Origin of the sequence: Cryobacterium sp. Hz7 (assembly GCF_004402815.1) — a bacterium.
In the GTDB taxonomy this organism is placed as follows: domain Bacteria; phylum Actinomycetota; class Actinomycetes; order Actinomycetales; family Microbacteriaceae; genus Cryobacterium; species Cryobacterium sandaracinum.
Window position 1 is genome coordinate 1 of sequence record NZ_SOFB01000027.1, and the last position, 54,553, is coordinate 54,553.

At 66.8% G+C, this 54,553-nt stretch carries 58 protein-coding genes, 3 tRNA genes and 1 pseudogene (1 of these 62 cut by a window edge); 42 read left to right on the plus strand and 20 right to left on the minus strand.

Annotation, left to right across the window (positions count from 1 at the left end):
- Positions 1 to 213: 213 nt before the first annotated feature.
- Together E3N86_RS06685 and upp are read right to left on the minus strand one after the other, a co-directional pair.
- The gene (locus E3N86_RS06685) at positions 214 to 918 is read right to left on the minus strand and encodes a winged helix-turn-helix domain-containing protein (RefSeq protein WP_104100676.1); all 705 of its coding nucleotides are present in this window, start codon (positions 916 to 918) and stop codon (positions 214 to 216) included.
- 518 nt (positions 919 to 1,436) lie between these two features.
- Positions 1,437 to 2,069, minus strand: coding sequence for a uracil phosphoribosyltransferase (gene upp / locus E3N86_RS06690; RefSeq protein ID WP_134511614.1), 633 nt, complete (start codon positions 2,067 to 2,069; stop codon positions 1,437 to 1,439).
- A gap of 34 nt (positions 2,070 to 2,103) precedes the next feature.
- Between upp and tadA the strand changes: the two genes are divergently transcribed.
- Positions 2,104 to 2,583: a tRNA adenosine(34) deaminase TadA gene (gene tadA / locus E3N86_RS06695; protein ID WP_104100678.1), complete on the plus strand. Its 480-nt coding sequence runs from the start codon at positions 2,104 to 2,106 to the stop codon at positions 2,581 to 2,583.
- On the opposite strand, the gene E3N86_RS06700 is transcribed toward tadA, so the two are convergent.
- Together E3N86_RS06700 and E3N86_RS06705 are read right to left on the minus strand one after the other, a co-directional pair.
- Positions 2,540 to 3,253, minus strand: coding sequence for a glutamine amidotransferase (locus E3N86_RS06700; RefSeq protein WP_104100679.1), 714 nt, complete (start codon positions 3,251 to 3,253; stop codon positions 2,540 to 2,542). The two genes, tadA and E3N86_RS06700, sit on opposite strands and share 44 nt — an antisense overlap.
- Complete coding sequence (locus E3N86_RS06705; RefSeq protein WP_134375425.1) at positions 3,250 to 4,212, minus strand: cation diffusion facilitator family transporter; 963 nt, start codon at positions 4,210 to 4,212, stop codon at positions 3,250 to 3,252. The genes E3N86_RS06700 and E3N86_RS06705 overlap by 4 nt, the downstream gene beginning before the upstream one ends.
- A gap of 62 nt (positions 4,213 to 4,274) precedes the next feature.
- Here E3N86_RS06705 and proC point away from each other — a divergent pair, with 62 nt between their 5' ends.
- Complete coding sequence (gene proC / locus E3N86_RS06710; protein WP_104100681.1) at positions 4,275 to 5,123, plus strand: pyrroline-5-carboxylate reductase; 849 nt, start codon at positions 4,275 to 4,277, stop codon at positions 5,121 to 5,123.
- A 28-nt stretch (positions 5,124 to 5,151) separates the two neighbouring features.
- On the opposite strand, the gene E3N86_RS06715 is transcribed toward proC, so the two are convergent.
- Positions 5,152 to 5,823: a TrkA family potassium uptake protein gene (locus E3N86_RS06715; RefSeq protein ID WP_134375427.1), complete on the minus strand. Its 672-nt coding sequence runs from the start codon at positions 5,821 to 5,823 to the stop codon at positions 5,152 to 5,154.
- Entirely contained in the window at positions 5,816 to 7,246 is a 1,431-nt protein-coding gene (locus E3N86_RS06720; protein WP_134511642.1) for a TrkH family potassium uptake protein, read from the minus strand. Before E3N86_RS06720 ends, E3N86_RS06715 begins: the two co-directional genes overlap by 8 nt.
- 86 nt (positions 7,247 to 7,332) lie before the next feature.
- Between E3N86_RS06720 and E3N86_RS06725 the strand changes: the two genes are divergently transcribed.
- Together E3N86_RS06725 and E3N86_RS06730 are read left to right on the plus strand one after the other, a co-directional pair.
- A complete protein-coding gene (locus E3N86_RS06725) occupies positions 7,333 to 7,779 on the plus strand; it encodes a helix-turn-helix transcriptional regulator (protein WP_104100684.1) in 447 nt (148 codons plus the stop codon).
- A gap of 123 nt (positions 7,780 to 7,902) precedes the next feature.
- The gene (locus tag E3N86_RS06730) at positions 7,903 to 8,001 is read left to right on the plus strand and encodes a 30S ribosomal protein bS22 (RefSeq protein WP_003792170.1); all 99 of its coding nucleotides are present in this window, start codon (positions 7,903 to 7,905) and stop codon (positions 7,999 to 8,001) included.
- Between the two features lie 54 nt (positions 8,002 to 8,055).
- On the opposite strand, the gene E3N86_RS06735 is transcribed toward E3N86_RS06730, so the two are convergent.
- The gene (locus tag E3N86_RS06735) at positions 8,056 to 8,778 is read right to left on the minus strand and encodes an HAD family phosphatase (RefSeq protein WP_166785039.1); all 723 of its coding nucleotides are present in this window, start codon (positions 8,776 to 8,778) and stop codon (positions 8,056 to 8,058) included.
- Between the two features lie 56 nt (positions 8,779 to 8,834).
- Here E3N86_RS06735 and E3N86_RS06740 point away from each other — a divergent pair, with 56 nt between their 5' ends.
- A complete protein-coding gene (locus E3N86_RS06740) occupies positions 8,835 to 9,104 on the plus strand; it encodes a glutaredoxin family protein (protein WP_104100686.1) in 270 nt (89 codons plus the stop codon).
- Complete coding sequence (locus tag E3N86_RS06745; protein ID WP_134511616.1) at positions 9,101 to 9,403, plus strand: Dabb family protein; 303 nt, start codon at positions 9,101 to 9,103, stop codon at positions 9,401 to 9,403. Before E3N86_RS06740 ends, E3N86_RS06745 begins: the two co-directional genes overlap by 4 nt.
- A 23-nt stretch (positions 9,404 to 9,426) precedes the next feature.
- Here E3N86_RS06745 and aspS read toward each other — a convergent pair whose 3' ends face one another.
- Positions 9,427 to 10,740: an aspartate--tRNA(Asn) ligase gene (gene aspS / locus E3N86_RS06750; protein WP_134415045.1), complete on the minus strand. Its 1,314-nt coding sequence runs from the start codon at positions 10,738 to 10,740 to the stop codon at positions 9,427 to 9,429.
- Positions 10,741 to 10,818: 78 nt separating this feature from the next.
- On the opposite strand from aspS, the gene E3N86_RS06755 reads away from it, so the two are divergent.
- Genes E3N86_RS06755 through ccsB form a run of 5 tightly spaced genes read left to right on the plus strand, consistent with a single transcriptional unit; the run spans position 10,819 to position 15,482 of the window.
- Complete coding sequence (locus tag E3N86_RS06755; protein ID WP_104100689.1) at positions 10,819 to 11,463, plus strand: histidine phosphatase family protein; 645 nt, start codon at positions 10,819 to 10,821, stop codon at positions 11,461 to 11,463.
- Positions 11,460 to 12,056 (plus strand): TlpA disulfide reductase family protein, encoded by a 597-nt coding sequence (locus E3N86_RS06760; protein WP_104100690.1) that lies wholly within the window; start codon positions 11,460 to 11,462, stop codon positions 12,054 to 12,056. The genes E3N86_RS06755 and E3N86_RS06760 overlap by 4 nt, the downstream gene beginning before the upstream one ends.
- Positions 12,057 to 12,058: 2 nt before the next feature.
- Positions 12,059 to 12,820, plus strand: coding sequence for a cytochrome c biogenesis CcdA family protein (locus E3N86_RS06765; RefSeq protein WP_134342559.1), 762 nt, complete (start codon positions 12,059 to 12,061; stop codon positions 12,818 to 12,820).
- Positions 12,804 to 14,468, plus strand: a complete 1,665-nt coding sequence (locus E3N86_RS06770; RefSeq protein ID WP_104170474.1) for a cytochrome c biogenesis protein ResB — start codon at positions 12,804 to 12,806, stop codon at positions 14,466 to 14,468. Before E3N86_RS06765 ends, E3N86_RS06770 begins: the two co-directional genes overlap by 17 nt.
- A gap of 51 nt (positions 14,469 to 14,519) precedes the next feature.
- Positions 14,520 to 15,482 (plus strand): c-type cytochrome biogenesis protein CcsB, encoded by a 963-nt coding sequence (gene ccsB / locus E3N86_RS06775; RefSeq protein ID WP_134420788.1) that lies wholly within the window; start codon positions 14,520 to 14,522, stop codon positions 15,480 to 15,482.
- Between the two features lie 103 nt (positions 15,483 to 15,585).
- On the opposite strand, the gene E3N86_RS06780 is transcribed toward ccsB, so the two are convergent.
- The 4 genes from E3N86_RS06780 to E3N86_RS06795 form a co-directional block, all read right to left on the minus strand.
- Entirely contained in the window at positions 15,586 to 16,566 is a 981-nt protein-coding gene (locus E3N86_RS06780; protein ID WP_134375437.1) for an o-succinylbenzoate synthase, read from the minus strand.
- A 65-nt stretch (positions 16,567 to 16,631) separates the two neighbouring features.
- Positions 16,632 to 16,895 (minus strand): hypothetical protein, encoded by a 264-nt coding sequence (locus E3N86_RS06785; protein ID WP_104170472.1) that lies wholly within the window; start codon positions 16,893 to 16,895, stop codon positions 16,632 to 16,634.
- 29 nt (positions 16,896 to 16,924) lie between these two features.
- A complete protein-coding gene (locus E3N86_RS06790; protein WP_104100695.1) occupies positions 16,925 to 17,221 on the minus strand; it encodes an ATP-dependent DNA ligase in 297 nt (98 codons plus the stop codon).
- 85 nt (positions 17,222 to 17,306) lie between these two features.
- Positions 17,307 to 17,723, minus strand: coding sequence for a sigma factor (locus tag E3N86_RS06795; protein WP_134511617.1), 417 nt, complete (start codon positions 17,721 to 17,723; stop codon positions 17,307 to 17,309).
- Positions 17,724 to 17,791: 68 nt separating this feature from the next.
- Here E3N86_RS06795 and E3N86_RS16785 point away from each other — a divergent pair, with 68 nt between their 5' ends.
- Positions 17,792 to 17,944: a hypothetical protein gene (locus E3N86_RS16785; RefSeq protein WP_166785040.1), complete on the plus strand. Its 153-nt coding sequence runs from the start codon at positions 17,792 to 17,794 to the stop codon at positions 17,942 to 17,944.
- Between the two features lie 230 nt (positions 17,945 to 18,174).
- Here the strand turns inward: E3N86_RS16785 and E3N86_RS06800 are convergent, their stop codons facing one another.
- Entirely contained in the window at positions 18,175 to 18,390 is a 216-nt protein-coding gene (locus tag E3N86_RS06800; RefSeq protein WP_134511618.1) for a hypothetical protein, read from the minus strand.
- 157 nt (positions 18,391 to 18,547) lie between these two features.
- Between E3N86_RS06800 and E3N86_RS06805 the strand changes: the two genes are divergently transcribed.
- The 3 genes from E3N86_RS06805 to E3N86_RS06815 all read left to right on the plus strand — a co-directional run bounded on the left by E3N86_RS06805 (position 18,548) and on the right by E3N86_RS06815 (position 21,703).
- A complete protein-coding gene (locus E3N86_RS06805) occupies positions 18,548 to 19,459 on the plus strand; it encodes a 1,4-dihydroxy-2-naphthoyl-CoA synthase (RefSeq protein WP_134375443.1) in 912 nt (303 codons plus the stop codon).
- 27 nt (positions 19,460 to 19,486) lie between these two features.
- Entirely contained in the window at positions 19,487 to 20,632 is a 1,146-nt protein-coding gene (locus tag E3N86_RS06810; RefSeq protein ID WP_241980925.1) for an AMP-binding protein, read from the plus strand.
- A 90-nt stretch (positions 20,633 to 20,722) separates the two neighbouring features.
- Positions 20,723 to 21,703: a 1,4-dihydroxy-2-naphthoate polyprenyltransferase gene (locus tag E3N86_RS06815; RefSeq protein WP_134375445.1), complete on the plus strand. Its 981-nt coding sequence runs from the start codon at positions 20,723 to 20,725 to the stop codon at positions 21,701 to 21,703.
- On the opposite strand, the gene E3N86_RS06820 is transcribed toward E3N86_RS06815, so the two are convergent.
- A complete protein-coding gene (locus tag E3N86_RS06820) occupies positions 21,677 to 21,988 on the minus strand; it encodes a DUF4229 domain-containing protein (protein ID WP_134375447.1) in 312 nt (103 codons plus the stop codon). The two genes, E3N86_RS06815 and E3N86_RS06820, sit on opposite strands and share 27 nt — an antisense overlap.
- A gap of 71 nt (positions 21,989 to 22,059) precedes the next feature.
- Between E3N86_RS06820 and E3N86_RS06825 the strand changes: the two genes are divergently transcribed.
- The 3 genes from E3N86_RS06825 to E3N86_RS06835 are packed head-to-tail and all read left to right on the plus strand — an operon-like array spanning position 22,060 to position 25,190.
- Positions 22,060 to 22,545, plus strand: a complete 486-nt coding sequence (locus E3N86_RS06825; protein WP_134375449.1) for a PLD nuclease N-terminal domain-containing protein — start codon at positions 22,060 to 22,062, stop codon at positions 22,543 to 22,545.
- Complete coding sequence (gene menD, locus E3N86_RS06830) at positions 22,538 to 24,274, plus strand: 2-succinyl-5-enolpyruvyl-6-hydroxy-3-cyclohexene-1-carboxylic-acid synthase (protein ID WP_134375451.1); 1,737 nt, start codon at positions 22,538 to 22,540, stop codon at positions 24,272 to 24,274. Before E3N86_RS06825 ends, menD begins: the two co-directional genes overlap by 8 nt.
- A gap of 49 nt (positions 24,275 to 24,323) precedes the next feature.
- Positions 24,324 to 25,190 (plus strand): PPK2 family polyphosphate kinase, encoded by an 867-nt coding sequence (locus E3N86_RS06835; protein WP_134375453.1) that lies wholly within the window; start codon positions 24,324 to 24,326, stop codon positions 25,188 to 25,190.
- Positions 25,191 to 25,278: 88 nt separating this feature from the next.
- Here E3N86_RS06835 and E3N86_RS06840 read toward each other — a convergent pair whose 3' ends face one another.
- The gene (locus E3N86_RS06840; protein ID WP_233191371.1) at positions 25,279 to 26,511 is read right to left on the minus strand and encodes an isochorismate synthase MenF; all 1,233 of its coding nucleotides are present in this window, start codon (positions 26,509 to 26,511) and stop codon (positions 25,279 to 25,281) included.
- A 65-nt stretch (positions 26,512 to 26,576) separates the two neighbouring features.
- Here E3N86_RS06840 and ubiE point away from each other — a divergent pair, with 65 nt between their 5' ends.
- The 12 genes from ubiE (at position 26,577) to E3N86_RS06900 (ending at position 37,656) form a co-directional block, all read left to right on the plus strand.
- A complete protein-coding gene (gene ubiE / locus E3N86_RS06845; RefSeq protein WP_104100704.1) occupies positions 26,577 to 27,302 on the plus strand; it encodes a bifunctional demethylmenaquinone methyltransferase/2-methoxy-6-polyprenyl-1,4-benzoquinol methylase UbiE in 726 nt (241 codons plus the stop codon).
- Between the two features lie 32 nt (positions 27,303 to 27,334).
- Positions 27,335 to 28,405, plus strand: a complete 1,071-nt coding sequence (locus E3N86_RS06850; protein WP_369827960.1) for a polyprenyl synthetase family protein — start codon at positions 27,335 to 27,337, stop codon at positions 28,403 to 28,405.
- A gap of 23 nt (positions 28,406 to 28,428) precedes the next feature.
- Positions 28,429 to 29,814, plus strand: coding sequence for an FAD-dependent oxidoreductase (locus E3N86_RS06855; protein WP_104100706.1), 1,386 nt, complete (start codon positions 28,429 to 28,431; stop codon positions 29,812 to 29,814).
- Positions 29,815 to 29,820: 6 nt separating this feature from the next.
- Positions 29,821 to 30,453, plus strand: coding sequence for an A24 family peptidase (locus E3N86_RS06860; protein WP_241980926.1), 633 nt, complete (start codon positions 29,821 to 29,823; stop codon positions 30,451 to 30,453).
- 384 nt (positions 30,454 to 30,837) lie between these two features.
- Positions 30,838 to 31,032: a Flp family type IVb pilin gene (locus E3N86_RS06865; protein ID WP_104100708.1), complete on the plus strand. Its 195-nt coding sequence runs from the start codon at positions 30,838 to 30,840 to the stop codon at positions 31,030 to 31,032.
- A gap of 134 nt (positions 31,033 to 31,166) precedes the next feature.
- The gene (locus E3N86_RS06870; RefSeq protein WP_241985969.1) at positions 31,167 to 31,556 is read left to right on the plus strand and encodes a TadE/TadG family type IV pilus assembly protein; all 390 of its coding nucleotides are present in this window, start codon (positions 31,167 to 31,169) and stop codon (positions 31,554 to 31,556) included.
- On the plus strand, positions 31,544 to 32,593 hold the full coding sequence (locus E3N86_RS06875; protein ID WP_134375457.1) for a TadE/TadG family type IV pilus assembly protein: 1,050 nt from the start codon (positions 31,544 to 31,546) through the stop codon (positions 32,591 to 32,593). Before E3N86_RS06870 ends, E3N86_RS06875 begins: the two co-directional genes overlap by 13 nt.
- An 8-nt stretch (positions 32,594 to 32,601) precedes the next feature.
- On the plus strand, positions 32,602 to 33,339 hold the full coding sequence (gene cpaB, locus E3N86_RS06880) for a Flp pilus assembly protein CpaB (protein ID WP_166784696.1): 738 nt from the start codon (positions 32,602 to 32,604) through the stop codon (positions 33,337 to 33,339).
- A complete protein-coding gene (locus E3N86_RS06885) occupies positions 33,336 to 34,343 on the plus strand; it encodes an AAA family ATPase (protein WP_134511619.1) in 1,008 nt (335 codons plus the stop codon). Before cpaB ends, E3N86_RS06885 begins: the two co-directional genes overlap by 4 nt.
- Positions 34,340 to 35,824, plus strand: a complete 1,485-nt coding sequence (locus E3N86_RS06890; protein ID WP_134375461.1) for a CpaF family protein — start codon at positions 34,340 to 34,342, stop codon at positions 35,822 to 35,824. The genes E3N86_RS06885 and E3N86_RS06890 overlap by 4 nt, the downstream gene beginning before the upstream one ends.
- Positions 35,821 to 36,777 (plus strand): type II secretion system F family protein, encoded by a 957-nt coding sequence (locus E3N86_RS06895; RefSeq protein ID WP_241972955.1) that lies wholly within the window; start codon positions 35,821 to 35,823, stop codon positions 36,775 to 36,777. Before E3N86_RS06890 ends, E3N86_RS06895 begins: the two co-directional genes overlap by 4 nt.
- Positions 36,778 to 36,786: 9 nt before the next feature.
- Positions 36,787 to 37,656 (plus strand): type II secretion system F family protein, encoded by an 870-nt coding sequence (locus tag E3N86_RS06900; protein ID WP_241972956.1) that lies wholly within the window; start codon positions 36,787 to 36,789, stop codon positions 37,654 to 37,656.
- Between the two features lie 126 nt (positions 37,657 to 37,782).
- Here the strand turns inward: E3N86_RS06900 and E3N86_RS06905 are convergent, their stop codons facing one another.
- Positions 37,783 to 38,271 carry a YajQ family cyclic di-GMP-binding protein gene (locus E3N86_RS06905; protein WP_104100714.1) on the minus strand — a complete coding sequence of 163 codons (489 nt, stop codon included), beginning with the start codon at positions 38,269 to 38,271 and terminating at the stop codon, positions 37,783 to 37,785.
- A 25-nt stretch (positions 38,272 to 38,296) separates the two neighbouring features.
- On the minus strand, positions 38,297 to 39,313 hold the full coding sequence (locus E3N86_RS06910; protein ID WP_104100715.1) for a LacI family DNA-binding transcriptional regulator: 1,017 nt from the start codon (positions 39,311 to 39,313) through the stop codon (positions 38,297 to 38,299).
- A gap of 152 nt (positions 39,314 to 39,465) precedes the next feature.
- Between E3N86_RS06910 and E3N86_RS06915 the strand changes: the two genes are divergently transcribed.
- From E3N86_RS06915 to E3N86_RS06925, 3 genes are all read left to right on the plus strand, one after another.
- Positions 39,466 to 39,547 (plus strand) — tRNA-Tyr (locus tag E3N86_RS06915).
- Between the two features lie 31 nt (positions 39,548 to 39,578).
- Positions 39,579 to 40,412 (plus strand): inositol monophosphatase family protein, encoded by an 834-nt coding sequence (locus E3N86_RS06920; RefSeq protein ID WP_134511620.1) that lies wholly within the window; start codon positions 39,579 to 39,581, stop codon positions 40,410 to 40,412.
- 276 nt (positions 40,413 to 40,688) lie between these two features.
- Entirely contained in the window at positions 40,689 to 41,873 is a 1,185-nt protein-coding gene (locus tag E3N86_RS06925; RefSeq protein WP_134511621.1) for a M23 family metallopeptidase, read from the plus strand.
- A 27-nt stretch (positions 41,874 to 41,900) separates the two neighbouring features.
- Here E3N86_RS06925 and E3N86_RS06930 read toward each other — a convergent pair whose 3' ends face one another.
- Together E3N86_RS06930 and E3N86_RS06935 are read right to left on the minus strand one after the other, a co-directional pair.
- Positions 41,901 to 42,800, minus strand: coding sequence for a GTP pyrophosphokinase family protein (locus E3N86_RS06930; protein WP_370295356.1), 900 nt, complete (start codon positions 42,798 to 42,800; stop codon positions 41,901 to 41,903).
- A 246-nt stretch (positions 42,801 to 43,046) separates the two neighbouring features.
- Positions 43,047 to 44,714 carry a glycoside hydrolase family 13 protein gene (locus tag E3N86_RS06935; protein WP_134342512.1) on the minus strand — a complete coding sequence of 556 codons (1,668 nt, stop codon included), beginning with the start codon at positions 44,712 to 44,714 and terminating at the stop codon, positions 43,047 to 43,049.
- Between the two features lie 173 nt (positions 44,715 to 44,887).
- On the opposite strand from E3N86_RS06935, the gene E3N86_RS06940 reads away from it, so the two are divergent.
- The 6 genes from E3N86_RS06940 to E3N86_RS06965 all read left to right on the plus strand — a co-directional run bounded on the left by E3N86_RS06940 (position 44,888) and on the right by E3N86_RS06965 (position 50,876).
- Positions 44,888 to 46,126 (plus strand): maltose ABC transporter substrate-binding protein, encoded by a 1,239-nt coding sequence (locus tag E3N86_RS06940; RefSeq protein ID WP_134372044.1) that lies wholly within the window; start codon positions 44,888 to 44,890, stop codon positions 46,124 to 46,126.
- A gap of 96 nt (positions 46,127 to 46,222) precedes the next feature.
- The gene (locus E3N86_RS06945; protein WP_134372042.1) at positions 46,223 to 47,860 is read left to right on the plus strand and encodes an ABC transporter permease subunit; all 1,638 of its coding nucleotides are present in this window, start codon (positions 46,223 to 46,225) and stop codon (positions 47,858 to 47,860) included.
- 1 nt (position 47,861) lies between these two features.
- Positions 47,862 to 48,770, plus strand: a complete 909-nt coding sequence (locus E3N86_RS06950) for a sugar ABC transporter permease (RefSeq protein WP_104100721.1) — start codon at positions 47,862 to 47,864, stop codon at positions 48,768 to 48,770.
- A 7-nt stretch (positions 48,771 to 48,777) separates the two neighbouring features.
- Positions 48,778 to 50,643 carry a glycoside hydrolase family 13 protein gene (locus E3N86_RS06955; RefSeq protein ID WP_134511622.1) on the plus strand — a complete coding sequence of 622 codons (1,866 nt, stop codon included), beginning with the start codon at positions 48,778 to 48,780 and terminating at the stop codon, positions 50,641 to 50,643.
- Between the two features lie 54 nt (positions 50,644 to 50,697).
- Positions 50,698 to 50,769: transfer RNA gene (locus E3N86_RS06960), tRNA-Thr, on the plus strand.
- Positions 50,770 to 50,802: 33 nt separating this feature from the next.
- Positions 50,803 to 50,876 (plus strand) — tRNA-Met (locus E3N86_RS06965).
- Between the two features lie 783 nt (positions 50,877 to 51,659).
- On the opposite strand, the gene E3N86_RS06970 is transcribed toward E3N86_RS06965, so the two are convergent.
- Positions 51,660 to 51,896, minus strand: coding sequence for a hypothetical protein (locus E3N86_RS06970; protein ID WP_134511623.1), 237 nt, complete (start codon positions 51,894 to 51,896; stop codon positions 51,660 to 51,662).
- Between the two features lie 547 nt (positions 51,897 to 52,443).
- On the opposite strand from E3N86_RS06970, the gene E3N86_RS06975 reads away from it, so the two are divergent.
- The 3 genes and pseudogenes from E3N86_RS06975 to E3N86_RS17815 all read left to right on the plus strand — a co-directional run.
- Entirely contained in the window at positions 52,444 to 53,397 is a 954-nt protein-coding gene (locus E3N86_RS06975; RefSeq protein ID WP_134342506.1) for a MurR/RpiR family transcriptional regulator, read from the plus strand.
- Positions 53,398 to 53,432: 35 nt separating this feature from the next.
- Positions 53,433 to 54,329, plus strand: a complete 897-nt coding sequence (gene murQ / locus E3N86_RS06980) for an N-acetylmuramic acid 6-phosphate etherase (protein WP_134342517.1) — start codon at positions 53,433 to 53,435, stop codon at positions 54,327 to 54,329.
- Between the two features lie 120 nt (positions 54,330 to 54,449).
- A pseudogene (locus E3N86_RS17815) lies at positions 54,450 to 54,553 on the plus strand (PTS glucose transporter subunit IIA); it runs 303 nt beyond the window's last position.

Genomic DNA, 54,553 nt, shown 5'->3' on the forward strand with positions numbered 1-54,553 from the left:
AATCACCCGACGCCCTCATCGCCCTCATCGCCCTCGCCATGCTCAGCCTCGGCGGCCACAAACCCGCACTCCCCGGCCGGGTTTAACCCACAGAAGCAGCAGGAGAGCCAGAATCTCCGTCGATTTCGTTCAAGGAGAGTCGCTGCAAGGCCCCAAAAACCCCAATCGGCGAACCCTCATCGCCCACGGCGGCGGGACTCACACAGCGGGAAGCTAGAAGACGTCCGGGCTCGGCGTGCTCGATTGGCGGATCGACACGTCGGCGTGCCGGTCGAAGCGGTAGCCGACCCCGCGCACGGTGCGCACGATGTCTTCGTAGCGACCGAGCTTGGCGCGCAGGCGACGCACGTGCACGTCGATGGTGCGCTCATTCGGCGCGTCTTCCTCGTCGGAGGCGTTCCACAGCTTGGCGATCAGTTCGGCGCGCTCGATGGTGCGGCCTTCGCGGAGCACCAGGTACTGCAGCAGCTCGAATTCCTTGTAGGTGAGCGCCGCGGTCTCGCCGTCGAGGATGACTCGCTTACGGGAGATGTCCACCACGACGCCGCCGAGTGCGCGGTCGGGGTCGTCTGTCACAGTGCGGTGCCGGGCCAGCGCAGTCGGGTCCTGCAGGGCGAGGCGCACGACGTCGACGTCGCGTCCACCGGCTCCGGCGGGCGCCAGTGCGACGGCGGCATGAGTCTCCGCGGTCGGCGCGATGGTTCCGGTGAGGGCTTTGAGCGCCTCGACGATGCGGCTGAGGCTGGTCCCGGCCGCGGCGGCCGTGGCCTCGTCGATGCCGACGTAGAAAACGAAGCCGCGGGCCTGAGTGCCCTCGGGCACGGCGCGGATGCGGGGTGCGGCGGGCGTCGGAACGGCCTGGCGTTCGAGGCGTGCGGCCTGGGCCGAGCGGGCGGTGTCAATGTGGGCAAGCGACATGAGAGTAATCCTTGGCTGGGGTACTGCAGGTGAACCCGACGCTGAGGAGCTGTTCCGGGTTCGAAAAAGTGCGGCCGGTGAGGCCTGGAGGGAGCGAGAGAGGCTCCGGAGTTCAACCAGCCGGCCGCGTGAAGTCAGCGGGGCGGGAACTCGGCGAGGTGTTCGCTGCTTAGCGGGACATTCGGCAACACGCACAGCAGCTGCCGGGCATCACCATGCCGGCAGTCCCGGGGGCCTCGAAGGAGGTCTGGGGGCGTGCGCTCGTTGTCATAGTTGCGAGTAAAGCCCACTGTTACGGCGTGTGTCAATTCTGCAACCAAGGATGACGCCGTGTGACACGCATCACGTTCGGTGGCTCCGCGGCGGATCGGAGAATCCACCGCGGATCGCGAAAGCATGAAAGTTTCCATGATGAAATTTGATTTCATCAAAGATTCTTGAATATGCCGGGTACTGGCGCCCGGCATGTCGCAGGACCTGCGGTGTCCGCCGCCCGACGGAATTGGTGCTCGCTAGAGCTAGACCAAACCGTAGAGGCGGTCGCCGGCGTCACCGAGGCCGGGAACGATGTATCCGTGCTCGTCAAGCTTGTCGTCGACGGCACCGAGAACGATGGTCACTTCGCGGCCCTCGAGGGCCTTCTCGACCGCGGCGAGCCCCTCAGGCGCGGCGAGGATGCAGATGGCCGTGACATCGACGGCGCCGCGGTCGAAGAGGAACTGGATGGCTGCGATCAGCGAACCGCCCGTGGCCAGCATCGGGTCGAGCAAGAAGCACTGGCGGTCGGAGAGGTCGTCGGGCAGGCGCTCCGCGTAGGTGGCGGGCTGAAGGGTCTCCTCGTTGCGGGCCATGCCGAGGAAGCCGACCTCTGCCGTCGGTAGCAGTTTGACCATGCCCTCGAGCATGCCCAGACCGGCGCGGAGGATCGGCACGACGAGCGGCTTGGGGTCGCTGATCTGCACGCCGCGGGCCTCGGAGACCGGGGTCTGCACGGTCACGTCTTCGACTCGCACGCCGCGGGTCCCCTCATAGGCGAGGAGGGTCATCAGCTCTTCGACAAGTGACCGGAAGATCGGCGACGGCGTGTTCTTGTCTCGGAGTACCGTGAGTTTGTGGGTGATCAGGGGGTGGTCGGCTACGTGGACTCGCATAGGCTCAATCTACTAGTCGGGGAGGGGAACGTAGATGGGCGAGGTCGATCGCCGGCACAGCGAATGGATGCGGCTCGCGCTCTGCGAGGCCCGCGCTGCCCTCGAAACGGGGGATGTGCCCGTCGGTGCGGTGGTGCTGGACCCGTCCGGCCGTGTGATCGGCCGCGGACGCAACGAGCGCGAAGCGCTGCAGGATCCCACCGGCCACGCCGAGATCGTCGCCATCCGTCACGCTGCCGCGTCCCTGGGGGACTGGCACCTGACCGGCTGCACCCTGGTGGTGACGTTGGAGCCCTGCGTGATGTGCGCGGGCGCGATCCTGGCCGCACGGGTGCCGGTCGTGGTTTTCGGCGCGTGGGACGAGAAGGCCGGCGCCTCCGGATCGGTCTACGACGTGCTGCGTGACCGCCGGCTCAATCACCGCGCTGAGGTCTACGCCGAGGTCGACGCTGACGAATGCGGGGAACTGCTCAGGGCGTTCTTCGCGGACCCAGACCGTCGAGCCATTCGCTGAACATGGACCGGGAAGCGTTCTGCATACCGCTGGAGTAACGTTCGCGTTCGCGGCGCAGGTCGCCCACGTCGAAGCCCTCGGCGGCCACCTCCGCCTCCGAGGCCGCCAGCCACACCTCGTGCATCTCCTCGGTGACCTCCGGGTGGAACTGCACGGCCAGCGCCCAGTCTCCGATCCCGAAGGCCTCATTGCCGTACTGGGGGGACCCGGCGAGCCGTGTCACCCCGTCGGGCAGGTCGAACGTGTCGCTGTGCCACTGGAAGACGGGTACGCCGCTGACGTGCCGCAGCGGGGAGGTCGCCCCGGCCTTCGTGGGCTCCACGGAACGGTAGCCGATCTCGTTCGTCGGCCCGCGGTAGACGCGGGAGCCCAGGGCGTTCGCCATCAGCTGCGCACCCAGGCACACGCCGAAGACGGGCAGAGAGGCGCCGAGCCGCTGCGTGAGCAGGTCGATCTCGGCGTGCAGCGCGGGGAACTCGTCGGCCTCGTAGACCCCCATCTCGCCGCCGAGAACGACCAGCAGGTCGGCTTCCCGCGGGTCGAGGGCGCGCACATCCTCCTTGAGCGTGTCGACGTAGCGAATGGAGTAACCGTGCTCCCGCAGCACCGGTTCGAGGTTGCCGAGGTGGATCGTGTCATCGTGGCGCAGGACGACCGCGGTGCGGGTCACTCGCTGCCTTTGATGACGATGGTGTCGGTGGGCGGCGTGCGGCGGTTGGGGTCGAAGAACAGGTCCGGCTCGAGGTAGATGACGCGGGCCGCCGGCACGGCCTCGCGGATGCGGGTTTCGACGGTGTTGATGCCCGCCGCCACATCAGAGAAATGGCTGTCGGCCTCGAAGGCGATCTTGGCGGCGACGAGCAGTTCGTCCGGGCCGAGGTAAAGGGTCTTGAGGTGGATGATCTTGCGCGTCTCCGGACCGGCCAGGATGGCACGCTCGATGGCCGCGGCATCCGTTTTACCGGCGCCTTCGCCGACGAGGAGGCTCTTGGTCTCTACGCCGAGGACCACGGCGACCAGGACGAGCAGTACGCCGATGAACAGGGTGCCGATGGCATCCCAGACGGGCTCGCCGGTGATGATGGTGAGGCCGACGGCGAGGAAGGCGAAGACCAGGCCGGCGAGAGCGGCGATGTCTTCGAGCAGCACGACGGGCAACTCGGGCGCCTTCGCGTGCCGCACGAACTGCACCCAGCTTTGGTTGCCGCGCACGAGGTTCGATTCCTGGATGGCGGTGCGAAGTGAGAAGGACTTGAGGCCCATGGCGACCAGCAGCACCACGATGGGCAGCCACGGCACGTCGAGCGGGTGCGGGTCCTGCAGCTTCCGCACACCCTCGTAAAGGGAGAAGACGCCGCCGACGGAGAACAGGATGATCGACACCACGAACGCGTAGACGTAGCGTTCCCGGCCGTAGCCGAATGGATGCTCCTTGTCGGCTTCCTGCTTGGCCTTGCGACCGCCGACGAGCAGAAGCACCTGATTTCCGGAGTCGGCCAGGGAGTGCACGCCCTCGGCGAGCATCGAGGAGGAACCGGAGAATGCCCAGGCCACGAATTTCGTGATCGCGATCCCCAGATTGGCGAGGAGTGCCGCCACGATTGCTTTGTTCCCGCCAGAAGTGCTCATGGGGCAATCCTAGAATGCACACCAGACGGACCCGGCACAGGGGGCGAAAGTAGACTCGTCGGATGACTTCGACTGCAACCACCACACTGCCCGCCATCGCGTTCCTCGGCGCCGGATCGATGGCGAGGGCCGTTCTGACCGGGCTGCTGAACCCGAATGTGACCGTTCTGGGCGGCATCCGGGCAACCAACCGCTCCACGGCGAAGGCCGACGAACTCGCAGGAATCCCCGGCGTCACCGCCTGGGCCACCGCCGACGAGCCCACGGCCAACCGCAAGGCCGTCGCCGGCGCGCGCATCGTGATCGTCGCTGTGAAGCCCGTCATGGTCCTCGACCTGCTGGCCGAGATCGCCGACAGTCTCGAACCGGGCACGCTCGTCATAAGTGTCGCCGCCGGCGTCACCATTGCCACGTTCGAGGCGTCGCTGCCCGAATCCGTGTCGGTCATCCGCTCGATGCCGAACACGCCGGCCCTCGTCGGCAAGGCCGTCACCGGGCTGAGCGCCGGCACGCGGTCCAGCGACACCGATCTCGAGCTCGCGAGGTCCCTCTTCGGCACCGTCGGCGACGTCCTGGTCGTGCCGGAGGAGAAGCTCGATGCCCTCAGCACCATCTCCGGGTCAGGTCCGGCCTACGTTTTCTACCTGATCGAGCAGCTCACCGCCACGGCGATCGCCAAGGGTTTCACCCCGGAGGAGGCCGCGGTCATGGTGAACGGCACCTTCCTCGGTGCGACGAGCCTGCTGGTGGCATCCGACCTGTCCCCGACGGAACTGCGCCGCCAGGTCACAAGCCCGAGCGGCACCACCGAGCGTGCCGTGTGGGAGCTGGAAAAGGGCGGGATCAAGGACCTGTTCGACCGGGCGACGGATGCCGCACTCGCCCGGGCCCGCGAACTCGCCGGCCACTAGAACTCCAGGCCATGAGAACTCCAGGCCCCTAGAACTCCAGCGACGCGAACCGCTCGATGTCGGACTCGGTGCCGGAGACGATGATCAGGTCCTGGTCGGTGATGACCGTCTTCTCGGTGGCGTAGGTGAAGGGGCGGTCGGGGCTCTTCACGCCGACCACGGTGACGTTGTACTTGCGGCGCAGCCCGGATTCGGTCAGGTTCAGGCCCCGGATCGGCTTGGGCGGGATCATCTTGACCAGGGCGAAGTCGTCGTCGAATTCGATGAAGTCGAGCAGGCGTCCGGAGACGAGGTGCGCCAGGCGTTCGCCTGCCTGTGCCTCCGGGAAGACGACGTGGTTCACCCCGATGCGCTCGAGGATCGTGCCGTGCGACTTGGAGATCGCTTTCGCCCAGATCTGCGGGATCCCGAGGTCGACCAGATTCGCCGCGATCAGCACACTGGCCTCGACGGACGAGCCGACGGCGCAGACGGCGATCGAGAATTGCTGCGCGCCGATCTGGCGAAGCGCTTCCAGGGAGGTGGCGTCGGCCTGCACCGCGTGCGTGACGCGTTCGGACCACTTCTGCACGAGGACCGCGCTGTCGTCGACGGCGAGCACATCCCGTCCGAGCCGGTCGAGTTGCCCCGCGGTGGCCGCGCCGAACCGGCCGAGGCCGATCACGAGCACCGGTGCGTCGTGTTTGAAGCGGTCAGCCAACGATGGGTCTCTCTTCCGGACGGGAGAACAACTGCCTGCTCTGGCTCGCGGCGAGGGCAGCCGCGAGGGTCACTGTACCAATCCTGCCCATGAACATGGTTGCCGCCAGCACATACACTCCGGCCGGAGGCAGTTCGCCGGTCAGGCCCGTCGACAGGCCGCAGGTGGCGAACGCGGAGATCACATCGAAGAGCACCTGGTCGAACGGCGCCTTGGAGATCTGCAGCATCAGGATGCTGGACACGGCAACCGTCGTGGCGCCCCACAGCACCACGCTGACCGCGAGCCTCAGGATGTCGCTGGGGATCCGGCGGCCGAACGCTTCCATCTGGCTTCGTCCGCTGGCCTCGGCGAAGGCGGCGAGGAAGAGGATGGCCAGGGTCGTCACCTTGATGCCGCCGGCGGTCGACGCGGAGCCGCCGCCGATGAACATCAGCATGTCTGTGGCGAGCAGGCTCGCCCCCTGCAGGTCGCTGATGTCGATGGTCGCGAAGCCCCCGGACCGGGTCATCATCGACAGGAAGAGCGACTGGAAGATCGTGTCGCCCACGTTCAGCGACCCGAACGTCTTCGGGTTGTCGAACTCGAGCGCGATGTACACGGCAACGCCGGCCACGAGCAGCACCACGGTCGTGAAGAGGGTCAGTTTCACGTGCAGCGACCAGCGTCTGGGGCTATGCCAGCCCCGGGCGAGGGCGTAGATCACCGGGAAACCCAGGCTGCCGAGGAAGGCGCCCACCATCAAGGCGCTGAGGAACCAGTAGTCGCTGGCGAACGGGGCCAAAGCTCCGACGTTGGGGGAGAAGCCGCTGTTGGTGAACGCCATGGCCGCGTAGTACACGCTCTGCCAGAGCGCCTCGCCGACAGGTGTCCCGACCGCGAGGATACGCGGAAAGAGCAGGATAGCCACGACCAGCTCGATTACGAAGGCGCTGATCGCGACCGTCACGAGCAGGTTGCCGACCTCGCCCAGGCGAACGGCCTGTCCTTCATTGACCGGTCCGGCATGGATGCGGGAGGGGTTTGTGTCACTGGCGGCCATCAGCCGGGCGCGCAGGCCCAGGCGCCGGGAAATGACCATTCCCATCAGGGAGGCGAGGGTCAGCACGCCGACCCCGCCGATATTGACGCCGACCACCACCAGGACATTGCCGAAGGCCGACCAGTGCGTGGCCATGTCCACCGTCGCTAGGCCGGTCACGCAGATCACCGACACCGCGGTGAAGAGGGCGTCGTGCAGCGGGGTGACGATGCGGTCTGCCGTGGCGATGGGCAGGGAGAACAGGAGGGTGAACACCAGGACCAGCGCGGTGAAAACGAGGATGGCGAATCGGGACGGCGAGCTGCGGACCAGACCGTCCACTGAGTCTCGCAACCAGGCGTACCAACTGGTGGGACGCGGTGCGAAGGCGGAATCCGCCATCCGTGTCTGCACTGAAACCTCCGACTTGCTCGCGACGAACGGCCGTCGACATGGTATCCCCCACCGGGAATGAGTAGCCTTGAGGCATGGCAGACATCTTCGGCGTGGTGGCGGATTCGACCCGACGCGAAATTCTACGCATTCTCCTCGAGCGATACAACCAATCGAACACGGCCGGCGGAGAGCTGAGCGTGTCTGACATCGTCGACAAGCTCGGCCTGAGCCAGCCAACCATCTCGAAGCACCTGAAGGTGCTGCGCGAAGCGGGCCTGGTGGGCGTGAGAGAAGCCGGTCAGCACCGGTATTACCATCTTGACTACGCGCCGCTCGAGGAAATCGAAGACTGGCTGATTCCCTTCCTCAGCGTCGACTTCGATGCCACCGCCGAGGAGCCGACCGAGGAGACCGAGGGCTTGAAGGTGGAACAGCGGGCATTCGCCGCGGCCATCGGAAAGGCCTTTGCGGAGACATCATACCAAATGGCGCATGCGGTCAAAGATGCGAAGCCCCGAAAATGGCGGAGAATCGACTAGTCGGCGGCGCTTGAGCGCCCGAATGCGCACACCGCGTCGGAGAGTGTTGTTTTTCCGGTAGACTGATATCTACCGTGTCTGTCGCGAATCCCGCGGCGAAACCAATTCTTTTGTGAGGTCCGTGTGGGTTCTGTAATCAAGAAGCGACGCAAGCGTATGGCGAAGAAGAAGCACCGCAAGCTGCTTCGTAAGACTCGCCACCAGCGTCGCAATAAGAAGTAGACGGTTCTGGACCGTTTGAAATAGCTACCGGCGTAAGCGCTAGGCCCCTGGGGTCTAGCGCTTTTTGCTTGCCCGGGTGGCGGCCGTGATGCTGCCGCGTTTGAGGATCATCACCGGCCAGTGGCGGGCTGCGGCATAGCGGCGGAGCGTGGCATCCGGATTCACGACCACCGGATTGCCGACCAGGTCCAGCAACGGAATGTCGTTGTGGGAGTCGGAGTAGGCCCAGCAGACGGCCAGGTCGACACCGCTGCGCTCTGCCTGGGCGTTGGCGGCGATGGCCTTGCTGACACCGTGGCAGACACCCTCGGTGAGGCGGCCGGTGAAAATTCCGTCGACGGCCTCGAGCCTGGTACCGAGCGCGCCAGTGAGGCCCAGCCGTTCGGCGATGACGTCGGCCACCTCCTGGGCGGTCGCGGAGACGAGCCAGACCTCGCGCCCGGCCTGAAGGTGCGCACGGGCGACGGCGACCGTTTCCGGCCAGAGCCGCTGCAAGAGGCGGGCGTCGAAGATCTCCGTGCTGAGCGCGACGAGTTCGTCCCGGCTGTAGCCCACGACCACTTCCAGCGCGCGCTCCCGGATGCTCGCGAGGTGCATCCTGTTTTCGCCGACGTAGAGGAATCGGGCCTGTTTCCAGGCGAAGGAGAGCAGGTCCCGGCCGGTGACCAGTCGTCGCCGCCAGGCACCCACACCGAGGTGGTACAGGCTGGCGCCGCGCAGGAGGGTGTTGTCCACGTCGAAGAACGCGATTGCGGGGGCGATGGTGTCTTCGGACATGTGTGCGGTCAAGTCTAGTTGCGTGTTGCGTCGGCGAGCCAGCATAGGCTGGAGCAATGGCTACTGCACTCCTCACCCTGGTCGGCAAGCCCGGCTGTCACCTCTGCGATGACGCCCGGGATCTGGTCGGCAGCGTCGTGACCAAACTCGCCGACGACCCGTCCGCCCCCGACATCGTGCTCGAAGAGCGCTCGATTCTCGACGACGCCGAGCTGCACGCCCTGTACGTCGAGGACATCCCGGTGCTCCTGCTCAACGGCAAGGTGCACAATTACTGGCGCATCGATCCACTGCGGCTGCGCACGGCGCTTCTGGCCGTGCAATGATCCGGCACATCGTCTCCTGGCAACTAGCCCCGGCCGACCCGGTCCAGAAGGCCGCCGCCGCGGCCGGGATCGCGGTCCGCCTGGAAGGGCTCGTGGGCGTCGTCGACGAGATCCGCTCGCTGCAGGTGGGTTTCGACGTCGCCGGCGGCTCCAACTGGGACGTCGTGCTGATCGCCGACTTTGACGACCTGGACGCCGTCAACCGCTACCAGGTGCACCCCGCCCACCAGGCGGCGGGAACCTTCATCCGTTCCGTCGTATCGTCGAGGATGGCCGTCGACGTCGACGTCGCCGTCTGACCGTTCGGCTACGGCCCGTTCGGCTACGGCTCGAGGCGCGTCGGGCCGCGGAACAGGTAGGTGACCTCGCGGATGCTGGCCTGGTGCAGCATCAGCATGAGTACCCGGGCGAGGCCCATGCCGAACCCGCCGTGCGACGGAACGCCGTAGCGGAAGAAGTCGAGGTAGCCCTCGATCTCCTCGGGGTCGACGCCCTTCTCCTTGGCCTGCTCGACCAAAATGTCGATGCGGTGCTCGCGCTGCGCTCCAGTGGAGATCTCGGTGCCGTTGAAGATCAGGTCATAGCTCTTGGTGATGCTCGCGTCGCCCTCGTGGCGCATGTGGTAGAACGGCCGGATGCTTGAGGCGTAGTCGGTGAGGAAGACGAACTCGTGGCCGAAGGTCTCGAGCACGTAGGCGGCGATCCGGCGTTCGCCTTCGGGGTCCATGTCGTCGTCATCGCGCGGGACCTCGTAGCCGCGGGTCTTGACGATCTCCTTGGCCTCGGCCAGCGGGATGCGCGGGAACGGTGTACTGGGCACGGTGACCTCGACCCCGAAGAGGGCCAGGACCTCGTCGCCGTGCTTCTCCTTGACGGCCGTGAATCCGGCGACAAGCAGCTCTTCGTGCAGCTGCATGACGTCTTCGTGGCTGTCGATCCAGCTGATCTCGGAGTCGACGCTGGTGAACTCGGTGGAGTGACGGCTGGTGAACGACGGGTCGGCGCGGAACGCCGGTCCGACCTCGAAGATTTTGCCGAAGCCGGCGGCCTGGGCCATCTGCTTGAAGAACTGCGGGCTCTGCGCGAGGTAGGCCTTGGTGTCGAAGTACTCCACCTCGAACAGCTCGGCGCGGGACTCGCTCGCACTGGCCATCAGCTTCGGGGTGTGCAGCTCAATGAAGTCATTATCGATCCAGTACGTGCGCAGTGCGTGCTCGAAGGTGGTCTGGAGGCGGAAGATCAGGTTCTGCTTGGGCTGGCGCAGATCGAGGAAGCGCCAGTCGAGGCGCTTGTCCAGATTGGAGTCGGCCGCGATCGGGGTCTCGGGGATGGCGACCGTGACGACCTCGAGGGTCGCGAGCTTGATTTCGATGCCGCCGAGCTTGACGCGCTCGTCGTGCTTGAGCTCACCGGTGACGGTGACGAAGCTGCCCTGCGACAGGGTGGAGATGGTGGTGGCCGGTTCGTCGGCGACGACAATGCCGTCGGCATCCGTGGTGCGCGGGTTCACGAGCTGCACCGCGCCGGATTCGTCGCGCAGCACGACGAACTGCACCTTCTTCTGGTCTCGGACGGTGTCGACCCACCCGGACACCGTCACGGGTCCGTTGTCGAGGGCGGCCAGGTTCTTGATCACTATGCGCTCAGTCACCGGTCAAGTTTAGCCGCACGGCTCTCGGCGTATTCGCGGGTGCCCCCTCCGTAGACTGGGAACGTGGTAGCCAGACAGGTACATCTCGTGCGGCACGGTGAGGTTTTCAATCCCGAGCGCGTTCTGTACGGACGCCTGCCCGGATTCCGCCTCTCCGATCTGGGGGCTCAGATGGCCGAGGCGGCTGCCGCCGATCTGGTGGAGCGCGGGCGCCCCGTCGCCCGCATCATCTCCTCACCGCTGCAGCGTGCGCAGGAGTCGGCCGCTCCGATCGCGGCTGCCTTCACCCTTCCGGTCGACATCGACCCGCGCATCATCGAGCCGACCAATTTCTTCGAGGGCAAACGGATGCGGGGCACGGGCGGGGCCTTGCGCGATCCCCGCAGCTGGCACGCGCTGATCAACCCGCTGCGTCCCAGCTGGGGCGAACCGTTCGACTCGATCGCGAAGCGCATGCTCGCCGCGATCGAGGATGCCCGCAACTCGGTCGACGAGGGCGACGTCGTGCTCGTCAGCCACCAGCTTCCGATCTGGATGGTGCACCGCGCCCTGGCCCGGCAGCGTTTGCCGCACGACCCGCGCAAACGCCGCTGCGACCTGTCGAGCATCACAACCCTGTCCTGGCCCGGCGGCTTCCCCGACGAGACCGGCTACTCCAACCCTGCCCTGTCGCTGCAGGTCGGCGCCTCGGACGTAGGAGCCGTATGAATCTCCGTCCCCGCGCCGCCGTCACCGCTCTGGTTGCCGTGGCGCTACTGCTGACCGGCTGCTCCGCCGACCCGCTCGCCGAACAGTACCGCGAGGGCAGCAGTAAGGGCTTCATCGCCGGTGACGGCAGCTGGACCGAGATCCCGGCCGCCGAGCGCGGCGATCCCATCTCCTGGAGCGGCGCCGACGAAAACGGCGACCCGCTCTCCAGCGAGGACTACGCCGGCGAGGTCGTCGTGGTCAACTTCTGGTACGCCAGCTGCGCGCCCTGCCGGGCGGAAGCCCCGGCCCTGCAAAAACTCAACGAGGAATTCGCCGGCACGGACGCCCACTGGGTCGGCGTCAACGTGCGGGACCAGGCCGCGAACGCGACCGCGTTCAACGAGAGCTTCGGCATCACCTACCCGTCGGTGATGGACGTCGACAACGGGAGCATGCAGCTCGCGTTCAGCGGCAGCATCCCGCCCAACGCCGTTCCCACCACGCTGGTGCTCGACCGGTCAGGCCGGGTCGCGGCCCGCATCCTCGGTGCGATCTCGGAGCCCTCCATCCTCGAAACTCTCGTGCGCGACGCGATCGCCGAGGATTCGTAGGCGTGGACAACCCCTTCGGCGAGATCGTCTTCAGCGGCCAGCTCTACCTGGCCATTCCCATCGCCGTGCTGGCCGGGCTCGTCTCGTTCGCCTCTCCCTGCATCCTCCCGCTCGTGCCCGGCTACCTGGCCTACATCGGCGGCTTCACCGACGGCAGCTCGACCCCCGCGCGCGGCGACCGCCGGGGCCGCAACCGTCTGCTGCTCGGGGTCCTGTTGTTCATCCTCGGCTTCACCCTCGTCTTCGTGCTCACCGGTGTCATTTTCGGGGTTGCCGGATTCTGGCTGAACCAGTATCGAGATGCGATCACCCGCATCGCCGGCGTCGTGGTAATCCTGCTCGGCCTGGTGTTCGTCGGCCAGTTCGGTTTCGCGCAGCGCAGCGTGAAGGCAACCTGGAGACCGGGGATGGGCCTGGCCGGCGCTCCTCTGCTCGGCGCGGTCTTCGCCGTGGGCTGGACCCCCTGCACCGGCCCCACGCTCACGGCCATCAACTCTCTCAGCCTGACCACGGGCTCTCCCTGGCAGGGGGGACTGCTGGCCCTGTTCTACGCGCTCGGGCTGGGCATCCCGTTCCTTCTCATCGCGCTCGGCCTCAGCTGGGCGACCGGAGCCGTTTCCTTCCTGAAACGGCACGTCAGGGCTATCAACCTGTCTGGCGGTCTCCTCCTCGTTCTCATCGGCGTGCTCATGGTCAGTGGCGTGTGGAACGCCTGGCTCCTCGACCTGCAAGGAACGATCGGAAGTTATGTCCCGGCCATCTGACCATTACGACGCCCCGGCCTCCGCGGGAATCGTGCAACCGCACCTCGGCTTCGCAGGCTGGCTGCGCTGGTTCTGGCGCCAGCTGACGAACATGCGCACCGCGCTGTTCCTTCTGCTGCTTCTCGCGATCGCCGCCGTGCCGGGATCCCTGGTACCCCAGCGCAGCTCCGACCCGAACGGGGTTACCCAGTACTTCGCCGACAACCCCGACCTCGCACCGCTGCTCGACACGGTTCAGGCGTTCGACGTCTACTCGTCGGCGTGGTTCTCGGCCATCTACCTGCTGCTGTTCATCTCGCTGATCGGGTGCGTCATCCCGCGCACCAAGCACCACTACCTCGCGCTGCGGGCCAAGCCGCCGCGCACCCCCGCCCGCCTGTCCCGGCTGGCCGGCTTCACGGCGCGCATCGCTCCGGCCGGCACGGATGCCCAGGCCGCCGTCGAGTCCGCCCGCAGGCTTCTGAAGACCAGCGGCTACCGGGCGGCCGTCTTCGAGAATCGCGGGGAGACCTCGGTCTCGGCCGAACGCGGCTACCTGCGTGAAACCGGCAACCTGGTCTTCCACTTCGCCCTGGTCGGCATCCTGATCACCGTCGGTTTCGGTGGCGGCTTCGGGTTCAGCGGCCAACGTGTGCTGGTCGAAGGGCAGACCTTCGTGAACACCCTGCTGGCCTACGACTCGTTCAACCCCGGCCGGTTCTTCAACGACACCAGCCTCACGCCCTATAAACTCACCCTCGACAACTTCGACGTCACCTACGAGGAGGAGAACCTCAAGGCCTACGGCCAGCCGATCGACTTCACAGCAGAGGTCACCATCACCCCGCGGGGTGAGGCCGCAGAGGCCAGCCAGGTGAAGGTGAACGGGCCGGCCCGCACCGGCGGCACCGACGTCTACCTGCTCGGCAACGGCTACGCCCCCACCCTCACCGTAAAGGACCCGAACGGGGTGGTCGTCTTCACCGACTCTGTGCCGTTCCTGCCGCAGGATGCCAACCTCACCTCCCTCGGCGTGATCAAGGTTCCCGACGGGCTCGCCGAGCAACTCGGCATGATCGGCTTCTTCTACCCGACCCAGGCCACCGCGGATTCGGGGGCCTTCTTCTCCTCCTTCCCTGACCTCGAATACCCGCTGCTGACCCTCAACGTCTACTCGGGAGACCTGGGGCTCGACGCGGGCGTGCCGACGTCGGTCTACTCGCTCGACATCGACAAGATGACCCAGCTCACCGGGGGCAAGACCGGCGTGGAGTCGATCGAGTTGAAGCCGGGGGAAACCCGGGAACTGCCGAACGGCCTCGGGTCCGTCACTTTCGACGACGCCAACCCGGGGGCGCAGAACGGGGACTTCTCTGGTTCGGTGCTGCGGTTTGCCTCGTTCGACATCCACCACGACCCCACCCAGCTCTGGGTGCTGTCCTTCGCCGTTCTGGCCCTGCTCGGCCTGCTGACGTCACTGTTCGTGCCACGTCGGCGGGTCTGGGTGAAGGCCGTGCCGGAGCAGGACGGCTCGCTGCGCCTCGAATACGCGGGTCTAGCCCGGGGCGAGGACCCGACCCTGGAATCCGCCGTCAGCGACCTCGCCGATCGGCACACGGACCTGCTGTTATCCTCCCAATCGGCCACCCCGGCATCCGAACAGAAATAGGCTGTCATCGTGAATCTCAACGAGCTCTCCATTCTGAGCCTCTACTCGGCCATGGCGGTCTACGCCCTCGCGTTCATCGCCTTTTCCTTCGACCTGGCCAAGCGCTCCGCGGCGGTCACCTCCGCCACGGCGGCAGACGCACAGGTGCGCCGGGCCGAATCTGCGCGCGCGGAAGCGGCCGGCGCGGCGGGCGGAACCACCACCCTCACCCGCATCAGCGCTCGCATCGCGAACGACGCGGTCACCCCCTACGGCCGCTCGGCCAGCCTGCGGGTGGGCGTCTCGCTCACCGTGCTGGCGTGGCTGATCCACCTGGTGTCGGCGGTGCTCCGCGGCGTGGCCGCCGAGCGCGTCCCGTGGGCGAACATGTACGAGTTCGCGATGACGGGCACCCTGCTGATCGTCTCGGTGTTCCTGATTGTGCTGACCCGCGCCGACCTGCGCTTCCTCGGCACCTTCGTCACCGGCATGGTGCTGGTGCTTCTCGGCATCGCGGCGCTGCGCTTCTACGTCGAGGTCGCGCCCCTGCCGCCGGCCCTGCAGTCGGCTTGGTTGGTCATTCACGTCTTCGTCGCCTCGCTGGGCACGGGCTTCTTCGCACTCGGTTTCGCCCTCTCGACCGTGCAACTCCTCCAGTTCCGGCGTGAGTCGCTCCTCGCGTCCGCGAAGAGCGGTCGGCTGCGGTTCCTGGCCACCCTGCCGTCGGCGGCCACGCTGGAGAACCTGGCCTATCGGGTCACCATCATCGGCTTCATCCTGTGGACCTTCACCCTCATGGCCGGCTCGATCTGGGCCGAACAGGCCTGGGGCCGCTACTGGGGCTGGGATACCAAGGAGGTCTGGACATTCATCATCTGGACCCTCTACGCGGGCTACATCCACGCCCGCGCGACCCGTGGCTGGCGCGGATCACGGTCCGCCTGGTTGTCGATCATCGGCTTCGCCGCCGTCATGTTCAACTTCGGCATCGTCAACGTCTTCTTCAAGGGCCTGCACTCCTACTCCGGCCTCTAGACCAGGGGTCCTCGCTCCTAACGAATTCGACGGAGATTTCGGCCGGATCGCCGCCAAACAGGCCGAAAACCCTCTTCTTGCGCAGAATCTCCGTCGAATTGGTTCAGTCGGTGAGTAGCGCGTAGCAGCGGGTCAGGCGGGCCAGCCACCAGTCACGCCGGTCGTCCGCGGCTGCGTAACGCTCCAGCAGCTGCGGGTCGGGGGTCACCCGACGCACCGGGATGCCGCCGTCGACCGGCAGCAGCGGGTCGGTGGTGACATCCGCGGCAAGGAGCGACGCCGTGCCGAGTCCGCAGTCGAAGTTGAGTTCCGGAATCGCGGCGGCCAGGTGGGCGCCCATCGAGATGCCGACCGAGGTGTCGAGGGCGCTTGAGACCACGGCGGGCAGCCCGGTCTGGTTGATCAGCGCCAGGGCGGCGCGGATTCCGCCGAGCGGCGCGGCCTTGATCACGAGGATGTCGGCCGAACCCGTGCGGGCCACCAGCAGCGGGTCCTTGGCGCGGCGTACGCTTTCGTCGGCGGCGACGCCGACGTCGAGGTAGCCGGTGCGGCGGCGGATCTCGGCGAGTTCCTTGATGGTGGCGCAGGGCTGCTCCACGTATTCGAGGTCGAACTCGTTGAGGGCGTGGATGGCGTGCTCCGCCTCATCGACGTTCCACAGACCGTTCGCGTCGACACGAATGCGCCCCTCCGGCCCGAGCACACGGCGAACCATGCGCACGCGTGCCACGTCGTCGACGAGGGTCTGACCGGGGTCGGCGACCTTCACCTTGGCGGTGCGGCAGCCGGGGAACCGGGCGAGCACGCCGGCGACCTCGTCGGCGGTGACCGCCGGCACCGTCGCGTTCACGGGGATGCGTTCCCGAAGCAGGGGCGGCGTGGCCTGCCAACCGAAATCGAGGGCGGCCCGCAGCCAGGTGGCAGCCTCCGCGTCGTCGTATTCGGCGAACGGGGAGAATTCCGCCCAGCCTTCCGGTCCCTCCACGAGCAGGGCCTCGCGGGTGTCGAGTCCGCGAAACCGCGTCGCCAGAGGCAGGGCGACGACGCGGGCAGTTCTGAGCAACTCAGCAAGTGGTGGCAGCATGTTCCCAGTGTGCCAGCCGGGGGCTCTCCCGGGGAACGCCGGTCAGGCGGGGAACGCCAGTCAGGTCAGAGCACGTCCTGGTTGAACGCCCCGTCCACCTCGAGATCGATGTCCGGGCCGTTGTGCGGTTTGACGTTGAGAATTGCGAAGGGGATGCCCGGCGCGATCAGCAGGTAGGCGTCTTCGAAGCGCCCGCCGCCACTGTTCACCCGCAGCCAGTAGGGCTTCCCAGCCAGGAACGCGGTCTCAACCTCGGTCTGGATGGACTCCAACGACCGGCCGCCCAACGAGTACTCCGCGCCGCCGTAGACAATATCGACTCGGATCACGATTCGTCCTTCACCAATACTGTCGCGGGTCAATGTGGTTCCGGCACGAGCTGGAGGCCCCCGGAGGAATTGGCCGAAAGCATGAGGGCTTCGATCCATTCGCGGTTGAGGCTGGGGGAGCGCCCGCCGAAATACTTGTAGGCCAGGGGTATCGCGGGATGCAGCCAGATCGTGCTGCGGCCGTCGCCGCCCTGGGGGTCGTCTCGCCACGTGAAATAGAAACACTCGCCGCGTCGCAACTTCGCCCCGATGACGACCTGGATATGGGCGAGGACCCGGTCGTCGAAATCTGCTGTCAGAGACGAGTTGTACGTGAGCTTGCCCATATATCCCCCGATATCAAAGTTTTAGCCGAGGATAGCGTGAAGTCGCCAGCACCGCTACGCTCCGTTCAGGGGGAACGGCCGAGGTTCAGTCCCGCAGGTACCGCTCGAGTCGGGGGACCTTCAGCAGGGCCAGTGCGCGCTTCTCGATCTGGCGCACCCGTTCCCGGGTCACGCCCTGAACGACGGCGATCTGGTCCCGCGTTTGGGGCGCGCTCCCGTCGAGACCGAACCGGGACATCAGGATCGACCGCTCCCGCGGCGGCAGGGCGCGCATGTAGAAAACGATGTCCGAAGCCCGAATGGTGAGCATGGCGTGCTTCTCGGGCTGGGCCATGCCGCGGTGGACGGCTTGGCGGATCCACCAGGTGGCGTAGGTGGAGAATTTGTAGCCGGTCATGAAGTCGTATTTTTCGACGGCGCGGACGAGGCCGATGTTGCCGTCCTGCACGAGGTCCATGATGGGCATTCCGCGTCCGGAGTAGTGCTTGGCGATGCTGTCCACCAGGCGCAGATTCGNTCCACCAGGCGCAGATTCGCTTCGATGAAGTGGTTCTTCGCGCGGCGGCCGTCATGGGCAAGCCAGGCCAGCTCGCGGGCCAAGGACGGGTCGTCGACTCCGTGGGACAATTTTTCGACGGCGAACAGCCCGACCTCGATGCGCTGCGCGAGGGTCACCTCGTCGATGGCGGTGAGCAGGGGCCCCTGCCGATGCGGCGCAGGTAGTCGCCGAAGGCATCCGTCGATGTGCTGTAGCGGGAGGGAGCGGTCGACGGAGCGGAGGTGAAATTCGCTGACGCTGACGCTGACGCTGACGCCGGGGTCGGGGGCTGATTCGCGGCCGGTGGCGGTCGGGAGCTTGAGCGCTCCGGGGGCTGGGTCTCTTGCGTGGCCGTGCTCATCGCAGTGCCGTTCCGCTGGGTGCCGGACGGAGGGCGAGACTGACCGTGGCGCGGTCAAAGGATGAGAAGTACGCTCGCTCCCGGGGGGCGGCCGAAATCCGTCACTTCGAAGGCGTCGTCCACGCGCTGGATGAAGCCGACCAAGGCGGCCGGATAGCCGTCCGCGATCATCCGGTCGCTGATGCGCCATTCCGTGGGGGAGAGTTCGTTGATCCCGATATTTCTCGCGGGTGGGGTGGGGATCGTTTTTCGTGTGCCATTGTCGGCCATCACTGCCTCCGAGTATTTTTCAATAACTCAGTACACAGGGTGGAAACGACGGCCTCAAGGGGCTTGACTTTGCCGCTCAAACGGGGATGCCAACCAGCTTCCGAGAGGCCCATGGCCAGCCGCATTCCGGCGCCGCAGGCCCGCGTAGGCTGGGTGCATGATCGAACAGGTTTCCGAAATCTTCGACCCGACCCAGTGGCAGGAAGTCGCGGGCTTCGACCGCCTCACCGACGTCACGTACCACCACGACGTGACTGGGAGGATCGCCCGGGTGGCGTTCAACCGGCCCGAGGTGCGGAACGCGTTCCGCCCGCACACCGTCGACGAACTGCACGCCGCCCTCGAGGACGCGCGCGTCAACCCGCACATCGGGGTGGTGCTCCTGACCGGCAACGGACCCAGCCCGAAGGACGGCGGTTGGGCGTTCTGCTCGGGCGGGGACCAACGCATCCGAGGCCGGGATGGCTACAAGTACGCCGAGGGAGAGACCGCGTCCGGGATCGACACGGCACGCGGCGGCCGACTGCACATCCTCGAGGTGCAGCGGCTGATCCGGTTCATGCCCAAGGTTGTCATCGCGGTCATCCCCGGCTGGGCGGCCGGCGGCGGGCACTCCCTGCATGTGGTCTGCGACCTCAGCATCGCCAGCGCCGAGCACGGCAAGTTCAAGCAGACGGATGCCGACGTCGGCTCCTTCGACGCCGGCTACGGCAGCGCCTACTTCGCCCGCCAGGTGGGGCAGAAGACCGCGAGGGAAGTGTTCTTCCTGGCCCGCGAGTACTCCGCGCAGCGCGCCTTCGAGATAGGGGCCGTGAACGCCGTGGTGCCGCACGGCGAACTCGAGGTGGAGGCGCTGGATTGGGCCCGCACGATCCTGACCAAGTCGCCCACCGCCATCCGGATGCTGAAATTCGCTTTCAACGCCGTGGACGACGGCCTGGTCGGCCAGCAGGTGTTCGCCGGGGAGGCCACCCGCCTGGCCTACGGCACCGACGAGGCGGTCGAGGGGCGTGACGCGTTCCTGGAGAAGCGCGACCCCGACTGGGGTCCCTACGACTGGCAGTTCTAGGCGACCATGTTCCGTCGGCTGAGGGTGGTGCCGGTCCGTGACCCGCTCGACCTGATGACCCCGTTGCGCCTCGCGCTGGCCGACACCGGCGACGCCGTGCTGCCGGTACCCGGCCGGCAGGAGGCCGCCGGGCGGCTGAGCCTGCTGCGCGTGCCCCGTCAGGTGGCCGTGGTGATCGAGACGTCCGGATCGACGGATGTGCCCAAGCGCGTGATGCTCAGCACCGACGCCCTGCTGAGCAGCGCCGCCGCCTCCAGCGTGCGCCTCGGCGGCTCCGGTCAGTGGCTGCTGGCCCTGCCCGTGCATTACATCGCCGGGGTGCAGGTGCTCGTGCGCTCGATCGTGGCCGACACCGTCCCCGTCGTGCTGCCGAGCGGCCACTTCGACCCGGCCGTGTTCGCCGCCTCAGCCGGGCGCCTCACCGAACCGCTGCGGTTCACCGCCCTGGTCCCGGTGCAGCTGGCCCGGCTGGTCGCCGCGGCCGCAGACGACCCTCATCTGCTGGCCGTGCTACGCCGCTTCGACGGCATTCTGGTCGGCGGCCAGGCGCTGCCGTCGCTGCTCGCCGAGCGGGCCGTCGACCTCGACCTGCACGTGTTCGCCACCTACGGCTCGTCGGAAACTTCCGGCGGTTGTGTCTACAACGGCACCCCGATCGGCGACTCCGAGGTGCGCGTGGTCGATGGGCAGCTGGAGATCGCGGGCTCCGTGCTCGCCGAGGGGTACCTCGGTGACCCCCTGCGCACCAGCGATCGCTTCCTCGAGGTGCACGGGGGACGCTGGTACCGCACGGGTGACCTGGGCGAGGTGGATGCCGCGACGGGCCTCGTGCGCGTGCTCGGGCGAGCCGACAACGTGATCATCTCCGGCGGCGAGAAGGTGTCGCTCGACGCGGTCGAGCGGGTCGTCCGGTCGCTGCCGGGCTTCGGCGAGGCCGTGGCGGTGGGGCGGCCCGACGTCACGTGGGGCCAGGTCCCGGTGCTGGTCGTGCCGGCGGAACCCGGTGCGGCCGGCCTCCCCGAGGACTCCCTCGAGAGAATCGGGGAAGCCGTGGCATCCGTGCTGGGCAAGGCGGCCAGGCCCGCGTGCCTCGTGCGGGTCGCGTCGATCCCGCAGCTTTCCACCGGCAAACCCGACCGTCTTGCCCTGGGCCGGATGCTCGCCGATCTCTGAGCTGCCGAGCTACCGAGCCACCGAGCCACCGGCACGTACTATGAAGGCGTGGCACACGGAGCGCGGCCGGTCAGGCCCTCACAACAGCGATTGAATCCCTCGGCAGCGACCTCTTCGGCGGCCCGGAACGGGAGGTCGGGCAACCCGGCCCGGCGGAACGCCCCCGCCGGCCGCGGCCCGGCGCGAACCGGACCGGCCACGGCAGGAGACTGGGTCTCCGGAGCACGCCTGCGCACCCTCCCGCTGGCTATCGCACCGGTGGCCCTCGGCACCGGTGCGGCGATCGTCGTGAGCGGCCCCGGCGTCTTCCATCCGGTACGAGCGGTGCTCGCCCTGATCGTGGCCCTGTGCCTGCAGATCGGCGTGAACTACGCCAACGACTATTCCGACGGTATCCGCGGCACTGACGCCAACCGGATCGGCCCGGCCCGGCTGACCGGCGGCGGATCCGCCCAGCCCCGTGCCGTACTCACGGTGGCCCTCGCATTCTTCGCGCTCGCCGCGCTCGCCGGCCTCACCCTGGTGGTGCTGACCGGTCAGTGGTGGCTGCTGCTGGTGGGTGTCCTCGCCATCATTGCGGCCTGGTTCTACACCGGCGGACGCAAACCGTATGGCTACTTCGGTCTCGGCGAGGTCTTCGTCTTCGTGTTCTTCGGCCTTGTGGCCACCGTCGGTACCACGTATGTGCAGGTCGGCACCGTGAACACCGAAAGCTGGCTGAGCGGCGTCGGGATCGGCCTGATCGCCATGGCCGTGCTGATGGTCAACAACCTGCGCGACCTGGAGCCGGACCGGGCATCCGGCAAACGCACGCTCGCGGTGCTGATCGGGAGCATGGCGTCGCGCGTCGTGTTCTGCCTGTTCCTGCTGCTGGCGTTCGCGATCGTCGCCTTCTTCGCGGTCTTCTACCCGCTGGCCTGGCTGACGTTTTTCGTGCTGCTGCTGGCGGTGCCGGCCGGGTTGATCACGGTGACGGCGACGACCTCGACCGAACTGGTGCTGGCCCTCAAGCTGACCAGCGTCTCGGCGTTGGCCTACGGGCTGCTACTGGCTCTCGCGTTCGCGCTGTAGGTCGGCATCGGCCGCCCGTGCATCGGCCCGGTCGAGGGCAGCATCCTCGGACACGGCGTCGGGGTGCGCCGGCTCCGTATCGGGGTGCCGCGCCTGGTAGAGGCCCAGCGCGACCTTCTCGCGAGGCTTTCGCAAGAAGATGAAGGAGAGCGAGGCTCCGATCACAGCGGCGGCGATCGCGGCAAGCCACCACTCGATCCGGAGGAAGAGCATCACGGCGAGCGGAACGGCGAACAGGAGCACGCGGAAGACCGAATAGGACACCCAGGCGGGAACAACATTCATGGTCACAGTTTAGATCGCCGGGCTGTGCGCTCACTCACCGATCTCACGGGTGGGAGCCATACACTGTGGGGATGGTTCGCCTGTGGTTCGCTCTTGGAGTCGTCGTCGTCGTCCTCACCGTCTATGCGTTGGTGGATTGCGCGCTCCTGCAACGATCCCGGGTTCGCGGGCTACCACGCTGGGTGTGGATGTTCGTGATCGTGCTCATTCCCGTGATCGGGCCGGTACTGTGGCTGCTGATCGGTCGCGGCCGTGCCAGCACGGGTAAGATCGTGCGATCGTTCGCCCCCGACGACGACATCGACTTCCTCAAGGGTCTGGACCGGGCCACGTCCGACCAGGAACGACTCCGTGCCCTCGAGCAGGAGCTTGCCGACCTCGACGCTCCGGATCCCCGGGACCTCGGTGCGGCAGGAACCACCGACACGACAGGAACCTCCGGCACGACCGGTCAGGGCAGTAAGGGCAGTCAGGCCGGCCAGAACGGCCAGGCCGGGTTCGAGCCGAAAAAATCCGAGCCGGGCGAAGGCGATCAGCCTGGCCGGCGGGATGCCTGACATCGCGTCGAGCGGTAGCCCGGCCACAGACTTCAGCTTCTCTCTCCTGGGTGAATTCGTGCGTCTGGGCGTGCGCGACCTGGTTCTCAGCCCGGGCGCCCGGTCGCAGTCCCTTGCTTTGGCCGCCGCCGAACTGGAGCGGATCGGGCTGATCCGGCTGCACGTGCGCCTCGACGAGCGCGGCGCGGGCTTCCTCGCTCTCGGCCTAGCCGTCGAGGCTGGCCGGCCGACGCTGGTCGTCTGCACCTCGGGCACGGCCGTGGCGAACCTCCACCCCGCGGTGCTCGAGGCGCACCACTCGGGGGTGCCCATGATCCTGCTCACGGCCGACCGGCCGAGCGAGCTGCGCGGCATCCGTTCGAACCAGACCACCGTGCAGCCCGGTCTGTTCGGTGTGGCGACGCGCCTGTGCGTGGATGCGCCCGCACCGGAGGGTGCGGCCGGCGAGCACGCCGACGCCATTGCCCTGGCCAGACAGGCGACGGATGCCGCCACCGGCGCCACCTCGCTCGATCCGGGCCCGGTGCAGCTCAACCTGGCGTTCCGGGAGCCGCTGTCGGCGCCGGTGGCGCTGACTCCCGAAGCGATCTCCGGCCCGGTCGGACTCGCCGAGTCGGCCGCGGTGCTCGCCGCGCCCGTCGTGGACGCTTCCCCGACCGAACCGGTCTTCCCGGTCACGGGCGGACCGCGTACCGTGGTCATCGCCGGCACGGGCGCCGGCCCCGAGGCCGAGGAATTCGCGCGTACCGGCGGCTGGCCGCTGCTGGCCGAGGTGTGCAGCGGCGCCCGGTTCGGCCCGAACCTCGTCTCCGCCTACCGCGAGTTGCTGCTGGCCTCCGACCTCGGCGGGCGGGTCGAGCGCGCTGTCGTGTTCGGTCACCCGACGCTCAGCCGTGAGGTGCCTGCCATGATCGTCCGCGAGGGTGTGGAGACGATTGTGGTGGCTCCCACCGGCACCGAATGGTTCAACCCCGGACACCGGGTGCGCGTATTCGCCCGTGCCGCCGCCCCAGACGCCGTGGCCATCGCAGCGGCCGGCAGCCCCGAGGGGCGGGAATGGCTGGGCCGCTGGGTGATGTCCAGCCGGCACCTGTTGGCCGCGGGAGCCGCCCGCGAATCGATCCCGATCGGTGATCGCGGAATCACCCGCGAAGAGCTGGCCGCCATGCGCGCGCCGGTCACCCGGCCCATGCTCGTGGACGCCGTCTGGCGCGCCTCCTGGCCGCACGACCGTCTCGTTTTCGGTGCCTCCCGGTTGGTGCGGGTGGCCGACCGCCGCGTTCCCGGCAAGAAGATCTCCGTGCACTCCAACCGCGGCCTGGCCGGCATCGACGGCACGGTCGCCACGGCCGTCGGCATCGCCCTGGCCAGCCAGACCGGTCCGACGCCGCAGTCCACCGGCGTCACCCGCCTGGTGGTCGGCGACCTCACCCTGCTGCACGATGTCGGGTCGCTCTTGCTCACCCCGGGGGAGGCGCTGCCGCGGCTCCAGATCATCGTCGGCAACGACGGCGGCGGCACCATTTTCGACGGTCTGGAGGTGGCGGCATCCGCCCGCGCCGACGCCATCAACCGGGTTCTCTTCACCCCGCAGCAGGCCGACGTCGCCAACCTCGCCGCCGCCTACGGCTGGTCATACGGTCTGGCGGCCACCCGAAGTGACCTCGAGCGCGCGCTGACCGCGCCGCATGCGGGGCCGAGCATCCTCGAGGTTCCGCTGGTTCGCTAGGTTTGCCGGGGCGTCTGCGGGACACTGATTCTGCAACGAAGGGTGCACCGTGGCTGAACGCAGTGAGCAGGAATTCTGGGCCGGGGAACCGAGGGCGTTGCTGCGGGTGACGCCGGGGTTCCGGCTCGCGGGCGTGGACCCCGCCTCGACGCCCGGCTTCGACGGGGTGGAGAAGGACAGCGCAGATGAAGCGCTGGCCTCCGGGGCCGGCGTGCTGTCGGACCTGCAGGAGATGCTCTTCGCGAACAGCCGGTCCGGCGACCCGCGCCGCGTGCTCCTCGTGCTGCAGGCCATGGACACGGCCGGCAAAGGCGGCATCGTGCGCCACGTCGTCGGCGCTGTCGACCCCCAGGGCATCCGTCTGTACGCGTTCAAGGCGCCCACGGAGGTGGAACGGTCCCACGACTTCCTCTGGCGGGTGCGCAAACGGCTGCCCGACGCCGGCTTGATCGGGGTCTTCGACCGTTCACACTATGAGGATGTGCTGGTCGGCCGCGTACGCGCGCTGGCCCCGGCGGCGGAGATCGAGGAGCGCTACGGCCTGATCACCCGGTTCGAGCAGGAACTCGTCGACGCCGGCACGACGATCGTCAAGGTCATGTTGCACATCGGCTCCGACGACCAGAAGGAGCGCCTGGCCGAGCGGCTGGAACGCGCGGACAAGCACTGGAAGTACAACCCGGGCGACATCGAGGAACGCATGCAGTGGGCCGCCTACCAGGAGGCGTACCAGCTCGCCCTCGAACGCACGTCGACCGTTGCCGCGCCCTGGTTCGTAGTGCCGGCCGAGAAGAAGTGGTACGCCCGCCTGGCCGTGCAGCACCTGTTGATCGACGCCCTGCAGCGTCTCGACCTGACCTGGCCGTCCGCGACCTTCGACGTCGAGGTCGAGAAGGCCCGCCTCGCCGCGACCTGAGTGTGTTCGTTCGGTCGAGAGTGGCCCGCGGAGCGGGCACTCTCGCCCGGAGCGGGGATCCTCGCTGCGCGGAGTCTGCGGAGGCTTCTCAGCCGAAGGCCTCCACGACGGGGCGGAACTTCATGCGGGTTTCGGCGAGCTCGCGCTCGGGCTCGGAGTCCAGCACGATGCCGCAGCCGGCGTAGGCCGTGACGCTGCCGGCGGGGCTGACCTGGGCGCAGCGCAGGGCGATTGCCCACTCGCCGTCGCCGTCGGCGCCGACCCAGCCGACCGGGCCCGCGTAACGGCCCCGGTCAAACGGCTCGAGTTCGCGGATCAGGGCGAGCGCCGTCCCGGTGGGCGTGCCGGCGACCGCGGCCGTCGGGTGCATGGCGGCGATCAGGTCGAGCGAGTTCGATCCGTCGCTCAGGGTGCCCTCGACATCCGTTGCCAGGTGCCAGAGGTTCGGCAGCTTCACGGTGAACGGGATCTCGCTGGTGATGAGGTGAGAGGTGTGCGGGCGGAGCGAGGCCAGCACGCTCTGCACCGCGAAGGCGTGTTCGTCGCCGTCTTTGGCGGAGGTGGCCAGCTGGAGGGCTGCCTCCAGGTCGGAGGCGGCATCCGCGCCCCGCGACATCGTGCCGGCGAGCACGCGGGCGTTGACCTCCCCGTGGTCGGCGCGGATGAGGGTCTCCGGGCTGGAGCCGACGAGGCCGTCGACCGCGTAGGTCCAGCAGTCGGGGTAGCCCAGCGCCAGCTCGCTGACGGCGCGGCGCAGGTCGGATTCCGCCGGCAGCCGCCCGACCAAGTCGCGGGCCAGCACGACCTTGTTGAGGTCTCCGGAGGCGATGCGGGACACGGCTTCGCCGACCGCGTCGCGGTACCCGGCGGGCGGCAGCGCGCCCGGCAGCAGGGAGATGCGGTATTCGGTGCCGAGAGGACGGCGAGCCAGGGGAATCTCCGGCGGCGTGGTGCCGGTCGGCCAGATGCGCGTCACCCAGCATCGGCCGTTGTCGCGCCCGATGACGACCTGCGGCACGATCAGCACGCTGGTCTGGGCCGAGGAGGCGTCGAAGGCGAAGGCTCCGAAAGCGAGCAGGCCCGTGCCGGTGCTTTCGATCGGGTCGGACACGGTGGCGGCGGCCGCGACGTCGCGCCAGGCGGTGGCGGCATCCGTCAGCCGGGTCGCTCCGGAGAACTCGAGCCGCAGGGCCGTGCCGATGCCGGCCAGACCCTGGTTGCGCCGCATCCAGAGCAGCGGTGCTCGGGTGTCGAGCAGAAGAATCAGTTGGCGGATGTCGGCGATGGGGGTGGTTTCAACCGTTAGAGCCTGAGCATTCACCTGCATAGCCTATGCCAGAGGCTGTGGAGAGCCCGGCGTGTCCGCGGGCAATCTAGACTGTGGGAGTGAGTAGAGCAGACCTCAATAAGCAGCCCGAGCAGGTCGCTGCCATGTTCGATCAGGTCTCCACCCATTATGACCGCACGAATGCCGTTCTCTCGGTAGGGAACGCGGCCCTGTGGCGGATGGCCGCGACCCGCGCCGTGAACCCCCGGCGCGGCGAACGCATCCTCGACATCGCCGCCGGAACGGGCACGTCCAGCGTCGCGCTGACGAAGACGGGCGCGCACGTTGTGGCCGCCGACTTCTCGGAGGGCATGATCGCGGTCGGCCGTTCACGCCACGCGGACAATCCGCAGGTCGAGTTCGTTCAGGCCGATGCCACCGCGCTGCCGTTCGCCGACAACGAGTTCGACGCCGTGACCATCTCGTTCGGCCTGCGCAACGTGGTCGAGCCCAAGAAGGCCCTGGCCGAGTTCTACCGGGTGACCAAGCCTGGGGGGCGCGTCGTGATCTGCGAGTTCTCCACGCCGCCGTTCGCACCGATCCGGCTGGGCTACTTCGCCTACCTCACTCGCGTGATGCCGATGATCGTAAAGCTCGCGTCCTCCAACGCGGAGGCGTACGACTATCTGGGCGAGTCGATCGCGGCCTGGCCGAATCAGCAGACCCTCAGTGCCTGGCTGCGGGAGGCGGGCTTCGACGCCGTCGCCTACCGCAACCTGACCTTGGGTATCGTGGCACTGCATCGCGGCATCAAGCCGACGGATGCGTCAAACGCACCGTCTTGAATCCTCCCAGATCCGATCGTTAGGCTGACAGAGTGAAACCGAGCATGCCCCTGTTCCGTCGCGGCTCATCCGTGACGAGCCAGCTCGGCCTCAGCGATCGCATTTTCTCGACCGCCCAGGACCGTGGCCTCGCCGCGGGCATCGACGGGGGAATCGACCAGGTCGAGGCCAGTCTGCTCGCCGAAGTGACCTTTGCCGACGAGATCGCGAACGTCACCAGCCGCTACCTGCTCAACGCGGGCGGCAAGCGCGTGCGCCCCATGCTGGCGCTACTCACCGCCCACCTCGGCAGCGGCAACCACGCGGACGTCATCACCGCGGCCACCGCGATCGAGATCACCCACCTGGCCTCGCTCTACCACGACGATGTGATGGACGACTCGGACAAACGCCGCGGGGTGCCGAGCGCGCAGACCGTGTGGGGCAACTCGGTGGCGATCCTGACCGGGGATCTGCTCTTCGCCCGCGCCAACCAGCTGATGGCACGGCTGGGCGAACGGGCCATCCGTTTGCAGGCCGACACCTTCGAGCGCCTCGTGCTCGGCCAACTACACGAGACCGTCGGTGCGCAGCCCGGCCAGGACCCCGTGGAGCACTACATCCAGGTGCTCGCCGACAAGACCGGGTCGCTGATCGCGGCGGCCGCCCAGGCGGGCATCATCTTCTCCGACGCCCCCTCCGAGTTCGAAAAGCCGGTGATCGCGTTCGGCGAGAAGATCGGCGTCGCCTTCCAACTCATCGACGATGTGCTCGATCTCTCCCCGCAGCCGGAGGAGACCGGCAAGGTGCCCGGCACCGACCTGCGCGCCGGGGTGGCCACCCTCCCGCTGCTGCGCCTGCGCGAGCGCGCCCCGCACGACGCCGACGCCGCCGCCCTGCTCGAACGCCTCGAACGCGACGTGATGGCCAGCAACGGCGTCGCGACCGCTGCGGCGGACTCCGCGATCACCGCGCTGCGCGAGCACGACGTGACCGGGCAGACCCTCGCCGAGGCGCACGGCTGGGCGCATGACGCGGTCGAAGCCCTCGCCCCGCTGCCGGACGGCTCGGTCAAGAAGGCCCTCACCCGTTTCGCCGACACGATCGTTGAACGATCCAGTTAGACGATCAAGCTAGAAAGGCTTCCATGACCAAGTTGCGATTGGCCATTGTCGGCGCGGGACCTGCGGGTATCTACGCCGCCGACATCTTGCTCAAGGCGGAACGGAACTTCGAGGTTTCGATCGACCTGTTCGACCACCTGCCGGCACCCTACGGGCTTGTGCGCTACGGCGTCGCCCCGGACCACCCCCGGATCAAGGGCATCATCACGGCCCTGCGCGATGTGCTCGACCGCGGCGACATCCGCGTCTTCGGCAACGTGCGGTTCGGTATCGACATCACCCTCGACGATCTGAAGAAGCACTACAACGCCGTCATCTTCGCGACCGGGGCCGTGCGCGACGCCGACCTGGACATCCCGGGCATCGACCTGGACGGGTCCTACGGGGCCGCCCGGTTCGTGAGCTGGTTCGACGGGCACCCCGACGTGCCGCGCTCCTGGCCGCTGGAGAGCCAGGAGGTTGCCGTCATCGGCAACGGCAACGTGGCGCTCGACGTCGCACGTATGCTCGCCAAGCACGCCGACGACCTGCTGAGCACCGAGATTCCGACGAACGTCTACGAGGGACTCAAGGCATCGCCGGTGACGGATGTGCACGTGTTCGGCCGCCGTGGACCGACCTCCGTGAAGTTCACCCCGCTGGAGCTGCGGGAACTCGGCGACCTGCCCGATGTGGACATCGTCCTCTACGACGAGGACTTCGACTACGACGATGCCGCGCGGGACGCCGTGGCCAGCAACAAGCAGGTCTTCGTGATCGACAAGGTTTTGAACAAGTGGCGGGAGCGCCCGGCCGGCACGGCCAGCCGCCGCCTGCACCTGCACTTCTTCGCCAAGCCCGTAGAGATCGTCAACGACGGCGAGGGCCGGGTCGGCGCCATCCGTTACGAACGCACCACCCCCGACGGGCAGGGCGGCGTCGTCGGCACCGGCGAGATCCGCCAGCTCCCGATCCAGGCCGTCTACCGCGCCGTGGGTTACTTCGGGTCGCCGCTGCCGGGCGTTCCCTTCGACAGGAAGCACGGCGTGATCCCCAACCGGGAGGGGCAGGTTCTCTGGAAGGGCGACCCATCGTTCGGATCGAAGAGCGCCAACACGCAGCTGTACGGCGTCTACGCGACCGGGTGGATCAAACGCGGACCGGTCGGGCTGATCGGGCACACGAAGTCCGACGCCATGGAGACCGTGCGGCACCTGATCAACGACCTCGGCAACTGGTGGCGCCCGGATTCGCCCTCGGAGCAGAGCATCGTGGACCTGCTCGACGAGCGAGGGGTGCAATACACGAACCTCGACGGCTGGCACCGGCTCGATCAGCACGAGCTCGCGCTCGGCTCCGACGAGGGTCGCGTGCGGGTCAAGGTCGTTCCCCGCGACGAGATGGTCACGATTTCCCGCGGCGTGAGGTAGACGCGCGTGGCGCCCTGGCTGTCGATTGTCGCCGGTCTGGTCGGCGCCGCACTCGGGGTTTTCCTGACCGGGATTGCCGAACGGATGCTGCGCATCCGCCGCCGCTTCGCCTGGCCGGTGCGTGCCGCGGTGACCGTGTCGACCGGCCTGCTGGTCGCCCTGGTCGTGTGGGAGTTCGGGGTCGGGTGGGAGCTGCCGGCGTATCTGTACCTGGCACTGATTGCCGTGGTGCTCAGCGTCGTCGACATCAACGAGAAGCGTCTGCCGAACGCGTTGGTCTACCCCTCGCTGATCGTGCTGCCGATACTGTTGACGCTCGCGGCGGCGGCAGCCGGGGCCTGGCAGGCCCTGCTCGGGGCCTTCCTTGGGGGTGCCGCGCTGTTCGCGTTCTATCTCGTGCTCGCCCTGATCTCGCCCGGCGGCATTGGCATGGGCGACGTGAAGCTGGCCGCCGTGATCGGCCTTGCGCTCGGCTACCTGGGCTGGACCCCGTTTCTCGTCGGTGCTTTCGGCGCCTTCCTGATCGGCGGCCTGGTCTCGTTGGTTGCCCTGACGCTTCGCCGGGTGACCCTGCGGGGCTCCATCCCGTTCGGGCCGTCCATGCTCGCCGGGGCCTTCCTGGGCGTGCTGTTTGCCTGAATTTTCCCCCCCGGCGGGGGCCAGGACGTTCGCTGAAACGGGGCTACGGTGACGCTGTCACCGACCCTACGGCGAGTTCGCTTCACCCGAGGAGTACCTGTGTACCCGAATCTTCCTGCCCGCGGCGCGCCCGGAGACACCTCCCGCGCGATTCCCTGAGCCACTCGAACTGACCGGCCCGAACCCGAATGACGGCCTCGCTCGCGACAAGCCCACGTCGCGAGTCATTGTCATGCCGCTTTCGGATTTCATCTAGCGCTCATTCAGCTACCCCTACGACAGGGACCCCCCTTTTTGGGGCGTAGTGAGGTTTTCTCGACGAACGTAGCTTGTGGTCATTCGCTCGGCCGACCTGGCCGGCCCACACAGAACGGAAAACCCGAGATGAAGTTCTACACCAAAATTCAGGCCCTCATGAACAGCCTGCGCACCGACGAAGAGGGCGCCACCGCAGTGGAGTACGGCCTCATGGTCTCGCTCATCGCCGTCGTCATCATCGGCGCTGTCGGCGCAATCGGCCTCGCCCTGACGGGGATGTTCAATGGCGTTGCGGTCGACCTCGGCGGCACCCCCGGCTAACCGACGCGAGCCCGGCGGAGACTGACCGCCAGAACCCCGTGCGCCGGCGGCGGCTTGCCAAGGCGAGCCGCCGCCGCCCGCACTCACCCCCGACTTTCACCCGCAACGCCAGGCCTACCCGAAGGGGCCACCAAATGATGCGTTTCCTCCATCGACGAGGCGAACGCGGCGCTGCCGCCGTGGAGTTCGCGCTCGTGCTGCCCATTCTCCTGCTGCTGGTGCTCGGCCTCATCGAGTTCAGCCGGCTCTACAACATTCAGATTTCGCTGTCCAATGCGGCCCGCGAGGGCGCCAGGAACATGGCGATTCACGACAGTCAGTCGACGGCTAAGGCCGCGGCCATCGCCGCCGCCCCGTCAATCAGCCCGAGCATGTCGGGCGGCCAGATCTCGATCACGCCCGCGGCGTGTGCCGCCAACCAGGCCGTCACGGTCACCATCACCTACAGCGTGTCACTTCTGACCGGTTATTTCGGCACCACGCTTCCCCTGACCGGCAAAGGAGTCATGCTATGCGGTGGTTGAATCGTGGGCTTCGTTCCGAGCGCGGTGCGAGCGCTGTGATGGTCGGTATCCTGCTCGTGCCTCTGCTGGGGTTCGTGGCGATTGCAGTCGATGTCGGGGCCCTCTACGCGGAGCGCGCACAGCTTCAGAACGGCGCGGATGCCGCTGCCCTCGCCATCGCCCGCGATTGCCAGGACGGTGTCTGCACCGATCCGGCCGGCGCCGCCGCGCGCTTCACCAACGACAACGCGAATGACGGCGCCGCCAACGTGCTGGCACCGAGCATCAGCATGGCTAACAAGACCGTGACGGTCTCCGACAGCACCCGCGTCGCCGGCACCAATGCAGGGGCCATCAGTCACCCCTTCGCCCGGTTCATCGGCATCGACCCTACGACCGTGGGCGCGACCGCCACGGCGCAGTGGGGCGGCCCGGGGTCCGGCCCCGTGCTCGCGCTCGCGCTGTCCTGGTGCGAGTTTCAGGAGTCGTTGGCGGCGTCGGGCAAACATGTGACCATCCGCACCGACACCAACAAGATCTGCAAGCACGCTCCCTCAGCGGAAGTCATCCCCGGGGGATTTGGTTGGCTTGACAACGCCAACGCCTGCGTGGCGATCGTCAACTTGAGTCTCAACCTTGACGCGGCCGGGCAGCTCTGGGTGGGCAGCGACGCCGGCGGGAGTGTGAACACCGACTGCAAGTCGAAGCTGGAAAGCCTCAAGGGCACGACGGTGCTGGTGCCGATCTATGACCGCGTTCGTGGCACGGGAACCAACGCCGAGTATCGCATCTTCGCCTTTGCCGGGTTCACCATCACCGGCTGGAACTTCCCGTCCACCAAGGTCCTCGATCCACTGGCCCCGCTCTGCCCCGCCGCAGCCCCAACAGCTCCCAAGGCTCCCAAGGACCCCAAGGCCCCTAAACCCTGCGATGAAAGCGACAAGAGCAATAACTGGAACGGCATCCAGGGCTACTTCAATAAATGGGTCTCCATCGACGGGGCGTTCGGACTGGGCGGGCCTCAACTCAACGCAACCAGCGTCAACCTAATCAAGTAGGAGCTGCAATGAAAACCCGACTCATTGGCGCGATCCTCGCGATCGTTCTGGCCATCGTTGGCACCGTCGTGCTCACCGGTTACGTGAACAGCGCCGACGCGCGAGCAGCCGACGGCGCCGAGTTCGTATCGGTCTACCTGGTCGCCGATGAGATCCCAGCCGGCACCGAGGCGAGCGCGATCACCGACCTCATCACCGCGAAGCAGATCCCGGCCCTCGCCGCGGTGCCGGGCCGGGTGACGAAGCTGAGCGACCTGGAGGGCCTGGTGGCGGACACCGCACTGATGCCCGGCGAGCAGCTGCTCGAGTCTCGCTGGGTGACGCCCGCCACGCGGGCGGCCAGCGGAGACGTCGCACTGCCGGAGGGAATGCAGGCGGTCAGCATCGCCCTTCCCGTCGAGCGGGTGGTCGGCGGCACGATCAAGCCGGGCGACACCGTCGGCGTCGTGATTTCCGCCACCATCAAGGGCGCTGACGGCGCCGAAGACACGCCAATCAGCCGGCAGGTCTTCCACAAGGTGCTCGTCACCGCGGTACGCGAGGGAACCAGTACGCCCCCTGCCGACGGAGCGGACGCGGCAGCCGAGGCAGCCGAGACCGTCATGGTCACTCTCGCTCGGCCGACCGCAGATATCCAGAAGTTGGTTTGGGGCAAGGAATTCGGCAGCGTGTGGCTCACCATCGAGCCGAAGACGGCTGATGAGACCGGTTCAGCGGTCGTCGACGGAAGCGTCGTGTTCCAATGAGCCGCCCACGACTGAGCCCCTGGCGTGACGGGGTGCTGGAGTCGGTAGCGCAGACGGCCTCGGCCGTCGGACCCGGCGACGAAGCCCGGGATGGCAACCCGGGCGAGATCGGGCTAGCGGATGTCACCGCACTCGACGACCGGTCGGCAGCCGATGAGCAGGAACCGTCCACCCTCGAACCCCCCACCCTCGATCCGCCCACGACCGAGGAGACTCCGGAGCCGGAGGTCATCCCGCGCCAGACCATCGCGGTGGTGGCCGCCAAGGGCGGTGTCGGCAAGACGACGATCGCGACCAACCTGGCCGTCGGCCTCGCCAAGCTCGCCCCGCTGTCGGTGGTGCTCGTCGACGCCGATGTGCAGTTCGGGGACGTGGCCATGGCCCTGTCGCTGACACCCGGACGCTTCCTGCCCGATGCCGTCACCGCCGTCGCGGCCAACGACGCCATGGTGCTCAAGGCCTACCTCACCCCGCATCCGGACGGCTACTACGTCGTGTGCGGCGCGGAGTCGCCGGCCGACGGGGACCGGGTCACCGGCGAGCAGCTCGGTCACCTGATTCGCCAACTCGCCGGGATCTTTCGGTTCGTGATCATCGACACGGCGCCCGGCCTGGGTGAACACGCGTTGGCCGCCCTCGAGGCTGCCACAGACGCCGTATTCCTCTGCGACATGTCCGTGCCGGGTGCGCGCGGCCTGCGCAAGGAGCTCGCCGTTCTCGCCACCATCGGCATCATGCCGCCGGCCCGTCATGTCGTGTTGAACTTCGCCGACCGGGTGAGCGGGCTGAGCGTGAAGGACGTCGAGGCAACGATCGGTGTGCCGGTGGACGTCGCCGTTCCCCGATCGAGCCTGGTGACGCTGTCCACGAATCGTGGCATTCCGCTGCTCCAGAACGGAAAGAAAAATCCAGCGTCGGCTGCCCTCACGGACTTGGTGCGCCGATTCGACCCCAGCGCGTCACTCAAACGCGGTCGCTTGCATCGAAGGGTGGTTGTCGCATGAAACTGACCGACCGAGTGGAGGCGGCACGCCGCGATGGTCCACTGCACAAGCTCGACAAGAAGACCGGCAACGGCAACCTCTCTGCATCGAGGGCGGTGACGGACTTTGCCCTTCAACCCTCCACCGAGGCCACAGCTGCACCGGAGGCAGAGGCTCCCGCTCCGGAACCCGCGCCCATCCCGGCGCCGCCGCTTGACCCACTGGCAGAACTCAAGGAACGGGCGGCACAGGAACTCTTCGGCCGTATCGGCACGCGCCTGAACGACCCGAGCCTGAGTGAGGAACAGCTGCACTCGTATGCCAGGGCCGAACTCGGCAGCATCGTCGCCGCCGAACAGGTTCCGCTCAGTCCGGAGGAGCGCACCCGGCTGATCGCCGAGATCGGTGCCGACGTGCTCGGGTTCGGCCCGCTGGAGGCACTGCTCGCCGACGTCGGCGTGACCGAGATCATGGTCAACGGCCACGAGCAGATCTTCGTCGAGCGTGACGGCCAGCTCAGCCGCAGCGCTGCCCGCTTCACCAGCGAGGCCCAGCTGCGCCGGGTGATCGAGCGCATAGTGTCGAAGGTCGGGCGCCGCATCGACGAGTCGTCGCCGCTGGTGGACGCGCGCCTCGCCGACGGCTCGCGGGTGAACGCGATCATCCCGCCGCTCGCGGTCGACGGCTCCTCGCTCACGATCCGCAAGTTCGCGCGCGAACCTTTCACCGTGAACGACCTGGTCGGCTTCGGCACGCTGAGCGCCGAGATGGCCCAGGTGCTGGATGCCTGCGTGAAGGCCAAACTCAACATCATCGTCTCCGGTGGCACCGGAACCGGGAAGACGACGCTGCTCAACGTGCTCTCCGCCTATATCCCCTCCAATGAGCGCATCATCACCATCGAGGACGCGGTGGAGCTGCAGCTGCAGCAGGACCATGTGATCCGGCTGGAATCCCGGCCGGCCAACATCGAGGGTAAAGGCGAGGTCACCATCCGTGACCTCGTGCGCAACTCCCTCCGGATGCGGCCGGACCGAATCGTGATCGGCGAGTGCCGCGGTGGCGAGAGCCTGGACATGCTGCAGGCGATGAACACCGGGCACGAGGGATCGATCTCGACCGTTCACTCGAACTCGCCGCGCGACGCGATCGCCCGGCTCGAAACCCTCGTGCTGATGGCCGGAATGGACCTGCCGCTGCGCGCCATCCGAGAGCAGATCTCGTCGGCGATCGATGTGATCATCCAGATCACCAGACTCAAGGACGGCACCCGTCGGGTCACGCACGTGACGGAGGTCCAAGGCATGGAGGGTGACATCGTCACCCTGCAGGACGCCTTCGTCTTCGACTACAGTGCCGGCGTCGACGAGGCCGGACGCCTGCTCGGCCACGCGGTGGCGACCGGGGTGCGGCCCCGGTTCGCCGACAAATTCCGGGACCTCGGAATTCCGTTGTCCCCGAGCGTGTTCCAGGCCAACCTCGTCACCCGGAGCCAGAGATGAATGAGCTGGCCCTCTACGGAGGAATCGCCGCCGCGCTGATCGCCCTGTTCGTGATCGTCTTCCTGGTGATCGCACCACCACGGCCCCGGGTGCCGCTGGAACGCCGTCGAGCGCCGGGTGCGGTGGACACGTCGACCCTCACCCGGGTGACCGACCGCACGGTCGAGGCCATCGAGGGGGCGATCCTTCGTCGCGGCCGCGCGCCGTTCACCGCGGAGGAACTGGAACAGGCCAGCATCCGGATGCAGCCGTCCGGCTTCGTGCTCATGGTGCTCTCGACGTCGACCGTGCTGGCCCTGACCGGCCTGCTCTTGGGAAACGGCACCTTCTGGGCGATACCGCTCCTGGCGACCTTCGCGGCGCTCGGCCCGATCGGCGCGAAGGCGTTTCTTCACGTGCGGGCTGGGCAGCGTCGCGCAAAGTTCGCGGAACAGCTCGACGAAACCCTTGCGCTTCTGGCCGGCGGCCTGCGGGCCGGTCACAGCCTGCTGCGGGCGGTGGACGCGGCCTCCCAGGAGACGCCGTCGCCGTCGGCGGACGAGTTGGCTCGGGTCGTGAATGAGACTCGCATCGGCCGGGACCTCGGTGATGCGCTCGACAACACCGCCACCCGGATGCGGAGCGAGGACTTCCAGTGGGTGGCGCAGGCGATCGCCGTCAACCGTGAGGTCGGCGGCAACCTGTCCGAGGTGCTCGACCGGGTGGGCCACACCATCCGGGAACGCAACGAGATCCGTCGCCAGGTGAAGTCGCTCGCCGCCGAGGGAAAGATGTCAGCCTGGGTGCTGATCCTCTTGCCGATCGGGGTGTTCACGTTTCTGCTGCTGACGCAGCCGAACTACTTCGCCGGCTTCTTCGGCAGCATCTGGGGCATCGCCGCCCTGGTCGTCGCCGCCATCCTGCTCGTCGCCGGCTCATTGTGGATGATGGCCGTCGTCAAGGTCAAGTTCTAGGAGAATCCAGTGCCTTCACTCATCGCAATGCTTGCCTCGCTGGCCGTTGCCGGCGGATTCGCGGTCCTGGTCGGCATCCTCGTCGGCGGTCGCGCTGGCAAGCCGATCACCGACCTCGGGGATGCAGGTCTAAACCTCGTCGGGACGACCGCAACGCGCGTCAGACGGGGTCGAACGATGCGCGAACTGGCTCCCCGAGGGTACCTCGGGATGCTCGACCGCAGGCTGGCGCTCGCCGGTCGGCCCCCGGCCTGGACCATCGACAAGATCCTCATCGCCAAGCCGCTCGCGGGCACGGCCGGTGCGCTCCTGGCGCTCCTGTGGATCAGCGGGGACCCGGTCCCGACGCGATTCGTGCTCGGTGCGCTCCTTGTGGTTCTGTGCTTCTTCGTGCCCGACCTTCTCCTGATCAGCCGCGGGCAGGAACGGCAGGAGAAGATCCAGAACGCCCTGGCCGACACCCTTGACCAGATGACGATCGCCGTGGAGGCCGGCCTCGGCTTCGAGGCCGCCATGGCCAAGGCGGCGACGAACGGCAAGGGGCCGCTCGCGGAGGAATTCATCCGCACCCTGCAGGACATGAGCATCGGCCGCACCCGAACGCACGCCTATCAGGCGCTCGGCGACCGCACCTCGTCATCGGACCTGCGCCGGTTCACCCGGTCGGTCATCCAGGCCGACACCTACGGCATCGCGATCGCGGACGTGCTCCGGGTGCAGGCCGGGGAAATGCGCCTGCGCCGCCGTCAGCGCGCCGAAGAGAAGGCGATGAAGATCCCGGTCAAGGTGCTCTTCCCACTCATCTTCTGCATTCTGCCGGTGCTGTTCATCGTGCTGCTCACCCCAGCCGTGCTGAGCATGATCGAAGCGTTCTCCTGAACCTCGCCGGAGCCGAACGCGCCCCTAACGAATTCGACGGGGATTCTGCTGTAAAAGCACGCTTTGAGGCACTTCCGCGGCGAAATCGGCAAAATCTCCGTCGAATTGGTGAATGCAGGCGTGGGCCTAGCGGAAATTGACGAACTGCAGGGCCACGTCGAGGTCTTTGCCCTTGAGCAGGGCCATGGTGGCCTGCAGGTCGTCGCGGCTCTTCGAGCTGACCCGCAGCTCGTCGCCCTGGATCTGGCTCTTGACGCCCTTGGGGCCCTCGTCGCGGATGATCTTATTGATCTTCTTCGCATTTTCCTGGTCGATCCCTGCCTTCATCGAGGCCTCGATCCGAAACTCCTTGCCCGAGGCGAAGGGATTACCAGCGTCCAGGCTGCGCAGGGAGATGCCGCGCTTGATCAGCTTGGATTCGAAGACCTCGAGGATAGCCTTGACGCGCTCCTCGGAGTTGGCCTTCAGGAGCACCTTTTCGCCGCTCATCTCGATCGAGGCGCCGACATTCTTGAAATCGTAGCGCTGTGCGACCTCTTTGTGCGCCTGGTTGAGGGCGTTGTCGACCTCCATCGGGTCTACCTTGCTGACGATGTCGAACGTTGAGTCTGCCATGCCTGCAATAGTACCCAGTGGGTGCCTATTCGCCCGGCCGGGCAGTGCTGGAGCGCACGAGGAGCTCGAATGGCATGGGGGTGTTCAGGGACGAGAGCTGGTTCTGGCCCGGACGCAGCCGGTCCAGCAGGATCTCGACGGCCTTCTCGCCCTGCCCCTGCGGAAACTGGGCGATCGTGGTGAGGCCGAAGAAGTCCGCGAGTTCGTGGTCATCGATTCCGATCACGGACACGTCCCGTGGCACGACGAGGCCGAGGTCCCGTGCCGCAAGGATGACTCCGATCGCCATCTCGTCTGAGCCGGCGAATACGGCGCTCGGCCGACCGCGCGGGTTGCCAAGAAGTTGAATGGCCGCTTGGTAGCCGCTTTTCATCGTGAAGTCCGCAGGCCTGAACAATTCGGCAGCCGGAGTGATTCCGGCTGCCGTCAGGGCTAACTCATAGCCGACCCGGCGGTTGGTGGGAAGATGGAAGTCCCGGTCGACGTCCTCATTTCCGCCGATGTGTGCGATCCGTGTGTGGCCCAGGGAGAGGAGATGTTCCGTGGCGAGCCTGGCCACGGCAACATCGTCGATCGTGAGCGTGCGAACACCCTCGATCGGGCCGCCGACGCCGACCAGCGGCTTGTCGAGTGCGTGCAGGGTGGCGACTTCGGTCGTGGTCAGTTCGAGCGAAATCGCGATGACAGCATCCACTCTCTGACGCAGCAGGAAATGGTTGAACACGATGCGGCGCTCGCCTCCGCCGCCGGTCAGGCTGAACAGGGTGAGGTCAAAGCCGTTCTTCAAGAGGGATTTCTGCGCACCCTCGACAACGCTGGAGAAGAACCAGCGGTCAAGGAACGGAACGACGACACCGATGTTCTTCATCCGGCCGGAGGCGAGACTCGATGCCGTGGACGAGACGACGTAGCCGAGTTCCCCGGCGGATGCTTCGACCTTTAAACGGGTGGCAGGGGATACATGGCCGTTGCCGCTGAGTGCGCGCGAAACAGTGGCGGTAGAGACGCCCGCGTGGCGGGCGACGTCATCGATGCCTACCATGAGGTTCCTATCGGGAATGAAGTTGAGTCATCTCCGATCATATCCACCGTCCGATAGGTACCGGACGTGCCGATTTCTCACTGGGGACCAAAACCTTGTATTCTGACTGAGCGTCTCCGGTCACGTGTTTTGCATATGGTCGGGTGCGTACTGGCAAGTTACCCAAGTGGCCAAAGGGATCTGACTGTAAATCAGCCGTCTTAGACTTCGGGGGTTCGAATCCCTCACTTGCCACTCTCTCTTCCGCATCATTTCGCGTTGCACCATGACCACACGTGCCTCAGCCGGATTGCTTTGCCTCGCCCAGGACACCGCGCTCGCCGCGGGGCAAATGGCTGCCCGGCGGAGAACTGTCGGGGTGCAGGTCGCCGCGTCGAAGTCCTCCCCGGAGGACGTCGTGACCCTGGCCGACCGGGAAACCGAGTCGCTGATTCGGGCTCTCCTGGCCGACGCCCGGCCCGATGACGGTTTCTTCGGCGAGGAGTCGGCGGCCACCCGCGGCACATCCGGCCTGACCTGGGTCGTGGACCCGATCGACGGCACCGTCAATTACCTCTACGGTTTTCCGGCCTGGGCGGTCAGTATCGCCGTCGTCGAGGGTGACCCCGATCCGGCCACCTGGACCACGCTGGCCGGCGCCGTCTACAACCCGACCGGTGACGAGCTGTTCACCGCGGCAGCAGGTGACGGGGCACGGCTGGGCGTCCGCCGGCTGCAGGTGCCGACGGACGTGCCGCTGTCGCTGGCGTTGCTGGGCACCGGTTTCTCCTATCGCGCGGCCGAAAGAGAGCGGCAGGCGGACGTCGTGCGGGGCCTGATCGGCGAGGTACGGGACATCCGTCGCATCGGGTCGGCCGCACTCGACTTGTGTTCGGTTGCCGCCGGGCGGTTGAACCTCTATTACGAGCGCGGGCTGAGCCCCTGGGACCACGCGGCCGGCGCGCTGGTGGCGCGCGAGGCCGGCGCTCGAGTCGGTGGCTTCGGAGCCGACCGTGAGGGTATGGGCCTGCTCATTGCCGGGGCTCCCGACCTTTATCGGGTCTGCCAACCCCTTCTGGCCAAACTTTTCGATGACTTCATGGCCGACGCGCAAGCGTAGGCGACTGAACCGCTTCGAACGAGACGGATGCCGCGGAAACACCGGTGACCGACGTGCTCGTGGCGGCCCGGGGAGATCGCCGGAAACGGAGGCAGTGCCCCTTTTTCGGGTGTCATTCTGCTTCGAAGAGTAGGGATAACCGGCCTCCGGGCGGTAGCCTGTACTAATTCGTTACTTTGGTTGAGGCCAAGACGACTATCTTCTTCTGTCCAATGCGCCGAAAGAACCGATCCTTTGCTCCCTCACTCCTCTAGCTCGGCTGCCTCGGTGCCGGGTGTGAGTGACCCTGAAACGAAGCCCCTCACGCGTCGCGAACTGCGCGAGCGCGAGCGGATGTCCGTCCCGGTGCTGGACATTCCAGGCTCCGCGGTCACCGACGCACCGACCGCCGCCGATCCCGCTGGTGCCGGGCCGTCGACGCCGGACCCCGACCTTCTGGTCGCCGCGAGCCTCGCTGAACCCGAATTCGAGTCCGTGACGATCGCTGACTCGGACCGCCTGATCGCCGCGCCGGCCGCCGCCGACGCTCCGGTCTCCGACGTGGACCGGCTGCAGACGGCCATCTCCGCCGTCACGACGTCCACGGAGATCCCCTTCCCCACCCGGGCGCAGCGGCGCGCGGAACAGCCCGCCTCCCGCCTTCGCCGCGCATCGGCCCGGGAGCGCCTGGCGCCCGCCGTTCACCCGGCCGCCGCCACCGCGCCGGCACCCCAGCCCCGCACCACCGCGACGGCCCCCGCCAATCGGGTGCGCAAGTTCGCCACGACGGGCGTCACGATGGTCGCCATGGCCTTCGTCGCCCTGATGGCCGTGGCCACCTCCCTGCCGGCCGAGGCGCTGCTGTCCTCTGCCGATGTGCAGGCCGCCGCCTACAACGCGAAGCTGAGCGCCCAGGGCGAACCCGCCCAGACGCTCTCCATGACCGGCGGAGCGGACACCATCTCGGTCGAGCGTGACGGCTACGAGTCGAAGACCATCGCCGAGGTCGCAGCGGCCAGCGGCATCCGGATGGAAGCGACCTTCACGAACAACCCGAACGGCACCGTGCAATGGCCCTTCTCGGTGGGCGTGCACATCGGTGACGAGTTCGGCTTCCGCGACTGTGCGGGCTGCTCCTCCAACCACGGCGGTCAGGACTTCAACCCGGGCCTGGGCGCGCCGATCCAGTCGATCGCCGACGGCGTCGTGCGCTACGCCCAAGACGGCGAAGGCAGCCTCGGCGTGCACATGATCATCGACCACATGATCGACGGCGAGCTCGTCTCCAGTGTCTACGCGCACATGATCCACGGCTCGATGCTCTTCAAGACCGGCGACGTCATCACGGTCGGCCAGGTCATCGGCCAGGTCGGCGACACCGGAATGTCCACCGGCCCGCACCTGCACTTCGAGATCCGCGTCGGCGGCAAGGACGGCACCAAGGTCAACCCGCTCGTCTGGCTGTACGCCAACACGAACTAGTTCGACCCCGACACGGGCCAGCTGGGACTAGCCGGCCGCCTCGGCCTTGGTCTCGTCCTCAGGCTCGGTCACTGGCGCGGACTCGGGCGGGGACTCGGCGGTCCGGGCGCGGCCGATGGCCGCGAGGAGGCCCTCTGGCAGCGCCAGCTGCGACAGCCCGGCGATCTCGAGCAGGTGGGTCTCTCCGCTGCCGTCGGGCTCCATGGCCAGGACCTGGTCGTGCAGGCCCTCCATTTTCAGGTCGAGGCGATTGGCGGCATCCGCCGCCTGCTTGAGGTCGCCCACCAGATCCACCGGAACCGCCCCGTGGTACTTGTAATAGATCTTGTGCTCGAGACTCGCCCAGAAGTCCATCGCGACCGTTCGGATCTGGATCTCGACCGTGACCTCGTCGACCCGGTCGGACAGGAAGACGGGGATGTCGACGATCAGGTGCAGGCTCTTGTAACCGTTCGGCTTCGGGGCGGTGATGTAGTCCTTGACCTCGAGCACCGTGACGTCGAGTTGGCTGGTGAGCATGTCGAGAATGCGGTACGTGTCCGAGATGAAGCTGCAGGTGATGCGGATGCCGGCGATGTCTTGGATCTGGGCGCGAATGTCGTCGAGGACGAGCGGGCAGCCCTTGCGGACGGCCTTCTTCAGGATCCCGTCGGGCGTCTTTAGCCGAGAGTTGACGTGCTCGATCGGGCTGTAGTCGTGGATGGAGGCGAACTCCTCCTTCAAGATGTTGATCTTCGTCATCATCTCGTCGGTCGCGAACTTGTATGCCAGCATGAACCGGGTCAGTTCTGTCGTGAGCTCGCGAAGTTCGGCGAGATCCCCGCGCGTCGGGGCCGCCTGGTCGGCTTTGGTGTCGGTGTCGGTGTCGGTGCCGGGTCCCGGTTCGGTTCCGTGTTCGGTTCCGCTGTCGATCCCCGTGCCGGTCACTGCTACTCCTTCTATGCGCTCCCCGTTCAGGCGACGCCCTTCGATTGTCCCATGGCGGCGCTGCGGGGTCACTGATCGCGTCGCCGGAGCACGCGGCATCCGTCGCCTTCGAGCGCCGTTCTGCCCCGTGCCCCGAACGAATTCGACGGAGATTTTGCTCTAGAACTGGGTTTTGAGCTCTAAACTGGCCGTTTCGGGCAGAATCTCCGTCGAATTCGTTTGGGCAAACGACCCTGGGGTGGGGGGCTAGACGCGCAGCCAGACGGTGGTGTCGCCGGGGAGCGTGTTGCCGGGCAGCGGGCCGCTGGCGAGGAGGAGTTCGCCGGCAGGCAGAGGAACGGATGCCGCGCCCGTGTTCGCGACGACCGTCACCGCGCCGTTGCGCAGCGCCACGATCTCGTCAGCGTGGCCGTCCAGCCACTCCACCGAGCCCAGCCCGAGGGCGTGCTCCCGGCGCAGGCCCAGGGCCAGCGTGTACAACTCGAGGGTGGAGCCGGCGACGCCGACCTGCGCGTCGCGGGCGAGGCCCGCCCACTCGTCCGGCTGCGGCAGCCAGCTCTCGGCCGAGGGGCCGAAGCCGTAGGAGGGAGCGGCGGCTTCCCAGGGGAGCGGCACGCGGCATCCGTCACGGCCGTAGCGCTCTCCGTTGGTGCGAAACCAGGTGGGGTCTTCGCGTGCGGAGTCGGGCAGGTGGATGACCTCGGGTAGACCCAGTTCCTCGCCCTGGTAGAGGTAGCTGGAGCCGGGCAGTGCGAGCATGAGCGCCGAGGCGGCCCGGGCCCGGTGCAGGCCGATCACGCTGTCGGGCAGGTCGGGCGTCGTCGGCCCGATACCGTGGCCCTGCAGGTTCTCGTGGTTGAGCGCGAGCCGGGAGGCGTGGCGCACGACGTCGTGGTTGGAGAGCACCCAGGTGCTCGGGGCACCAACTGCGCCGAACGCAGCGAGGGAATCGTCGATGACGCGGCGGAGGGCCGGGCCGGCCCAAGCCGTCTCGAGGTAGGCGAAGTTGAAGGCCTGGTGCATCTCGTCGGGGCGCACCCACTCGGCGACGTGGCTGAGCGGATCGACCCAGGCCTCGGCCGCGAGGATGCGGTCGCCCGGGTACTCGTCGAGGATGAGGCGCCAGTCGCGGTAGATCTCGTGTACACCGTTCTGGGCCCAGTAGGGCGCGGTTTCGGGCCACTCGGTGATGATGCCTGACCCCTCCGTCGAGGCACCGCCCATGCTGCCGCCCGCGACCGGAGGCGTGTAGTCGGGAAGACCGGTCGCTTTGATCATGCCGTGCGCGACGTCCACCCGAAAACCGTCCGCCCCGCGGTCGAGCCAGAACCGGAGTACATCGCGGAATTGCGCCTTCACCCATTCGTTGTCCCAGTCGAAGTCGGGTTGTGTGGTGTCGAAGAGGTGCAGGTACCACTGGCCGGGAGTGCCGTCCGGGTTCGTGACGCGGGTCCAGGCATTGCCGCCGAAGACGGAATCCCAGTTGTTCGGGGGAAGGTCGCCGTGTTCGCCCTGGCCATCACGGAAGATGTAATGCGCGCGCTCCTCACTGCCCTCGGCGGCGGCGAGGGCAGCTTTGAACCACGGATGCTCACTTGAGGAGTGGTTTGGCACAAGGTCAACGATCACGCGGATGCCCAGCTCGTGTGCCGTGTGCTGCAGGGTGTCGAAGTCATCGAGCGTGCCGAAGAGAGGGTCGACATCGCAATAATCGGCCACGTCGTAACCAGCGTCGTTCTGCGGTGAAGTGTAGAACGGCGAGAGCCAGATGGCGTCTATCCCGAGAGCCCGGAGAGCAGGGAGACGATTGGTGATGCCGGTTAGATCGCCCATCCCGTCACCGTTGGCGTCCGCAAAGGACCGAGGATAGATCTGATAGATAACTGCGGTTCGCCACCACTCTGAGCCTGTCATGAAAAGAAACCCTACGGCATTCTCGTGACTATGGAAGCGCTTGCAGGACTGCGGGCTGTGCGCATCACCTGCTCAAGATTCAGATCCGACTATTTCAGTTGTCAATGGTTCCGATACTTGCTATAAATGTAAACGCTTGCATAAATTTTCAATGTCCTGAGAAAGGCACACCAATGATGGTGAACATGAAAGGTCTCGTCGCTGCCGGCGCAGTAGTGGTCGCAGCGTCCCTCGCATTGTCCGGATGCTCCGGCGGGGCCTCCCCGCAGGGTGGCGAGGGCGATAAAGCCGCCGCCAACACCTTGACGGTTTGGGTCGATGCCGACCGCGGCACGGTCCTCAAAGACGCGGCGGCGGCATTCACGAAGGAATCCGGCGTCAAGGTAAAACTCATCCAGAAGGACTTCCCCAAGATCCAGGAAGAGTTCATCGCCCAGGTTCCGACCGGCAAGGGCCCCGACATCACGATCGGCGCCCACGACTGGATCGGGAACCTCGTCTCGAACGGCGTGCTCAAGCCCGTTGAACTCGGCGATACGACCGCTGACTTCCAGCCGGTCGCCGTCACCGCGATGACCTTCGAGGGCAAGACCTACGGTGTCCCCTACTCGATCGAGAACATCGCCCTCCTCCGCAACACGGCCCTGGCGCCGACCGCGCCGGCGACGTACGCGGACATGGTCGCCGCCGGCACCGCCGCCGGCACTGAGTTCCCGTTCCTCGTGCCCGTTGGACCGGAATCGGACCCGTATCACCTGTACCCGTTCCAGACCTCGTTCGGCGCCCCCGTGTTCGGCACCAACTCCGACGGCAGCTACAACGCCGAAGACCTCTCGATCGGCAACGCCGGTGGAGAGGCCTACGCGGCCTGGCTCGCATCCGAAGGCGCCGCAGGGCACCTCAGCGTGAACATCACCAACGACATCGCCAAAGAGAAGTTCAACGCCGGCGCATCGCCGTTCTTCCTCTCCGGTCCGTGGAATGTCCCGGATGCCCAGAAGGCCGGCATCGACGTCGCGATCGACCCGATCCCGACCGCCAGCAGCAACCCTGCCCAGCCGTTTGTCGGCGTGCAGGGCTTCTTCGTGAGTGCGAAGACCAAGAACGCTCTCGCTGCCAATGAGTTCCTGGTGAACTACATCGGCTCTGAAGAGGTGCAGAGCGCGCTCTACGAGGTCGGCGGGCGCCCGCCCGCGCTGACCAGCGCCTTCGAGGCAGCTGCCGCCGACCCGATCACCGCCGGTTTCGGTACGGTCGGAGCAACCGCCGTTCCGATGCCGAACATCCCGCAAATGGGCAAGGTCTGGCAGTTCTGGGGCGTCACCGAGGCCGCGATCATCGCGGGCGAGGGTGACCCGGCAGCGCTGTGGCAGAAGATGACCGGCGAAATCCAGGGCGCCATCGCGAAGTAACACCGTGTGCCCGGCTCCATCAGGGGGCCGGGCACAGCGTGCTCCCTCACCGCACATCAGGCAAGGTTGCCGGCAGGCGCCAGAGAACGGACGAAGATGCCCACCCCACGAACAGGTCGCGATCGCACCGCGCGCGACAACTCGCTGGTCACCCAGTGGAGGCAATCCAAGCGGGCGGGACGAATTGCCGAGGCGGCGTCCGTCGGGATCAAGATTCTCCTGGTGAAAATTCTGCTCCTCGGTATCGTCGACGCAATCAGCGTCTACGCTCTCTTCGTGCTCTTCCTGAAACAGGACTGGGTCATCTTCGGACTCGTTCTGGCAGTCACCCTGATCGTCAACTGGATCTACTTCAGCAAAAACGCTCTGCCGGCCAAGTACCTCACCCCCGGCCTGATCTTCCTCGTGATCTTCCAGATCTTTGTTGTGGGCTATTCCGGCTACATCGCGTTCACGAACTACGGCACCGGGCACAACAGCACCAGGGCGGACGCGGTCGCATCACTCATCGCCTCCGCGCAGCAACGAGTGCCGGACTCGGTCGCGTATGACATCACCGTGATCGAGCAACTGGGTGCCTACAGCCTCCTCGTCACCGACCCTGACGGCCGGATCAGCGTCGGCGGCACCGACGCGCCCCTGCGTGAAGTCACCGATGCCGAGACGGATGCCGACGGCGTCGCCACCGCACTTCCCGGCTACACCTCGCTCAAGTTCAGCGACATCGCTGCCAATCAAGAGGTCATCGCGGCCCTCTCGGTGCCGCTCACCGACGACCCGAACGAGGGGGTGCTCCGCACCCCGGACGGCTCAAAGGCCTATCTCTACCTGTCCGATCTGGTCTACGACGAGGCCGCGAGAACGATGACGAACACCACGACGAACGTCGTCTACGCCGAGGACGGCACGGTCGGAGCGTTCGCCGCGGAGGACGGTACCGAACTGCGCCCCGGCTGGAAAGTTGAGGTCGGATTCGATAACTTTGCCCGTGCGTTCGGCACGGAATCCATTCGGGGACCGCTGATCAACGTGACCCTGTGGACCTTTGCCTTCGCTTTCCTTTCTGTCGCCACCACGTTCGCGCTCGGGCTCTTTCTGGCGCTGGTCTTCAATGACCTGCGGATGCGCGGACGCAACGTCTACCGCGTCGTCTTGATTCTTCCCTACGCGTTCCCGGCATTCCTGTCCGCGCTGGTCTGGGCTGGGCTGCTCAACCCGCAGTTCGGCTTCGTCAACCAGGTGCTGTTCGGCGGGGCGGAAATACCCTGGCTCACAAACGAGTGGCTGGCCAAATTCAGCATCATCTTCGTGAACCTGTGGCTCGGCTTTCCCTACATGTTCCTGGTCTGCACGGGTGCTCTTCAGTCGATTCCCGGCGAGTTGCAGGAGGCAGCAACGGTCGACGGGGCGCGGCCCTGGCAGGTGTTCCGGCTGATCAAGCTTCCGCTGCTGCTCGTGTCGGTGGCCCCGCTGCTCATCTCGTCGTTCGCGTTCAACTTCAACAACTTCAACCTCATCTACATGCTCACCAATGGCGGGCCGAGAGACGTTACCGCGGGAGTGAATGTCGGTGCGACCGACATCCTCATCTCGATGGTCTACAAGGTCGCCTTCGTCGGTGCGAACCGCGACTACGGATTGGCGAGTGCGTTCTCCATCATCATTTTCCTGCTGGTCGCGATCGTGTCGATCATCAGCTTTAGGCAGACCAAGGCACTAGAGGAGCTGAACTGACATGCAGGTCAACAATCGGGAGACTAGCGACCGCATCGTCGTGAGAAATTCGTCATTCCAGTTCAAGCGCTGGTTCAAAGCAACGGGATGGCGCCACCTGATCGGCGTGTTCATGGCCGTGTTCTCGGCGTTCCCCCTTGTCTACGTGCTCTCGGCAGCGCTGCAACCCGGTGGCACCCTGATCACCGCAAATGGGCTATTCAGCGAGGTGAGCCTCGGCAGCTTTGTGACGCTCTTCAACCTGCCCCAACAGCCATACGCCGCCTGGTACGGCAATACCCTGATCATCGGAGTGATCACCTCGATCGGCACGGTGTTTTTGGGGGCCCTTGCGGCATATTCCTTCTCCCGGATGCGTTTTTTCGGTCGCCGGGGGGGACTGCTCACGCTCGTACTGTTGCAGATGTTTCCCCAACTGTTGGCTGTCGTCGCGATATTCCTCCTGCTCAACGGCATCTCTGATATCTTCCCGGCGATCGGACTGGACTCGCAGGTCGGCCTGATCATGGTCTACCTCGGCGGGGCTCTTGGGGTGAACACCTACCTGATGTACGGATTTTTCAACACGATTCCCGCTTCGATCGACGAGGCCGCCAAGTTGGACGGTGCTGGTCACGCTCGCATCTTCTTCACGATCATCCTGCGACTGGTCGCACCCATTTTGGCGGTCGTCGGCCTCCTCTCTTTCATCGGCACGACGAACGAGTTCGTCATCGCGAGCATCGTGCTGATCAGCCCCGAGAATCAGACCCTCGCGGTGGGCCTCTACCAGTTCGTGTCTCAGAAATTCTCCACCAACTACTCGGTCTTCGCGGCCGGCGCCGTGCTCGCGGCCTTGCCCGTGATGGCCCTGTTCCTCTGGCTGCAGAAGTACATCGTCGGTGGCCTGACCGCCGGATCGGTGAAGTAGAGCGCGCATGCTCCCGCACCACGACGGGTCGGCCCTGTACGTCTCGGACCAGGCGCCGCGGCCGGGCGACACGGTCGGCGTGCGGGTGCGGGTGCCGGAGGCGTGGGGCGCCGTCGCATCCGTGCACGTGCGTTCGACGCCCGACCGGGAACCGCGCTTCCACGACGCCCGCCTACTCGGCGCGGCGGAGGGCTGGCGGTGGTGGGAGGCCGAGGTCGAGATCCTGAACCCGGTCAACGGCTACCGGTTCCTGATCAACCGCGCCGACGGCGGGCACTGGTGGCTGAACGCCGCCGGGGTGCATTCCTTCGAGACCGTCGACGCGGAGGACTTCAAGCTGCTCAGCCATCCGGCACCGCCGGACTGGGCCGCGTCGACCGTGATGTACCAGATCTTCCCGGATCGTTTCGGGCGTTCCACGGCCGCCGCGCTGCGCGAGAAGCCGACCTGGGCCGTGCCCGCGGCGTGGGGGGACCCGGTAGCGGCGGAGCAACCGGCCCGCTCGCACCAGTTCTACGGCGGGGACCTCGACGGCATCGTCCTGCACCTGGACCACCTCGAACGGCTCGGCGTCACCCTGCTCTACCTGACACCCGTGTTCCCGGCCGGCTCGAGCCACCGCTACGACGCGCGGAGCTTCGACGTGGTCGACCCGGCACTGGGCGGCGACGCTGCCCTCGTGCGGCTGGTCGAGGCTGCCCACGAGCGGGGCTTCAAGGTGATCGGCGACCTCACCTCGAACCACTCCGGCAACCGGCACGAGTGGTTCCGGGCGGCGCACCGTGCCCCGGATGCCGTCGAGAGCGCCTTCTACTACTGGCTCGACGACCGGCACGAGGACTACGCGTCCTGGCTCGACGTACCCAGCCTGCCGAAGTTCAACTGGACCTCGATCGAGCTGCGCCGCCGGTTCATCGAGGGCCCGCAGTCGGTGGTGGCGAAGTGGCTGCGGGCCCCCTACCACCTCGACGGCTGGCGCATCGATGTGGCGAACATGACCGGCCGTCTGCAGGGGGAGGACCTGAACGCCCTGGTGCGGCAGACCATCCGCCGCACCATGATCGCGGAGAACGCCGACACCATCCTGCTCGGCGAATCGACCAATGATGCCTCGGACGACTTCCAGGGCGACGGCTGGCACGGCGCGATGACCTATACGACCTTCACCCGACCGGTGTGGAGCTGGCTCTCGAAGCCGCACAGCCCCTCGACGTTCTTCGGGCTGCCCTACGGCACCATCCCGCTGACCGACGGGCGGGCGTTCGTGGACGCCCACCTCCGGTTCACGGCCGGCTATCCCTGGCGCACTCGCCTGGCTACAATGAACGCCCTCGACACGCACGACACTCCAAGGTTCCGCACCCATGCGATCGACGGGGGAGTGGCCGTCGCCTTCGGGCTGAGCGCGACCCTGCCGGGCATCCCGGTGGTCTTCGCCGGCGACGAATTCGGCCTGGCCGGCGACGACGGCGAGGGCTCGCGCACGCCCATGCCGTGGGATACGGCGGGTGACTCCGAGGTGGCGGCCACAATCGACCTGTACGCGGCGCTGATCCGCTTGCGCACCGCCCACCCGGCCCTGAACGGCGGCGGGATGCGCTGGGTGCACGTGGGCGCGGATGTGCTCGTCTACGTGCGCGAGTGTGCGGAGGAGTCGGTGCTGTTGGTCGCGGCCCGCGCCGCGTGCGCGGTGACACTGCCGCTCGGGTCCGTGGCAGGGGAGCCGACCCGGCTCCTGGGCGACGCCGCCGTCAGCGTGGCGGGCGGGCGCATCCGTCTGGAAACGGACGGGCCGAGCTTCACCGCGTGGGCGCTGCCGGGGGTTTCGGTGCCCGATTCCACCCCACGGTCATCGAGCCGGCCGACTTGGTGATAATATTTACCGGTTGCCGAAATTTGGCTTGGTTTTCGTTCACACGGATGCTTCGCCCCCTTAGCTCATTGGTAGAGCACTTCCTTGGTAAGGAAGAGGTAGTGGGTCCGATTCCCACAGGGGGCTCTGGCTTGGAAGCTCTTGCAGCCGACAGGTCGTGGCGGGGTAGCTCAGTTGGTTAGAGCACACGGCTCATAATCGTGGTGTCGCGGGTTCAATTCCCGCTCCCGCTACACATAAAGGCCCTTTGACCAGGAATTCTGTCGGTCACTGGGCCTTTCTTTTTGATCCGATGCCACCCAGCTCTGCTCTAGACTGACTTTCGGGCAATGCTTCGTTGCGCGTCCAATCGGTCCCGCTTCTCGCAACATTTCGGTGAGGGACGGCCAGGAACTTGCCGAGCGACCACTGAAACGCATGTGAGCGGGATTTCCTTACGGATGGGCCAAATGCGACTCCTGCCAGAGTAGGCCGCGCAGTCCGGTTCCGAGGGGGAGGTGCCGTCGGAGTTTCCCCTAGGACGCTCCCGCCGGGGTGCCGGCACCCCAACCATATTGACCCCTGAAATCTACATCGCCAGGGGCCGGTGAGAGGGCGGTCGAGAGCAGGGTGTATGGGAGCGCCGACGGGTGCCTCTTCGTAGATTTCGACCTGAGCGACGCCCTCGCACAGCGTGATTTCACCCATCGTGCACGAAGTCGTTCCGTGCGGGATGGGCTCCACGCCGCCGATGTCCCAGAGCACGATTTGGAATCGCCCGTTATCCGGGTAGTCGCGCCCAAGATTCAGGAAGGCATCGTCGTTCGAGTTGCCGCTACCGGCTAGCGGTCCGCACACATGCATGAGTCATGCCGGCATAGTTGCCAGCCTCGTTCCTCGCGAAACCGCTCCCGGGCTGGTTCTCCACGGTGGAGGCGTCGACCAGTGACCCGGCAGTGCCGTCCGAGCAAAGGCCGTCCTCGCTCAGAAGAGCGATGGCCTCTCGTCCGATGTACTGCGTCCAGGAGTCGCAGGTCTCAGGGCACGAAGCTGACGCCCTTCGCGAACCGGGCGACCGCGCGGTCGGCGGTGGCGCGGTAGGCGACGAGGTCGTGAAAGCTCGGCTCGAGCATGGTGAAGTCGCCGCTTTCTTCGCGGCGGAAGTGCGGCTGTCCGATTCGCACGTAGAAGCGGGTGTCGCCGCTCTCGGTGACGGATTGCTGTGGCTCCGAGGCGATGAAACCTGACAGGGAGTGTTGGGTGAGAAGTGCCATGGGACTTGACCTCCTGTGATCGGGCGGATCCTCGTGATTTGCGCTCACTACGAGGTGCGCCGCACACACCTGTTGCGCGATTGGACCCTGCAAGGCGTTCCTGCGCCGTATCCGCATAAATCGTTTGACAAAGCAAAGAGAAATCAAGTCACTCCGCTTGGCTGACCGGGTGATCCGCGGGCTTGTCGTGAGTCGGCGCGCGCATCAGCGGTCCGCTGTCTGCTCGGTTCGCGGGTAGCCCCTGAGCACTGGGGCGTGCGTTCCACCTTCACCGCCTTGCGACGAAAAACTGGAGGGGCTGCGCGGAGCATGATCGCGACGCGGCGGCTCGAGCGCTGCGATGAGCGCATTCTTGGCGCGTGCTTCTCTCATCGCGCGCTGGGACTGGCTTTCAGAGGCTGCTGAGGCGGTACGCGGATCTGCTTTGCCGCCAATCCGTCATGGGAGAAACCATAGAAACTCTTGACATTATCGGTTCAAAAAAGTGTAACTTTGTTACAGGCTCGGGATGGCCCCGAGACTGCAACCCGAGGGGAGGAGGGCGCCCATGACACCCAAGAAGGACTACAGGCATGCTCCTGATCGTGGCGTCTCGACCGATGCTAGGCGTGAGCTTATCGGACCAACCACTCCGGCTCCGTCGGATGTGGTCGCGAGGCTCCGGGCGATGTTGCCTGGCCTGACCCCGGCGGAGGGCCGGATCGGGCGGGTCCTGCTGTCTGACACCACGGCGGCGTCGGCTCTGACAGTCAACGAGCTCGCCGAATGCGCGTCGACGAGCACCGCGAGCGTGGTCCGCACCGCGCGGCGTCTCGGTTTTGACGGATACCCGCAGCTCCGGCTCGCGCTGGCTGCGCAGGGTGGTGCGAACCACGACGGTGGTGTCCCGGTGGGCGCCGACATCGCCGACGGCGACCGGATCGGCGTGGTGTTGACCAAGCTGGCCGCGTTCGAGTCTGAACAGCTCCGCGCCACCGCCGAACTCGTCGATCCCGTCGCCCTGGAGAAAGTGATCAATTTGATCCGGGCCGCTCGCCGGATCGACGTGTATGGCATCGGCGCGTCTGGCCTGGTCGCGGAGGATCTAACTGCGAAATTGAACCGGGTCGGACTGGTCGCCCGGGCGTACACCGAACACGACGCGGCGATGGTCAGCGCTTCGCTGCTCGGCCCCGCCGACCTGGCCATCGGCGTTTCCCACTCGGGAGAGAACCCCGGCACCGTCGCGCCACTGCAATCGGCCCGGTCGACCGGCGCCGGCACGGTGGCCATCACTGGCGCCGCCCGCTCCCGATTGGCGGCCCACGGCGAACACGTCTTGGTCACCGCGGGTCGAGAGTTTGGCTTCCGTTCCGCAGCGATGGCCAGCCGCACCGGGCAGCTCCTGCTCGTCGACGCCATCTTTGTCGGCGTCGCACAAACGCTACCCGGTGCCCGAGCCGCGCTGGAACGCACCTACGCCGCCGTCACCTCTCATCCGGGACGAAACAAACAACCATAAATAGCTTCAACAACACCAGGAACAGGGACAACACCATGGCACTCGCCACATTGGGCACCGAGACCGCAAATGACCACACCACTGACTTGGACACGATGTCCGTCGCGGACCTGCTCACCGTGATGAACCAAGAGGACCGCACAGTCCCGGTTGCGGTGGCGGCGGCACTACCGGCGATCGAGAACGCAGTAAATGCGATTGTGGGCGCCCGCCGCCGCGGCGGACGGCTGATCTACCTAGGTGCCGGCACCAGCGGCCGACTCGGGGTGCTGGACGCCGTCGAATGCCCACCGACGTTCGGTACCGACCCCGGGGAAGTCCTCGGGCTTATCGCCGGCGGGGAGCGTGCGTTCCTCCAGGCCGTCGAAGGTGCCGAAGATGATCCCGACCTCGCGGTGAACGACCTGCGGGCAGTCGGACTCACCGTCGCTGACGTGGTCGTCGGCATCGCCGCCAGCGGCCGAACCCCCTATGTCATCGGCGGTCTGGACCATGCCCGAAGCGTTGGGGCGGCCACCGTCTCCGTCGCCTGCAATCTCGGCGCGGAGATCAGCAGACACGCCGATGTCGCCATCGAGGTCGACACCGGACCCGAGGTCCTGACCGGCTCTACCCGGCTGAAGGCAGGCTCGGCGCAAAAGCTGGTGTGCAACATGCTCTCCACCGCCAGCATGATCCGCACCGGAAAAGTCTTCCACAACCTGATGGTCGACGTCCAACCCACGAACGCCAAATTGGTCGACCGGGCCCGCCGCATCGTCAGCGACGCCACCGGGGCGGATCCGGATACCGCCGCCGCTGCAATCGATCAGGCCGGCGGACATGCCAAGACCGCCGTGGTCATGCTGCTCACCGACACTGATTTCCCCACGGCCACCGCTCGCCTCGAACAGGCTCACGGCGACGTCCGCACCGCCATCACGTCACCCTGAGCGAACCGTCACCCACTGCCGCGGGTCGCATCGTGTGGCACGGGCGTGCATCGCTGACGACCATAACAACTCTCGATTCGTCTGCAGTTCCCCGCACGTCACACTCCAGGAGACACCGCCATGCCCGAAAACCTCCTCAGCCCCCTGCGCGGCACCGTGGTTTCGCTCGGCGATGTTCCCGACCCCGTGTTCGCCCAGGAAATCGTCGGCGGGGGAGTGGCATT

Excerpts from the sequence above, each read along its gene's own strand:
- tadA (WP_104100678.1), top strand. The coding sequence starts at position 2,104 with ATGGGCGAGGTCGATCGCCGGCACAGCGAATGGATGCGGCTCGCGCTC.
- E3N86_RS06825 (WP_134375449.1), top strand. The coding sequence starts at position 22,060 with ATGGTTCGCCTGTGGTTCGCTCTTGGAGTCGTCGTCGTCGTCCTCACC.
- E3N86_RS06935 (WP_134342512.1), bottom strand. The coding sequence starts at position 44,714 with ATGACAGGCTCAGAGTGGTGGCGAACCGCAGTTATCTATCAGATCTAT.
- E3N86_RS06725 (WP_104100684.1), top strand. The coding sequence starts at position 7,333 with ATGGCAGACATCTTCGGCGTGGTGGCGGATTCGACCCGACGCGAAATT.
- E3N86_RS06705 (WP_134375425.1), bottom strand. The coding sequence starts at position 4,212 with ATGAGCACTTCTGGCGGGAACAAAGCAATCGTGGCGGCACTCCTCGCC.
- E3N86_RS06820 (WP_134375447.1), bottom strand. The coding sequence starts at position 21,988 with ATGAATGTTGTTCCCGCCTGGGTGTCCTATTCGGTCTTCCGCGTGCTC.
- E3N86_RS06770 (WP_104170474.1), top strand. The coding sequence starts at position 12,804 with ATGTCCCGGCCATCTGACCATTACGACGCCCCGGCCTCCGCGGGAATC.
- E3N86_RS06895 (WP_241972955.1), top strand. The coding sequence starts at position 35,821 with ATGAATGAGCTGGCCCTCTACGGAGGAATCGCCGCCGCGCTGATCGCC.
- E3N86_RS06855 (WP_104100706.1), top strand. The coding sequence starts at position 28,429 with ATGACCAAGTTGCGATTGGCCATTGTCGGCGCGGGACCTGCGGGTATC.
- menD (WP_134375451.1), top strand. The coding sequence starts at position 22,538 with ATGCCTGACATCGCGTCGAGCGGTAGCCCGGCCACAGACTTCAGCTTC.
- E3N86_RS06735 (WP_166785039.1), bottom strand. The coding sequence starts at position 8,778 with ATGTCCGAAGACACCATCGCCCCCGCAATCGCGTTCTTCGACGTGGAC.
- ccsB (WP_134420788.1), top strand. The coding sequence starts at position 14,520 with ATGGCGGTCTACGCCCTCGCGTTCATCGCCTTTTCCTTCGACCTGGCC.
- E3N86_RS06975 (WP_134342506.1), top strand. The coding sequence starts at position 52,444 with ATGACACCCAAGAAGGACTACAGGCATGCTCCTGATCGTGGCGTCTCG.
- E3N86_RS06720 (WP_134511642.1), bottom strand. The coding sequence starts at position 7,246 with ATGGCGGATTCCGCCTTCGCACCGCGTCCCACCAGTTGGTACGCCTGG.
- E3N86_RS06920 (WP_134511620.1), top strand. The coding sequence starts at position 39,579 with ATGACCACACGTGCCTCAGCCGGATTGCTTTGCCTCGCCCAGGACACC.
- E3N86_RS06940 (WP_134372044.1), top strand. The coding sequence starts at position 44,888 with ATGATGGTGAACATGAAAGGTCTCGTCGCTGCCGGCGCAGTAGTGGTC.
- E3N86_RS06950 (WP_104100721.1), top strand. The coding sequence starts at position 47,862 with ATGCAGGTCAACAATCGGGAGACTAGCGACCGCATCGTCGTGAGAAAT.
- E3N86_RS06800 (WP_134511618.1), bottom strand. The coding sequence starts at position 18,390 with ATGGCCGACAATGGCACACGAAAAACGATCCCCACCCCACCCGCGAGA.
- proC (WP_104100681.1), top strand. The coding sequence starts at position 4,275 with ATGACTTCGACTGCAACCACCACACTGCCCGCCATCGCGTTCCTCGGC.
- E3N86_RS06970 (WP_134511623.1), bottom strand. The coding sequence starts at position 51,896 with ATGGCACTTCTCACCCAACACTCCCTGTCAGGTTTCATCGCCTCGGAG.
- E3N86_RS06740 (WP_104100686.1), top strand. The coding sequence starts at position 8,835 with ATGGCTACTGCACTCCTCACCCTGGTCGGCAAGCCCGGCTGTCACCTC.
- E3N86_RS06955 (WP_134511622.1), top strand. The coding sequence starts at position 48,778 with ATGCTCCCGCACCACGACGGGTCGGCCCTGTACGTCTCGGACCAGGCG.
- E3N86_RS06685 (WP_104100676.1), bottom strand. The coding sequence starts at position 918 with ATGTCGCTTGCCCACATTGACACCGCCCGCTCGGCCCAGGCCGCACGC.
- E3N86_RS06790 (WP_104100695.1), bottom strand. The coding sequence starts at position 17,221 with ATGGGCAAGCTCACGTACAACTCGTCTCTGACAGCAGATTTCGACGAC.
- E3N86_RS06885 (WP_134511619.1), top strand. The coding sequence starts at position 33,336 with ATGAGCCGCCCACGACTGAGCCCCTGGCGTGACGGGGTGCTGGAGTCG.
- E3N86_RS06945 (WP_134372042.1), top strand. The coding sequence starts at position 46,223 with ATGCCCACCCCACGAACAGGTCGCGATCGCACCGCGCGCGACAACTCG.
- E3N86_RS06905 (WP_104100714.1), bottom strand. The coding sequence starts at position 38,271 with ATGGCAGACTCAACGTTCGACATCGTCAGCAAGGTAGACCCGATGGAG.
- E3N86_RS06780 (WP_134375437.1), bottom strand. The coding sequence starts at position 16,566 with ATGCTGCCACCACTTGCTGAGTTGCTCAGAACTGCCCGCGTCGTCGCC.
- E3N86_RS06805 (WP_134375443.1), top strand. The coding sequence starts at position 18,548 with ATGATCGAACAGGTTTCCGAAATCTTCGACCCGACCCAGTGGCAGGAA.
- murQ (WP_134342517.1), top strand. The coding sequence starts at position 53,433 with ATGGCACTCGCCACATTGGGCACCGAGACCGCAAATGACCACACCACT.
- E3N86_RS06865 (WP_104100708.1), top strand. The coding sequence starts at position 30,838 with ATGAAGTTCTACACCAAAATTCAGGCCCTCATGAACAGCCTGCGCACC.
- cpaB (WP_166784696.1), top strand. The coding sequence starts at position 32,602 with ATGAAAACCCGACTCATTGGCGCGATCCTCGCGATCGTTCTGGCCATC.
- upp (WP_134511614.1), bottom strand. The coding sequence starts at position 2,069 with ATGCGAGTCCACGTAGCCGACCACCCCCTGATCACCCACAAACTCACG.
- E3N86_RS06910 (WP_104100715.1), bottom strand. The coding sequence starts at position 39,313 with ATGGTAGGCATCGATGACGTCGCCCGCCACGCGGGCGTCTCTACCGCC.
- E3N86_RS06760 (WP_104100690.1), top strand. The coding sequence starts at position 11,460 with ATGAATCTCCGTCCCCGCGCCGCCGTCACCGCTCTGGTTGCCGTGGCG.
- E3N86_RS06875 (WP_134375457.1), top strand. The coding sequence starts at position 31,544 with ATGCGGTGGTTGAATCGTGGGCTTCGTTCCGAGCGCGGTGCGAGCGCT.
- E3N86_RS06870 (WP_241985969.1), top strand. The coding sequence starts at position 31,167 with ATGATGCGTTTCCTCCATCGACGAGGCGAACGCGGCGCTGCCGCCGTG.
- E3N86_RS06890 (WP_134375461.1), top strand. The coding sequence starts at position 34,340 with ATGAAACTGACCGACCGAGTGGAGGCGGCACGCCGCGATGGTCCACTG.
- E3N86_RS06745 (WP_134511616.1), top strand. The coding sequence starts at position 9,101 with ATGATCCGGCACATCGTCTCCTGGCAACTAGCCCCGGCCGACCCGGTC.
- E3N86_RS16785 (WP_166785040.1), top strand. The coding sequence starts at position 17,792 with ATGGGCAAGCCAGGCCAGCTCGCGGGCCAAGGACGGGTCGTCGACTCC.